Here is a 57,054-nt window from a genome sequence, read left to right on the forward strand (position 1 = left end):
ATGTTCCCACAGCTTATCTCCATGTTTTTTTGCTTGCTCCTCAAGCGTAAGCGAAGGTTGCTTTTCAATAATTTCGAGATCTGGAAACCTTTCGCGTACTCGTTTAATTAAATCGTATGTTTCTTGAAAATGAACATTTGTATCTAAAAAAACAACTTTCGCAGATGGATTTACTTGGTTTATAAGATGTAACAAAACCATCCCCTCTACCCCAAAGCTACATGCGTATACAATTTCACCTTCATAATGTTTATAAGCCCACTCTAATACTTGCGACGCTCCCTTTGTTTCATCTTTCTCAGAAAAAGAAACGAAATCCTCTTCCCACGTTTCATACGTTAACATTCTCTTTCCCCCTGTAACGCAAAAAGGCGGTTTTAACCTAATAAAATAGGTTAAAACCGCCTCTAGTTTTTCTAGTCAGCGTTTTTACTTTAAGCGTACTTTTTCACTTTTTTCAAGCTGAATCACTTTTCCATCTTGCACAACAATTGTAATGGAACCATATTTCATATCCGCAAGCATCGTTTGAATTTTCTCAGCTACTTCGTCAAAATGACCACGCACTCCCACGAACAGCCCCCCTTTTCATTCATAAAAAAAATCTTTTCCATTTCGAAAAGACTGTTCGGTAATATATTTTACCTTATCTTTCAAAATGGATACCATTTTGCTGGACTTAGCACCTTGCTCCTATAAGCAGGTTGCCGAGCTTCATCGGGCCAGTTCCCTCCGCTTCTCTTGATAAGCTTTGTATTTGTATTTTATCATAATTCTGTTTTTTTTCAATCCTAGTTTTCCGATATATTTTATATTTTTTTATTTTTTTAAAGGAGCTGCCCAGTTCGAACAACTCCTTTCTATTGATTACACAAGTTCTTTTATGCGTATGCGATCGTTCCCAATTATATTTTCATATGTTTCACGTTCAACAACAACTTGTGATGCTCCGCCTTTTGCAAATACTACAGCCGGTCTACGAATACGATTGTAATTATTCGCCATAGAATATCCATATGCTCCCGTACAAGAGATTGCTAACAGATCACCTGTAACAACTTGGGGCAGTTTTATATCCCAAATAAGCATATCCCCACTCTCGCAACACTTTCCAGCAATTGAAACAACTTCTTCAACCTCTTCTTTCCCTCGATTTGCTAGCATCGCCTCATAACGAGCTCCATATAAAGCTGGTCTTAAGTTATCTGTCATTCCTCCATCGACTGACACATACTTACGAATGCCCGGAATATCTTTTACAGCTCCTACTGTATAAATTGTTGTTCCTGCATCCCCGACAATACTACGCCCTGGTTCAATCCATATTTCAGGAAGGGGATAATTATTTCGTATAAACTGTTCTCTCACTGCGTTAGTTACAGCATACACATATGTTTCAAGTGTAAGTGGTGTATCAGCTTCCGTATAGCGAATACCAAAACCTCCGCCGACGTTTAACACCGTTACAACATAACCAGTTTGTTCTCTTATCTCTTCTAAAAAGCCATGCAATACTTCAATCGCTCGAACAAATCCTGCTGTTTCAAAAATTTGCGAACCAATATGCGAATGAATACCTAATACATTATAATTTGATTTCTCTAGTGCGATTTGAATCGCCTGCATTGCCTGGCCGGTGGAAACTCCAAAACCGAATTTCGAATCATCTTGCCCTGTTGTAATATATTCATGTGTATGCGCCTCTACTCCAGGTGTAACTCGAATTAATATATTTACAATTTTTCCATACTGCTGTGCTAAGTCATGTAATATTTCCATTTCAAAGAAATTATCTACCACAAAGCAGCCGATATCTGCTTGCAGCGCCATTACGATCTCTTCCTCAGTTTTATTATTACCATGAAAATGAATACGCGATGCAGGAAAACCAGCTTGCAAAGCAGTATATAATTCTCCCCCTGAAACAACATCTAAAGACATATTTTCTTCACGAGCTACTCGGCACATCTCCATGCACAAGAACGCCTTACTTGCATATGCTACTTGGTAAGAGAACCCACTTTCCTGAAATGCACGATGAAATGCGCGACATTTTTCCCGAATAGCAGCCTCATCGTATACATAAAGCGGTGTTCCATATTGTTTTGCTAGCTGCGTTGTATCGCACCCTCCAATTTCTAAGTGTCCTTGGTCATTGATTCGGCTTGTGCCGTGTAAATACATTTGAATTCCTCCCTTATTTCCTCTAAAACTGATAACCCCAATCTTCTTCTATTCATTGCAGCACGCTTTTAGGTAAACAAAAAACGCGCGGAACAATGTTCACACGCGTTTCTTATTAGGAATCATGTATCATGAAAAAATAAACGAGTTGTTATCTTCTCAAATAAGAAACCGCATCAACATCTCCAAATAGCTCTCCATAAAATAAAATTTTATGACAGTACTACATTTATTCAATGTAGTCCCAATATATGAATGAGGTGGTCATTCTTATATTTCGGCAATAGTCCCTTTCAATCTATGATCAAAGATTCCACTAAATCTCCCATAGCTTACTCTTTCCTATCGCGGCCTCTACCTTTGAGAGTAGATGAGGTAAGTCTATTTAATTTTCAAACATCTTATGTTGGTATTAACAATACCAAATGACTAAATTATTTGTCAAACAATTTTTTATATTGGTTTTTTACAATTCAATTTCGTATCATTTGGTAAGCGCTTTATATCTATTTTTTTCACAATCCATTCTCCTTCATCATTATCAAATGTGATTCTTATTTTTTCAAATGGAGGAAGTACTTTTCCACCTATACCAGCTTCATATTTTGTCACTTCAATTACTGTTTGAAATAAATATGTACCACTATACATTTTTTTCATGCTTACAATCTTTGGACAATCATATGGTTTTTGTTTCCCATAGTGCTTTTCAATCGTAGTATTTATTTGTGGAAACAAAACAGAATACAGAGCATCTTCTAATAACGGCGCATCATATTGAGCAGCGAAAACTGTAGGGGTGGAAAATAATAAAAAACCACTACATATGAAACAAAATAACTTTTTCATCATAACCTCCGTATCAAAATGCGATATGGTTATTGTCTCCGTTTTCTCTTTTTCTAACCAATTCTTATAAAAACCATCCACAATTCTGTTTTGTTTTCGTATAATAGTACATAAAGATAAACGACAGTTCGTATATATAAAGTGAAACTTCTATCATTAGAGATACAATCACTAGAACCGTCACTTATAGTAGGAGAGGAGTATATTATGCTACAACATTTGTTTCCAAAATTACGATTTGCACTTGTTGCAGTCGTTTTATTATGGATTAAAACATATATTGTGTACAAGCTAGCCTTCGATATTAAAATTGATAACTTCTTCGAAGAAACAATGCTTTTGTTTAATCCAATTGCTTCATTGCTTTTATTTTTCGGTCTAGCTTTATTAGCATCAAAATATCGAAATCGAATTATTATTGGCATCAGCTTTTTGCTGTCATTTATTTTATTTGGAAATGCGATGTTTTACGGGTTTTATAATGACTTTGTCACATTCCCTGTTCTATTCCAAACGAATAACATGGCCGACTTAGGAACAAGTATTAAAGAATTATTTACGTACAAAACATTACTGTTATTTGCAGATGCTATTATTCTAATGTTTATTTCACGTAAATTCCCAAGTTTTTGCGATAACACTCCGTTATCTCGTGCTGAAAAACGAACCTTTTTCAGTGGTATAACAGCTCTATTAGCATTACAAATTATTGTTTCTGTCATTTATAAACCACAATTATTTTCACGCTCTTTTGATCGTCAAACTGTCGTGAAAAACCTAGGTTTATATACCTATCATTTATTCGACATTACACTTCAGTCTAAATCCTCTGCTCAGCGTGTTTTTGCAAGCGGAGATGGGTTTTCTGAAATCAAGAACTACGTGAACTCAAAGGATAATAAAGTTGACAAAAATTTATTTGGGGCTGCAAAAGGGAAGAATGTCATTTTAATTTCAATGGAGTCAACACAAAATTTTGTTATCAACAAGAAAATCAATGGAAAAGAAATTACTCCATTTTTAAATGAGTTTATAAAAGATAGTTATTACTTCGATAACTTTTATCATCAAACTGGACAAGGAAAAACATCCGATGCCGAATTTATTGTAGAAAATTCACTCTATCCATTAGACCGTGGTTCTGTATTTTTCACTCATGCAAACAATGAATACACAGCAACTCCTGAGCAGTTAAAAAAATATGGGTATTATTCCGCCGTTTTCCATTCAAATGATAAAACGTTTTGGAATCGGGATGTAATGTACCCGGCACTCGGATACGATCGTTACTTTAACCTAAATGATTATACAGGAACAGAACAAATGTCTGTTGGCTGGGGATTAAAAGATAAAGAGTTCTTTGAACAATCAATTTCAAAACTTCAATCTTTACCAAAGCCGTTTTATACAAAATTTATTACATTAACAAATCACTTCCCGTTTCTTTTAAATCCAGAAGATCAATATATTAGTGAGTATAATTCTGAGAGCGGTGTACTAAATCGTTATTTTCCAACTGTTCGCTATACAGATGAAGCTCTTAAACTATTTATTAATCGATTAAAAGAAGAGGATTTATACGATAATTCAGTTATTGTTATTTATGGAGATCATTACGGAATTTCTGAAAATCATAATGCTGCTATGGCACAATTTCTAGGTAAGGAATCCATAACTCCATTTGATTCGATGCAGTTACAACGTGTACCTCTTATTATTCACGTTCCTGGTCAAGAAGGAAAAGTCATTTCAAAAGTATCTGGACAAATTGATATAAAGCCAACATTGCTTCATTTACTTGGCATTAAAACAAACCAATCTGTTGAATTTGGTACTGATTTATTTACCAAAAACGAAAACCCACTTATGATTATGCGTGATGGTAGTTTCGTAACAAACGATTATGTTTATACAAAAAATATGTGCTATAAAAAGAGCACGGGTGAGCCGATTGATTCAGCTATCTGCCAGCCGTATATTGAAAAAACGAAAACAGAATTAAATTATTCTGATAAGCTTATCTATGGAGATTTATTACGATTTGATCCTAATAATAAATATAAAACGGGCACAACGATAACTAAATTTGAATAATCTTAAAAGCACCCTCGAATGATAACAATTTGAGGGTGCTTCTCGGTTAAAATGATAAAAAAGTTAGGCAAGGGATAAACTACTCGTGAAAGCTCGCCATAAATGAAGCAAACCATTGAACATGGTTTCACTTTATGAAATCTTTCACAAAATGGTAATTTTTTCGTACGTGGAAAGAAATTTATGTTATGATAAAATAAGTAAACTTTCATACACTAATTAAGAATTTATTACAGAAAGCAAGGGATCAGATTTTGTATAGAGCAGCAATTCCAAACTTATTTACGCTCGGAAATTTATACAGTGGATTTTTATCAATCGGCTATGCATCTTTAGGGTATTATAAACCAGCTGCTATTTTAGTACTAATCGGGATGATGTTAGATAGTCTTGATGGCCGGGTAGCCCGTTTATTACGTGTCGATTCACAAATGGGGAAAGAACTTGACTCACTAGCAGATGTTGTCACATTTGGAGCTGCACCTGCAGTTTTAATGTATTACACTTCCTTTTCCAACTATGGAATTATCGGACTATACATAGCAGGACTATTCCCTCTGTTCGGAGCATATCGTTTAGCGCGATTCAATGTAACGCCTTCCTCTACCTCTATGAAGTATTTCACTGGCGTTCCTATTACTGCAGCAGGTGGACTCGTTGCCTTCTTAACACTATTTTCACATACCATTCCAAAAATTGTCCTCATTACAGTATTTGTAACGTTTGCATTTTTAATGGTAAGTCGTATTCGTATCCCAAGTTTAAAAGATGTACCAATTCCACGATACAGTATTATTGTTACACTCTTTTTAATCGGAATTATTTATACAATGTATAAAACAAGCTTTGGTAACATTTCGGTATTTTTATTCATTGCTGTCCCACTTTATATTTTGTATATGCTATCTCAATTTATTAGGCAAAGACCTTCTCATAAAAAACGAGCAAATAAGGAAAAATAACAAGAACCCTTCCAGTTGGAAGGGTTCTTGTTATTTTGTAACTAATTCCTTTTGACTTACAGGCGTTAATGCTTCTTCACCTTCTAATACAGCTAAAATGTTTCGCACTGCCATTTCAGCCATTGCGTCACGTGTTTCAAACGTTGCGTTTCCAACGTGCGGAGTAAGAACGACATTTTTCAATCCCTTTAATTTCTCTGTAATTTTCGGTTCAAACTCAAACACATCAAGAGCTGCCCCTTCAATTTCATTTGCTTCTAACGCATGAGCAAGCGCTAGTTCATTCATAATCGGACCACGTGCTGCATTTATAATATATGCTGTTTTCTTCATCATTTTAAATTGTTCTTCATCAATCATATGATGGAGACTTGGGTTATACGCACAGTTAATCGTAATAAAATCCGCTGTTTGTAATAGTTTTTCTAATGTTACATAGGTTGCTTCCAATTCTTTTTCAGCCTCTAGCTTACGATTTGGGCCTGTGTAAATAATATTCATTCCAAATGCTTTTGCACGTTTGGCAACTGCTTTTCCAATTTCTCCAAGACCGATAACTCCAATTGTCTTTCCATATACTTCCCGGCCAAGGAAAAAGAGTGGTGCCCAGCCATTAAATCCTACTGTACGACATAATGTATCTCCTTCTGGAATTCGTCTTGCCGCAGCTAAAAGAAGAGCAAATGTTAATTCTGCCGTTGCTTCTGTTGAAACTTTCGGTGTATTTGTAACTGCAATCCCTTTCTCTAGCGCATACGTGTAATCGATGTTATCGTAACCTGCACCATAATTGGCAATGATTTTCAAATCAGGTGCTGCATCAATCACTTCTTTTGTTACCTTTGTAGAAAGTAAGCTTAACAGTGCATCTTTATCCTTCACACGTTTTGTTAATTCTTCGCTACTAATTAATTCTTCTTTGTCATACATTTCTATTTCATGATTTTGTAATAACTGTAAGCCGATTTCTGGAATATTTCCTGCTACTAATATTTTTGCCATTAACTAAGCACCTCTTCTATTAAAAAATAGGAATTTCCCTATATTATATTGTAAGAAATCTACATTAAAAAAGCCAAGGAATTTGATTACAGTTCTAAAAACTGACACTTTTCCCCATAAGAAAAGAGGAGATATCTATCTCCCCTTTTACTTATTGTTCTTCACTAGATTGTTTTCCAAGCTTTACATCAATTGTTCCTTCTGCTACCGTATCACTAATTTGTTCTTGGGTTACAGCGTTGACTTCCTCGTTTGTTTGAGAAGTATAGTTTTGATTCGTCACTTTCATGTTCTGTTTGTTATTTTGTTTTGCCATTTAAAAACCCTCCTTTATCATTCTTTCTTATTTTGAGCAAAAAGAAAGGTTTTCATCACAAAATCATTTTTTACTTTGAAACAGTTGTTACTTCTTCTTCAAGTAGTTGCATCTTCCTCACCCGTTTTTCAAATGTAGCAACATGAGAAATACCATGATTACGTAATGTTTTCACATTTTTCTCGACATAATTTCCTAAATCATTAGGATAATGAGCATCTGATGAAAGAGTAATTGGTACTTTATGCTTTGCTAACACTTGTAAATAAAGTGGACTTGGACACATTTCTCGAACAGGATAACGATAATATAATCCCGCATTTACTTCTGTTGCTGTATTTGTTTCTACTAATGCCTGAGCAATTCTTTCATAATATGGAATTTGCACATTTTCATCTAATCGATAATTAAATACTTTTATATTATCAAGGTGAGCTACAATATCAAATAATTTAGAACGAATCGCTTGTTCGACTGTTCCAAAAAATACATCGTATAATTCATCCAACTCATGGTTTTCGAAATATTCTTTCGTATCTGGATTATCAAATCCCCATCCATCAATAAAATGGACAGAACCAATGACGTAATCCCAATCCCCTAATGCCAATAAATCTTCTAGCTCTCGCTCACCACCAATAAAATAATCAGCTTCAATCCCAAGGCGCAGCGTTACTCCTCTTTTTCTCCAGCGTTCTTTTGCCTCTTGGATTACCTTTGTAAAATCATAAATCGATGCTACCCGCACTTGATCTAGCCATTCTTTCTGCAAACGACCGAGCTTTGAATCACTAATATCTACATACTTCTCATAATACTCCTTTGCCTCATAAAAGCGATAGAGATGATCAACAATACCGACTTCTTTTATCCCTTTTCGCAACGCTTCTTCTAAATAGAAGTCAATCCATTCTACTGTAAACGGACCTTCGTGCACACGCTTTTTTAAACGTTCTTGCGTTTTCATGAGCCATTCAATCGAATGCTTTTCTTCTTTGAGTGGTTGAAAATATTCTAGCGATTCATTTATTCTCGCCAACCATTTTATCGAATACGGTCCCTCTTCTAAATGAAGGTGATAGTCCACTTTCATTTACTCTCCCCCTTACAACGTATCAATTCCTTTACGCTCTCCTATTTTTGACAGCTTTCCTTGTCTCTCTTTCACTTCTTCTAAAACATCTTCTAATGGAACATTTTTTTCAACTAATAAAACAAAACAGTGATAGATGACATCGACCATTTCCTTTACAAGTTCTTCTTTATTATCATTTTTTGCAGCGATTATAACTTCTGTAGACTCTTCCCCTATTTTTTTTAAAATTTTATCTTCACCTTTTGTAAATAAATAATTTGTATATGATTCCGAAATTGGACTTTCTTTACGCATTTGGATTGTTTCATATAAAGACTTCAGTACGTCTTCCACCTTCATTTCCCCCTTATATGATTTTATAATGAAAGCATGTTTTCTCCCCTGTGTGACAAGCAGGCCCTACTTGCTTCACAATAATCACAATCGAGTCTTGATCACAATCTAAATAGAGCGATTGAACATACTGCACATGCCCTGACGTTTCTCCTTTATTCCATAATGCTTGCCGGGATCGTGAATAAAACCATGTTTTCTTCGTTTCTAACGTTTTTTTATACGCTTCTTCATTCATATATGCTAACATCAATATTTCTTTTGTTTCCTCTTCCACAACAACAGCTGGTAGCAACCCTTTTGAAAAATCAGGTATCATAATCTCACCTCAATTTTCGCTTCTTGTAATTTCCGCTTCACTCCTTGTACTGTTACCTTACCATAGTGAAAAATAGAGGCCGCTAATGCAGCATTTACCGACGTTTTTTGAAACACTTTTACAATATGTTCAGCACTTCCACATCCCCCCGAAGCAATCACTGGAATCGAAACAGCTTGTGAAATTGTTTCTGTCAAACGAAGATCATAGCCATCCTTCGTCCCATCTGCATCCATACTCGTAAGTAAAATTTCCCCAGCTCCTAACTGTTCTGCTTGTTTTGCCCATTGTACAGCATCGATTCCCGTATCAATACGTCCACCGTTTACATATACATTCCACTTATTTTCTTTTACTTCTCTTGCATCAATTGCGACCACAATACATTGCGAACCGAAATGTTCGGCTCCTTCCTGAATTAACTTTGGATTTCGCACTGCAGCTGAGTTAATTGAAATTTTGTCCGCACCTGCTCTTAGTAACGTATACATATCTTGAACCGATGAAATGCCACCTCCAACTGTAAGTGGAATAAACACTTTTGCCGCCGCTCTCTCTACAACATCCACAATCGTTTTTCTTCCTTCATGCGTAGCAGTGATATCTAAAAAAACAATTTCATCTGCGCCTGCTTGATTGTACAAATCAGCTATTTCAACAGGATCCCCCACATCTTGTAATCCTATAAAATTCACACCCTTTACAACACGCCCAGCTTTTACATCTAAACAGGGAATGATTCGCTTCGTTAACATATCTTTGTCACCTGCAATGCCTCTTCTAAATCAATTGTTTTTTCATATAGCGCTTTTCCGATAATAACGCCATGTACATTCATATCGTTTAGCTTCTGTACATCTTGCAATGAGCATACTCCGCCTGATGCAACGATACGGATTGCTACTGCCTTCTGTAGTAATTGTAATTGCTGAAAGTTCGGGCCCTCTAACGTACCATCTTTTGCAATATCGGTAAAAATGATTGTTTGTACGCCGGCACTTTCCATTTTCTTTGCGAGATCAATGTAAGAAATTTTAGATATATCTAACCAACCTCTCGTAGCAACGTAACCGTTTTTCGCATCAATACTAACGATAATGTTTTCCCCATATAAACGAACTGCTTCTTCTAAAAAAATACGATCATACAATGCAGCCGTTCCTAAAATAACTTTTTCTACTCCTACTGACAATAACATTTCAATTGATGCAAGAGACCGCACTCCGCCCCCCACTTGGACTGGAACACGAACAGCTTTACATATGTCTTCAATTACAGATAAATTTACAGATCGTCCAGCAACCGCTCCGTCCAAATCAACAATGTGTAACATTCTTGCTCCCAATTTTTCAAAAAGTAACGCTTGGGCAACTGGGTTTTCATTCATAATCGTTTCCTTTTGAAATTCTCCTTGATAAAGCCTAACACACCGTCCTTGTTTTAAATCGATAGCTGGGAAGATTTCCATGATTCTACCACTCCTTTAAAATTTCTTAATATTTGTATCCCGATATCACCACTTTTTTCAGGGTGAAACTGCGCTCCAAATATATTCCCTTTCGCAACAAATCCTGGAATATCAACTTCGTAGTCACTAATGCCACATACAACCTCATTCGGACAATCTGCGTAATAAGAATGAACGTAATACACAAATGAACCATCTTCCACTTCATTCCACAACTCAATTTCCCGTTTCTTCTTTAATTGATTCCAGCCCATGTGCGGTATTTTATAAGGAACTTCCAGCTTTCTGATTACTCCAGGTAACAAACCTAACCCCTTTGTTCTCTCTATCTCTTCACTCTCTTCAAATAAAAGTTGCATCCCTAAGCAAATTCCAAAGAGTGGTTTCTTTTGTACCCCAATTTCTTGAATCACTGAAACAAGATCTTTTTCCTGCAGGGCAATCATTGCTTTTGGAAAAGCTCCAACCCCTGGTAAAATCACACCGTCACTTTTCAATATCCTTTCTTTATCATCGGTTACCATATGCTTAGCACCAATACGCGTTAACGCTTGTTCAACACTGCGAATATTTCCCATCCCATAATCTACAATGGCAATCAATTACAACAGTCCTTTCGTAGAATTTACACCAATAATTTTGTCATTTTTGTCTACCGCTTCGCGCAGCGCACGTCCAAATGCTTTAAATAACGCTTCAATTTTGTGGTGCGTATTACTTCCATATAAAATTCGGGCATGTAGTGTTATATTTGCTGCATGCGCAACCGCTCTGAAAAATTCCTCTGTCAACTCTGTATCAAAATCTCCTAACTTAGGATTTTTCAATTCACCTTGAAACACAAGATAAGACCTGCCGCTTATATCAACCGCTACAAAACCTAACGCCTCATCCATTGGTACATACGCTGCTCCATAGCGATTAATGCTTTCTTTATTTTGCAATGCTTCTTTCAAGCAATTTCCAAGTACAATCCCAACGTCTTCAACAGTATGATGAGCGTCAACAAACACATCACCTTCTGCTTCAATTTGCAAACCAAATCGTCCATGCTTCGCAAACAGAGTTAACATATGATCAAAGAAACCAACACCCGTTCGAATTAAAACGTTTGTACTTTCATCTAGTTGTAAACTCAGCTTAATTTTTGTTTCTGTCGTTCCTCGTACTTGACTTGCCTCACGCATTATTTCTCCTCCTCAAATCGAATTTGAATTGCTCTTGCATGTGCATGTAATCCCTCTTTATCCGCGAGCGTTGTAATATGATGTTGAACGCTTTGTAACGCTTCTTTCGTGTATGATACAAAACTTGATTTTTTCACAAAATCATCTACTGACAACGGTGAAAAGAAACGTGCCGTTCCACTTGTTGGCAATACATGATTCGGGCCTGCAAAATAATCTCCAAGTGGCTCTGGGGCATATGGACCGATAAAAATCGAACCCGCATGCTGAATATAGCCCAAGGCATTCATCGGTTCATTTATGTGTAACTCTAAATGCTCCGGCGCTATCTCATTCGACAATTGAAACGCGTGCTCTAACGAAGGAACAACGAGAACCGCTCCATTTCTTTCTATTGATTCACGAGCTATTTCTCTTCTTGGTAATGCCTGAAGCTGCACTTTTATCTCTCTTTCTATCTCTCTAGCAAGTTCTACACAAGTTGTAATGCAAATCGCTGTTGCTCTCACATCATGTTCGGCTTGAGATAATAGATCTGCTGCGATAAAAGACGCATTCCCAGTTCTGTCAGCAATTACAACGATTTCAGATGGTCCAGCAATCATATCGATATGAACAGCCCCAAACACCTCACGTTTCGCAAAAGCTACATATATATTCCCAGGACCGACAATCTTATCAACTTTCGGAATCGATTCCGTTCCATATGCTAATGCTGCAATAGCTTGCGCCCCACCCACTGTATAAATTTCATCTACACCTGCAATCTCAGCAGCTGCTAAAATATGAGGATCTACCCCCTCTTTTCCCGGTGGTGTAACCATGATAACTTTCTGAACACCTGCAATTTTGGCAGGTAATACATTCATGAGTACAGATGAAGGATAAGATGCCGTTCCTCCTGGCACATATACACCCACCGTTTGTAACGGTCTAATTAATTGCCCACGAATCACACCTTCATTTTCACAATCTACAAAGGATTGTTTTTTTTGCTTTTCATGGTATGAGATAATATTTTTTTTCGCTTCTTGCAATGCTTCTAGAAACGAAAACTCTACATATTTACGCGCTTTTTCAATTTCTTCTTTTGGAATGCGGAACGTTTTTACCTCGGCATGATCGAAAGCCTTTGTATAAGAAATTAATGCTTCGTCTTTCCTTTCTCTCACTTGTTTAACAATATCCCTTACACGTAGCTGTACAGTTTCTTCTATTATATTAGCCTGTTCTCTTAGCTCTTTTATTCTCTTCAGCGCTTCTGTATAATCCTCATACATTATCTCCATCACAATCCCCCCTTTTTATTTAAATGAAGCAATTGTACACTCCATCTTATTGATAATATTGAATATTTCGTCTTTTTTTGTTTTTAAAGCAGCTTTATTCACAATCATTCGAGCAGATATTGGATACATTTCTTCAAATACAATCAACCCATTTTCTTGTAATGTTTTTCCTGTCTCTACAATATCAACGATTGCGTCTGCTAATCCTAGCAATGGAGCTATTTCCACAGAACCCTCTATTTTTATAATCTCTACATCTTCCCCTTTCTCTCGAAAATAGTTAGAAGTAATATGCGGATACTTTGTAGCAATCCTCTTTTTTCGATACCCTTTCGGATTATAGGTTGGAATAGAGGCAACACAAAACTTGCAACACCCTACACCTAAATCAACCATTTCATATATATCTTTCTCGTATTCCATTAAAATATCTTTTCCGACAATCCCAATGTCTGCAACACCATGTTCTACATAAGTCGCAACATCTACCGCTTTCACTAGAATAAATGAAACGTTCGTACTGGCGCTTTGGAATACAAGCTTCCTTCCTTTATCCATCAATTCCGAACAATCAACCCCAATTTTTTCAAATAGCGGAATGACATGTTTCTCCAGTCTCCCCTTCGTTAACGCAATTTGAATGTTACGCATGAAGTTTCCCCTTCTTTCTGTATCACCCATTTTTCTTTCCATACATATTCCACTAATGCTTTTCCAGTGGCTTCAATTACTTTGATAATTCCATTCTTCTTTGCAAACTGAAATGTATCTTGCAAATTCTCAAACATAGATAGTTCTACTTTCCATCCATCTTTCTGAAGTAACCCACGTAGTCTTTCTGCTTCAGCTATCATTTCCAAAGAATAATGAATAATCATATCTAAATTTTTTCGCTGGAACGTTTTTTGCTGTTCTTGTAATGTCCGGGCAATTTGATTTACTTGTACAGCTAAGCCAACTGCTGGCATTGGTTCTCCAAAATTACCAAGCAACTCATCATATCTTCCGCCACTAACGATTTCTCCTCCAACATCATATATATATCCTCTAAATATAACTCCTGTATAATAATGCAAATGTTGAATCATCCCAAGATCAATCGATATATATGAACCATATCCTAACTTTTCAATCGTTTTATAGATTTCTTTTACTCTCAAGATTGCTCGCTTCATTTCATGATTTGAAGCAAGTTTTTCCGCTTCTTCAATCACTTCAAGTTTTCCAAATAACCTCGGTAACCTTTCAAGCAACTGTACCGTTTCATCACTTCGATTTAAATTCTTTTCTTGTAAAAAACGAGATAGCTCTGCATAATTTTTACTTTCAATATACGTACGTAGGAGCGACTCCTCTTCTTCTCCAAATGACAGCTTTTTAACAATACATTTGTATAACTGAACTTGCCCCAACTCTATTGTAAAAGATTGAATCCCTACAGCTTGAAGAGCATGGATTGCACTTACGATACATTCAATTTCAGCACGTATATTATCAATCCCGATTATTTCAATTCCTGTTTGAATGATTTCATTGTATTTTCCAGATAGGGATTCGTTTGCCCGAAATATGTTCCCACTATATGTTAGTTTCAAAGCCAAATCCTCCCGGAGCGTTCCCATTACCCTCGCTAGAGGAATTGTCATATCAGGTCTCAAAACGATAATTCGCCCTTGCTGATCAAAAAACTTATACATTTTCTCTTCATCTATCGGCCTATTACGAAAAGCAAAAACATCATAAAATTCAATCGTGGGTGTTCGAATTTCTTCATAACCCCTTTCTAAAAAAGTACGTCGTAATTTTTGTTCAACTTCTTCTATTAACGTACACTCTTCAAATACATAATCTCTTGTTCCATCTGGATTTGCTCGCTTCCATTTTGTCATACCGATTCACACTCCTTTAAGCTCTCATCAGTAAACTTCCCCTTTTAGTGTATGGCCTACCATAGCAATCACGAACAAAATAAAAAGGACCTTGTAGAAAAAATACCTACAAGGCCCTTTTTAGGGTGTAGGTACAACGGGAATAACCCTTGTACCTACACGTTGTTCACGCTAGGTTCAAGGGTTACGTATGATGATGTAATTGTGTTAGTAAAGTGACAGATTGTGCTGTAAACATTGCCATTACTCCCTTTCTCCTCTTATTTTCACATAGTATATAACATTAAATTCAGAATGTAAATATAATTCGGACTTTATATGCATTTTTAAAATTGCAGCTCACTAAAACATGTATTAAATCATTTTGATTTTTCGACATATAAGCTGCTGCTATGACGAATAAAAGGTGACTTGCGCTCATTTCTTCTCTCTGTTTTTACTTAGCATGAGGCAGGAAGAGGATCTGACCGCTTCTATGCACGGTCGGATTCTCTCTCCCACCTAAAAAAGTGGTTTATGTGTTTTTTAATTTGAATTTGTATAGCAAACTAGTTTTCGTTCATATTCTTGAATTTTTCGTTCATATTGAAGCGTGATTCCAATTTCATCTAAGCCACTTAATAGCTTTTCTTTCCACATCGTTTCAATTGTAAAATGAAAACGATATAGCGAGGTTATAATCACTTCATTCTCTAAATCAACTTCTATGACATCTCTTGGATCAACAGCTGCTAGCTTTTCACGCATTTCTTTTTCCATAACGATTGGCAGCATGCCATTTTTCGTACAATTCATATAAAAAATATCTGCAAATCCCCCCGCAATAATAACTCGAAATCCATAGTCAGCAAGTGCCCATGGCGCATGCTCTCTTGATGAACCACAGCCAAAATTTTCACCTGTAATAAGTATACTTGCTCCTTTTCGCTCAGGTGAATTTAATGGAAAATCCGGATTCTCTTTCCTGTTATCCTCATAACGCCACTCATCAAATAAAAATTCCCCAAAACCCGTGCGTTCAATCCTCTTTAAATATTGTTTTGGAATGATTTGATCTGTATCAATGTTATCGTTCATTAATGTAGCAACAGTCCCTTTATGAATACGAAATGGCTCCATCATAACTCTCCTTTCTCACATCAACGAAATGACCATAAAGTGCCGCTGCCGCTGCCATCGCAGGACTAACTAAATGTGTTCTCGCACCCTTTCCTTGTCGTCCTTCAAAATTCCGATTGGAAGTAGATGCACAATGTTCTCCTTCTGGCACTTGATCTGGATTCATTCCGAGACACATAGAACACCCAGGCTCTCTCCACTCGAATCCTGCTTCTTCAAATATACGATGCAGTCCTTTTTCCATCGCGGCTTTTCGTACTCTTTTAGATCCTGGTACAACAAGAGCTTGCACCCCTTCTTTTACCTTTTTTCCTTTTACAACGGCTGCGGCAATTTCTAAATCTGATAAACGAGAATTTGTACAAGAGCCAATAAATACATGCTGAACCGGAATTTCAAATGCACTTTTCCCTGGCTGGAGCCCCATATATGCAAAAGCTCGTTCATCATTTTTATCACGTGTTTCTGGCAATTGTTCATCGATACGCATGCCCATACTTGGATTTGTTCCCCACGTTACATATGGAGCTAGTTTAGCAACATCTACTAAAATACAAGTATCGTATATTGCATCTGGCTCAGTATAGAGCCCCCTCCAATTCGCTACTGCTGAGTCGAACTTTTCCGGTGCATACTCGCGCTCCTTTACATAAGCAAATGTTTTTTCATCTGGCGCAATAATCCCTGCTTTTGCCCCACCTTCAATCGCCATATTACAAAGTGTCATACGCTCTTCCATTTCCAGATTTGCAATTGCTTCTCCGTAAAACTCCATCACATATCCAGTTCCAAATGCTACCCCATATGTAGCGAGAAGATGTAAAATAATGTCTTTTGCATACACCCCTTTTGGCAATTTCCCTTTTAATTCAATTCCCATTGCCTTTGGCTTTCTCTGCCATAATGTTTGAGTGGCTAATACATGCTCGACTTCACTTGTACCAATCCCAAACGCCAGCGCTCCAAAAGCTCCGTGTGTTGCTGTATGACTATCGCCACATACAATGGTCTTTCCCGGCTGCGTTAGTCCTAACTCCGGACCAATAACATGGACAATCCCTTGATTTTCATCATCAATATCCGCTAACGGAATATCAAATTGCTTACAATTTTCACGAAGCGTATCTAATTGTTGCTTCGCAATACGATCTGTAATATTCCAAACATCCTTTGTTGGAATATTATGATCCATCGTTGCAAATGTTAAATCCGGTCTCCGAACATTCCGATTTGCAAGCCGCAAGCCTTCAAAGGCTTGCGGCGATGTTACTTCATGCACGAGATGAAGATCGATATACAATAGGTCTAATCCATTTTCATTTGTCGCGACAACGTGTCTTTCCCACAGCTTATCTAGTAACCTTTTCGCCATTATCTCCCTCTCCCTACTAACGCTTGTTCTTCCATTTCTTGCAGTACACACTTCGTAAAAGAAGATGTTGTTTCATTTCCACCTATATCAGCTGTGCATTTACCAGATCGAAGGACTGCGGAAATTGCTTCTTCGATTGCTTCTCCTTCTCTTCTTAAGTCAAATGATTGCCCGAGCATCATTGCAACTGAACGCATCATTGCAATTGGATTCACTTTATTTTTCCCAGCAATATCTGGTGCCGATCCATGGATTGGTTCATATAGCGAAGGTCCGTTCTCCGCATGACTTGCCGAAGGAAGCATCCCTAGTGATCCCGCTAATACAGATGCTTCATCACTTAAAATATCGCCAAATAAATTCTCTGTTACAATGACATCAAATCGGGCCGGGTTACGAATCAATTCCATCGCGGCTGCGTCTACTAAAATATGTTCAAGTTTAACATTCGGATAGCGAAGTGCTACTTCTTCTGTTACTTCCCTCCAAAGTTTACTCGATTCTAAAACATTCGCTTTATCAATAGAAGTGACTTTTTTACGACGTTTACTCGCCAATTGAAAAGCGTAAGAAACAATGCGCTCAATTTCATGACGATGATAAGTAAGCGTATCTGTTGCTACCTCTTCTGTTTTTTCTTTTGGAAAAGAGAAATAAATACCGCCTGTTAATTCACGAACGACAACAAAATCCACCTCATCAGCCGCCTTCAATGGAGATAAATGGGCAGTCGCTGCATCTACAGTAACAGGACGAACATTAGCAAATACACCAAGTCCTTTTCGAAGCGCAAGCAACCCTTTTTCTGGTCTTTCTTTCGCTTCGTCCCAGCGCGGTCCACCAACCGAACCTAGTAATACTGCATCACTTGCTAAACATGCAGCTAGTGTCCTTGACGGTAATGGTTGCCCAAACGAGTCAATCGCAGCCCCTCCAAATTGTTCATCTTGTAAATAAAAATGGTGACCGTATAACCGTTCTATCATGCGTAATACTTCCTTGGCACTCTCCATAATTTCTGGCCCAACACCGTCACCTGCTAAGCAAACAATACGTTTTTCCAATGATCAGCACCCCTTTTTATTTAACTGATTATTCTGAATTCATTTAAGTGAAGTGGGGGGTATTCCCCCACTTATCAAACATTACTTTGCAATCAATAACAAAGCCTTTAATTTTCCAGCTGCATGCACATAAGCTCTAGCTGATGCTTCTAATACATCTTGCGCAACACCAAAACCTGAAACTTGATGCTTTCCTTCTTTCAATTCAACATGAACATGAGCAAGTGCATCCTGACCTTGTGTAATGGATTGAATGCGATAATCAGCTAACTCACACTCAAGTTCTAAAATTCTTTGAATTGCATTATAAATCGCTTCAATACTACCTGCTCCTGTCGCTGCATCTTCATATACATTACCTTCCTCATCTCCCAGTGCAACCGTTGCACACTGTGTACTATTCGATACAAAATGTACCTGCAATTGTTTAATGTTATACTGCTGCGCTAAAAATGCAGTTTCTCCTAGTACTAATGCACGTAAATCTTCTTCTGTAATCTCTTTTTTACGATCTGCTAATCTCTTAAATGCACTGAATGCTATATCTCGCTCTTCTTCTGTAAACTCATAACCGAGTTCCTTCATTTTTTCAGTAAACGCATGGCGACCAGAATGCTTTCCAAGTACAAATAAATTTTGCGCTTCACCAACTAGTTCTGGTTCAATAATTTCATATGTCGTTACTTCTTTTAATACACCATCTTGATGAATACCCGATTCATGCGCAAATGCATTCGCTCCAACAATCGCCTTATTTTTCGGAACGATCATACCTGTTAAACGACTTACTAATGTACTTGTTGCCTTAATCTCTTTTAGTGTTATAGAAGACTCGGCATCATAATAGTCTTTTCTAATGTGCAAAGCAACTGCTACTTCTTCTAACGCAGCATTACCTGCACGCTCTCCAATTCCATTTATCGTACCCTCTACTTGCAGTGCCCCACCTTCAATGGCCGCTAATGAATTCGCTACTGCCATACCAAGATCGTCGTGACAATGGCAAGAAAAAATTGCTTTTTCATAAGAAGGAACATATTCTTGTAAGTATTTAAAAAGAGAATAATATTCTTCTGGATTTGTATAACCAACTGTATCAGGAATATTAACAACATCCGCTCCAGCACGAATCGCAACTTCCACAGCTTCTGCTAAAAAAGGATGAGCTGTTCTTGTTGCATCTTCTGCGGAAAATTGCACTGTCGGAAATAAAGATTTTCCTAAAGCTACAGAGCGATGAATACTATCTAGTACATCTTCTTTTGACATACAAAGCTTATATTTCATATGAATATCACTCGTTGCCAAAAAGACGTGTAACCTCGGCGATACTGCACCTTTTACCGCTTCATACGCTCTCTGAATATCACTTTCCTTCGCCCTTGCTAGACTCATTACAGAAGCATTTTGAATCGTTTCCGCAATACGTTTTACTGAACAAAAATCCCCTTCAGAAGCTGCTGCAAACCCCGCTTCCATTACGTTGATTCCAAGTTTTTCTAATTGCCTGGCAATCTGTACCTTTTCTTGTTCATTTAAATTAACTCCGGGTGATTGTTCGCCATCACGAAGCGTCGTATCCATGAACAAAATCTGTTTCATATTATTTAACCCCCGCTCCTACTTTCGGTTGTACAAACGGCATCATTTCACGTAATTTACGTCCAACAACTTCAATTTGATGTTCATTTTCTTGTGCGTTTGTTGCATAGAAATGTGGTCTTCCTGCTTTATGCTCTGCAATCCATCCTCTTGCAAATGTGCCATCTTGAATTTCTTTTAACACTTCACCCATCGCTTTCTTCGTATGCTCTGTTACCACACGCGGTCCTGATACAAAGTCTCCCCACTGCGCTGTATCAGAAACAGAATATCTCATATTTTCAAGTCCACCTTCATACATAAGATCAACAATAAGCTTCAGTTCATGTAAACATTCAAAGTAAGCAAGTTCTGGCTGATAACCAGCATCTACTAATGTTTCAAATCCTGCTTTTACAAGTGCAGTAACACCTCCGCAAAGTACAGCTTGTTCTCCAAATAGATCCGTTTCTGTTTCTTCTTTAAATGTAGTTTCTAATACTCCAGCTCTTGTTGCTCCAATTCCATCTGCATAGGATAATGCTTTTTCAGTTGCTGTTCCTGTCGCGTCTTGGTATACAGCAAACAACGCTGGAACAGCCCCGCCCTCGGCAAATGTACGACGTACTAAATGTCCTGGTCCTTTCGGTGCTACTAGAAATACATCTACATCTTCTGGTGGTGTAACTTGATTAAAATGAACGTTAAATCCATGTGCAAACACTAATGAATTCCCAGCTTGTAAATTCGGTTCAATTTCTACTTCATATACTTCCGGTTGTAGTTCATCTGGAAGTAGAATCATTACTACATCAGCAAACTTTGCTGCCTCCGCGACTGGATATACTGAAAAACCATCTTCTTTCGCCTTTTCCCATGACTTTCCTGACCTTAATCCAACTACCACATCAAAGCCGTTATCACGTAAGTTTTGTGCATGAGCGTGACCTTGTGATCCATATCCAACAATTGCTATTTTCTTTCCCTTTAATACATTTCCCGCTACATCTTTCTCATAATAAACTTTTGCCATTTTCTTTTCCTCCTATATTTAAATGATTAATGAATTAGCATAATTTGTTTATCTTGCTTTTTCATACTACGTGTAAATGCAGTAACACCTGTTCTAGCAATTTCTTTTAAGCCATATGGGCGCATTAGCTCAATGAGAGCTTCTACTTTTTCTTGTGTACCCGTTACTTGTACGACGATGGAATCCTTCCCAACATCTATTACAGCGGCTCGAAACGGTTCAATTAGACTATATAATTCCGCCCTCGATACACTTGTTGTCGCCACTTTAATAAGAGCGAGCTCCCTTGCAATCATCGCTTCTTCTGTTATATCCGACACTTTTAACACATCGATTTGTTTATGAAGTTGCTTAATCAGCTGCTCCACTTGTTGTTCGTTTTCAACATGAACAACAAATGTCATTCGTGAAATATCAGACGATTCTGTATGTCCAACAGAAATACTTTCAATATTAAAATGCCTCCTGGTCATAACACCTGTAATTCGATTTAGAACCCCGCTTTGATTTCGAACTGTCGCCGTAACAATTCTTTTCACTGTCCCTTCACCCCTTCCATTTGGTGAACCCCTTTTCCAGGAGCAACCATCGGCATAACTTTTTCAGACTGTAGTACTCTGCAATCAATGACAACAGGCTCTTGCAAATCAATTGCCGCTTGCAACTGATCCCTCGCGAGTAACGGATTTTCAATTCGCACCCCTTTTATGCCATATGCATGGGCCAGTGCTACGAAATCAGGTTGACAAGAGAGCAACGAGTGAGAATATCTTTGATTATAAAATTCATCTTGCCACTGTCTTACCATCCCTAAAGCTTCATTATTTAAAATCAAAACTTTAACCGGTAAAGAATGTTCTTTCAATACACTTAGTTCTTGTAATGTCATTTGAAAGCCCGCATCACCAACAACGGCTACAACTAATTCTTTCGGTCTTGCAATTTGTGCACCAATAGCAGCTGGAAAACCAAATCCCATTGTGCCAAGTCCACCTGATGTTACCCATTTATCTGGGTCTTTAAGCGGATAATATTGAGCAGCCCACATTTGATGCTGACCAACATCTGTTGTAACAATTGCTTTTCCTTTTGTAATTTCATACAGCATATCAATTGCTGCTTGGGGTTTAATCTCTTTAGAATCTTGATCATAGAAAAATGGATATTGTTCTTTTCTGCTTTTTAAAAGTAATAACCATGCACTATGATTTTCTTTTCTCCCCTTACACTCGAGCAATGCCTCCAAAGCATGTTTCGCACTAGCTACAATTGGAATTTCTGTAGGAACATTTTTTCCAATCTCTGCTGGATCAATATCAATATGTGCGACTGTAGCCTCTTTGGCAAAGTACTCTAGGTTCCCAGTAAGACGATCATCAAATCTTGCACCAATATTTATAAGTAAATCACACTCATACAACGCCATATTCGCTGTATATGAACCATGCATCCCCCCCATTCCTAGAAATAATGGATCATTTGGCGGAAATCCTCCTAGTCCAAGAAGTGTATGCACAACAGGTATACAGTGCATTCGTGCAAAATCTATTAATTCTTGCGAGGCTTTTGCATGCAATACACCTGCTCCAGCTAAAATCAGTGGCTTTTCTGCAACAGCAATCGCTTGTAATAATTTGTTGATTTGCAATAGATTGGGCTCATAGTGTGGTTGATAGCCTGGTAAATCCATTTGCACGTCACTACATCGTTCTCCTTTTTCTACTACCATGTTTTTAGGAAGATCAATAACGACTGGTCCTGGTCGGCCCGTTTGTGCAATATGAAACGCCTCTTTAATAATTCTTGGTAAATCCGATGCCCTGCGCACTTGATAATTATGCTTAGTTACTGGCATCGTGAGCCCCATAATGTCCGCTTCCTGGAAAGCATCACTTCCAATTAACGTTGTAGCTACTTGACCTGTGAAAACAACAAGTGGTAATGAATCAATCATTGCATCTGCAAGACCAGTAATCACGTTTGTTGCACCCGGACCGCTTGTCGCAATCACAACACCTGGTTTCCCTGTAACGCGCGCATATCCTTCTGCTGCATGAATCGCTCCTTGTTCATGTCTTGTTAAAATATGAGGAATTTCACAATCATAAATTGCATCATAGAGCGGTAGAACAGCACCTCCCGGATAACCAAATATAACTTCTACCTCTTCCTTTCCTAACGCTTCTAACAACAGCTGTGCACCAGTTGCCATTTTCTCTTCCGTTTTTGAAGACATTTCTCTTACAAACCTCCTTTAAAATTGTTTTATACAATAAAAAAATCCTACGTCCACACTCCAGCTATGTGCTGAAGGGACGAAAGATTTCGCGGTACCACCCTTCTTTGCAAGAATACTTCTTGCCTCAGTGACTCAGGGGATGAGTCTAGCTAATAACGGAGCTACCGTCTAAGCCTAGACAAACGCTTCAGCTTAGCACTCAAGGGCGATGTTCGTCGACGTGAACCATCGGTTTCCAGCAACCACCGACTCTCTGTGAGGCTTCACAATCAACTACTCCTCCCTATCAACGCTTTACAAATCTATAATTTATTACACTTCTATCATCCAACTTTATTTTCTTCGTAAATCTTCTCTCCATCTTCGACAACTAATTTACGAAACTCTTCCAATAAGCGATTGGTATGTGGACCTGTTTTTCCAGCCCCAATCGTTCTTCCATCAACTGTCGTAACTGCAATCACTTCAGCTGCAGTTCCTGTTAAAAACACTTCATCAGCTACATATACATCGTGTCTTGTAAATAATGCTTCTCTTACGTCATACCCAAGCTTTTCTCCAATTTCCAAAATAGCGTTTCTTGTAATACCTTCTAACGCCCCTGCAGAACTTGGTGGTGTAATTAATTTATTTCCTTTTACAATGAACACATTATCACCAGATCCTTCTGCAACATAACCTTGCTCATTTAACATAAGTGCTTCTTGCACACCAGCAAGCTTTGCTTCAATTCGAACTAAAATATTATTTAAATAGTTCAAAGACTTTACTTGTGGTGTTAATACGTCCGGACGATTACGACGCGTCGCAACTGTCACAACCGGTATCCCCTTTTCATAATATTCTGGCGGAAATAAGGATAACTGTTCCGCAATTACAACTACATTCGGTTTCGAACAAGAATCAGGGTCTAACCCAAGATTCCCAGCACCTCGTGATACAACTAAACGAATGTATCCGTTAGATAGCTTATTTTGACGAATTGTCTCAACAACAATACTTGTTACTTCTTCTAACGTATATGGAATTTCTAACATAATGGATTTTGCTGACTCGTATAAACGAATAAGATGTTCTTTAAGTCTGAAGACATTGCCACTGTAGACACGAATTCCTTCAAACACCCCATCACCATATAAATAACCATGATCATATACTGAAACTTTTGCTTCGTCTTTTGGAACAAATTCTCCATTTAAGAAAATCCATTGCTCATTCACTTAAAAGCGCCTCCTATGTTCTGTGAATTTTTTATTGTTTCCTAGTTTACTCTCCTTTTTAAATAAATCAAGTTAATTTTTTGAAAATTTATAATTTTAAAATTTATGTACATCCTTGTTTATATTGATTTACCAACATTGTTAACGTTTACAAAATGTCAAAAAATTTTTTTCGCCATTTTTCATCCTAAAAAATATTTGTTTAGAAGAAGGATTTTTGTCAAATGATGCGAATCTATTGTATTCAATAAACGAACGTCCGATTTCGTATATTCGAGAATAAAAACGACTTTTGATTGAAAAGGGGGAAAAAAGCAAAATAAAAATTGTATAAAAATAACAATCATATTTTTCATGTAACTTTCATAATCCTATTTTTAAAAAACAAATTGTCAAATGAAGGAGGAAAATAATATGGCGTGTGTACAAATTAAAGGAACGAGACAAGAGGTAGTAGAAATGTTACAACTATTTGATTTAATGGATACGAAAGGATTGTGTAAATTTAACAATTACGTAGAGGTGCATCCAAATGAAGAACAGAATAACAATTTCACTGCTTCAATTGACATTCAATCAAATGATGATTCTTCCCAAGATCAATTAAACGATCAATTTGTAAGTCAAATGCTAACTGGTGTATATAACGATTAATAAGTCAACACTCCTATCCTGGATTTACATCCTCTCACCATCTTTTTCTCAAGTATATAAATATCCGTTAAAAATTTGAGCATATTACTAGATGGTAGGGGGTGAAAATCATGGCGAAAATCGGTGTTGAAAATTCTTTAACAGATGTTCAACAGGCACTGCAACAAAAAGGATATGAAGTAATTTCACTACGCTCTGAAAACGACGTGCAAGGATGCGATTGTTGCGTCGTAACTGGGCAAGATTCTAATGTAATGGGAATTAGTAATGCAGCTATGAAAGGTTCTGTAATTAAAGCAAGCGGCTTAACAACGGATGAAATTTGTCAACAAGTTGAAAGTAGACTATAATTGCGTGTCTATTGTATGTACCTTATACAAAAAGAGAAGTCTCCTTATGAAAAAGGAGACTTCTCTTTTTTATATTCACCTAACGGGAAAGTAACATATACTGGATGAAAGCCCTACCTCTCTCTCATCAACACGGTTCCTCTGACCGTTCCTTGATACACTAGTATGTGTATAAGCTTATAAATGTAACTTTTAGGGTTCGTTCACAAAAGTTGTTGATAAAATTACCCGATCTTTCGCAAACTTTTCATGTTACATTTATAAGAAATATCCAATATATACTAGATGCGACCGAGACACGAAATGTAATTTTAACATTTAACAACCAATTCGTCAATGTTTATTTTAACAAAACAAAAACAGACATCATGATCTGTCTGTTTTAGAATGGCGCTTTTTCTTTTACTACATAAACAACAAATCCGCTTACTAACATACATAAGCCGACAGTAAAATCCTTGATGTTAATCATAACTACCTCTCCCTTATTTCATCAATCATATATATTTACTTTTCAGTTATATTTATCGTCCTTAAACACACTTTTTCTAATATATCATAATTCCTAAAAAATGCAAGTTAACTTTTTAACGACCGTTTACAAACTTATCTACAGTACTTGGAACTGTATTCAAAGCTTTTTCAATCAAGTGTGTACCACTATGTAAATGTAACACTTGTACACCGCCAGATCCTACCACTAAAAACGCAACCGGGTCGATTGAAACCCCTGCACCACTTCCGCCTCCAAATGGATGTACTTGCTTCACCTCTTTTGGTTGTCCTTGTCCTGCCGAACTTTTTCCTAACGATGTTTCCCCTTTAAAATCACTTCCCCCTGCGCCAAAACCAAAGGCAACTTTTGAGACAGTTAAAACAACATTTCCGTCCGCTGTTGAAACAGGACTTCCGACAATTGTATTCACATCAACCATCTCTTTTAAATTTGTCATTGCAGTTTTCATTAAGTTTTCAATTGGATGTTCCATCATTTAAACCACCTTTTTCCTCTTAATTCTTTTTTATATTTTCCAAAATAGAGGAACTCATACCAAGTTTTACAATTCATAAAAACAACAGTCTATTATCAACTTTTTCAGCCTACAATCTAAAACCAATATAAATCCCCTTCACCCCATCCTGATATATCTCCACTTTGATTTTTCAATATATAAGTCGACTACGAAGAGAAAAAATGACTTACACTCATTTTCTCTCTGTTTTTAGGTTGGCATGGGACAGGAAAGAGGGCTGACCGCTTCTATGCATAGCCGATGCTCTCTCCCGCCTAAAAAGAAAAATTCTATGTTGGTTTTTAATTTGTATTTATATACATTGATGTTATGACGGTCTATTTCTTGCCGGATAAAAAAGAGAAAGATATACATACTACTAATGAACCTTGTTATGAAAGGAGACATTATTTTGACTGATAAATTTAACGAACAACATAGAACTGAAGAAGGGGATTATAAAGAAGAATACGCAGCAGAGGTTGCTCCTCAGCGTATCAACTATAATGATAGAGATGACGTGAAATCAAAAACAGCTGGTTCAACTGCTGGTTTTATTGCACTTGCTCTCGCTATATTATCTCTCTTTACATTCCCTACACTTTTTGGGCTTGTTTCCGTTTTACTTGGCATTTATGCTTATAATCGCGGAGCTACTGTAACTGGTGGTATCGCTGCGATTGTTGGCGGCATTGCTGCACTTGTTGCTCTTTTATTCCGCGCTGCAATCATCGGTTTATTGTTCTCACTTTTTTAAAGAAAAAAGGTATCTCGCGCTTTGCGAGATACCTTATCCTGTGAAAACATCTTCTGATGGATATCGAATTTTTTGCTTTGCTGGCCGCGCTAGGGAAAATACAAGTGTTAATGGACCAATTAACCCGCAAAACATAACAAACATAATGATACATTTTCCAACGGCTGATAACTTCGCTGTAATTCCCATTGATAATCCAACTGTACCAAATGCAGAAATCGTTTCAAACAACAATTGAACAAAACTGAAATTATCTGTTAGCATAAGCAAAAATACTGCTACAAAAATAAGGATTTGGCTAGCAACAGCAATTGCCAAAGCTCTTGTTACCGTAGACATTTTAATGTTACGACGGAATAAAACAAAGTCTTCTTTTTTTCTAAAAAAGGCTACAACCGATGTAATTAAAATAACAAATGTCGTTAACTTAATTCCCCCACCTGTTGAAACACTGCCTGCACCAATAAACATTAAAATCATCGTAAACAATATTGACGATTCTTCCATTCCTCCATAATCAACCGTATTAAATCCTGCCGTCCTTGGGGTAATTCCTTGGAAGAATGAAGCCCATAATTTTTCACTTAAAGATAAAGGTCCTAATGTTTTCACGTTGTTATACTCCAATATAAAAATCACAATGATTGCAATAACATTAAGAGCTACTGTTCCAATAATCATAATTTTCGAATGAAGTGATAGTTTCTGAAAACTACGGCTATACCATATATCAATTAATACCGTAAAACCTAAACCACCTATAACAATTAAAGAACAAATCCCAATATTAATAATAGGATCCCCTACATAACGTGTTAAATTATCAGGCCAAAGGGCAAATCCGGCATTATTATAAGCTGCAATAACATGAAAGATACTATAATATAATCCCTTCCCGAAACCAAATTCCGGAATAAATCGAATAGATAAAAAAACAACTCCTATTAATTCGATACAAATAGAAAAAATAAAGACACGCTTTACTAATTTTACAAGCCCACCTATATTCGTTTGATTAAACGCTTCTCCAATTAATAATCGGTGGCGTAATCCAATTTTCTTTCCTAATACCCATACAATTAAAATAGCAATTGTCATTAATCCAAGACCACCTGTTTGAATTAACAACATAATAATAATTTGACCAAACATTGTAAAAGTACTAGCAGTGTCTACAACCCCTAAACCTGTTACCGTTGCTGCCGATGTTGCTGTAAAAAAAGCGTCTACCCAACTAATTGATTCTTTTGTCGCAAATGGTAATTTTAATAATAGTCCCCCTACAACAATTAAACAAAAAAAGCCTATTGCTAAAATTTGAGGCGGGTTTAGTCGAATTAAACGATTATAAAACCCTTTTTTTGTTGTTGCTTCCATATCACTAACTCCCTTAATAAAGTAAAACCTCTATCCGTATGCTAATCGTTCGTTTTGAATGGACAAAATCTTACGGAAAGTAATTTTTTTACCTAACTTTTTTCAATTCCTCATGCTTTTAAATCGAACTCATTCGCGTAGATGAATCTTTATACTCTCATAATATAGTTGAGCATAATCCTTTTTTTTATAGATTTCAACTTTTATTTTCCTATACTTCTAAACAACGATCAGCAAATTATTTCGCTCTTATTTTCCTCATAGAAACTCGTTCCTTAAAAGGCTTTAATACACAATTTCCCTCTACTTTTACTGAATCTTACAGTGAAGATGTTGCTACTTGTTAATATCAAGTAAGGCTCATCTAAAAAATCCCCCTACCTTTCACTTCGAATTCACATTGAAGTCACATCTATCTTTTATATTAGAACTATCGAAGCTGTTCCTCCCTAATAATGAGGCATTCCCCAGTGTCTCGAACAGCTTTCCATCCCTAATTAAAATTGACATAAATTGTCCCCTTCCATGGCCATCTTGCACTAACAAGATGGTCTATTTTTTATTCACCATAATAGCTCTCTTACCGATTCACTAACTATTCATTCGACTATAAAGCCTCTAACTATTTTTCACCTTTCATCTATGATTCAAAAAGAGTAAAACTTTTAAAATCCCCACATCTTTCACTTCAAGTTCACATTGAGGTCACATCTATCTTTTATATTAGAACTATCAAAGCTGTTCCTCCCTAATAATGAGACATTCCCCAGTGTCTCGAACAGCTTTCCATCCCTAATTAAAATTGACATAAATTGTCCCCTTCCATGATCATCTTGTACTGACAAGATGATCTATTTTTTATCTTAAAATATGATTCCTATTCTTCCATATGCTATCAAATAAGAATAATAGAATACCTATCACTATACATCTATTCTATAATTTAAAATATTGATATGAATAATTTCAGAAAATCCAGTCAAACAATATACTCTTTCAATACAATACAATAAAAATAGAATACAATTTCACAAAAATTAAAAAAGGAGTGAATATATTCACTCCTTTCTTGATTTACTTCCTTTTTTTGAACGGTATTCTTTCCCTTTATTATCATTACCAGTTACAAATTCAGAGCTAAACTCTTGTTGAAATTGCCCTGTTTTTGGTGAACCTTGATTTCCACTTCCTTGACTACCATTACGATTTGTCATCTTCCTTCCTCCTTTCATATTGGTAGTATGTCTTTCCGATCTCAATCATACACATTACATTCTTCAATTTAATGGAATATACTTTTTTCATTTTGACTCTTCTTTAAAAATCATGGAATTTTAACTCATTTTATATAAATTGAAACTTTAATCAACTCCACCTAATGCTGAAATTTGAAGTAGTTGTCTTACTGCCCGCAAATAGCGGGATAAATAAAAAAATCTTCCCAAAAAGCAGGGAAGTTTTTTTACTAAACACAGTTCATAAGATTTCTCTCTATATAAGTTTTTTTGAAATAGATATCATTACATGCATCTCTTCTTCAGATAGTGCTGAAAACCTTTCTTGTAAATACTGTTTTTTCGCAAATTCCATTTTCGCAACTAACTCTTTTCCTTGTTCCGTAATTTCTAAATATACAACACGACGATCAGATGTAGAACGGGAACGTGTCACAAAACCTTTGTTAATTAGCTTTTCTGTAACAGCTGTAATATGACTGTTTGATACATGCAGTTCATTTGCTACACGAGAAACCATCTCTTTTTCATTACGATTTAATATACGAAGTACAAGAAACTCATTCCATGGTATGTAATCTCCAAAAATTTTTCCAATATCATTACGCAATGAACGAAACATAGCAAAAACATTTGCAGATAAATCCTCCATTAATTGTTCACGATTATGAGACACCATTTACATCTCCTTTTTATTTCATATAGTTAAATAAAAACTTTATTAATTATATTACCTTATATCTTACATTTTGTCATCTTTTTTCCCACAAAACCCCTCATACCATATTCACTTACTTGACAGATATGCTTCCAAAACGAAACACATTTAGAAAAAATCCTCACCCTTCACTAGAGCACGTATCATTTATTATCTATTTGGAAATAAATGATACAGGTTGCTTTTCTAACATGCTGAAACTCACATCAGCCACAAAAAGGGTGCGATTTGTCGCACCCTTTTTGTTTTGCTTTAATTATTTATCAAATATTCATGTTACAATAATATTATGAAATATTTTCCATTATATAAAATGAACCATTCAGAGGTGTATCATGAATCCAGATGAAGAAAAATTTTCGGATTTAAGCGGAAAAGATAAAACAATTGTTATTAGTAGTATTACCCTTCTTATCATTTTTGTTTTTGCATTCATTTTCTTTGTATATATCGGCATTTTTCGTATTATCGGTGTAGAATATACATCACGAACTGCACTACTTCTCTTTTTTTTCTTAATTCTTATACTCAGTGGCATTAGTAATTTCTTAACTTTATTTTTCAAAGTTCTTTTAAAGCCACTGCTCACGCTTATGCCAAAATGGATGGCTTTTTCACTCATTTCTTTCATAGAGATTTCAATTGATTGGCTTGCTATTCATACTGCAGATGATTGGATGGAAAGTGTTACGATTTCAAATAGAGCTGAACTACTTATTGTTCTTTTCTGTTTTATTTTGGATAAACTATGGCCGAATGATAATGAAAAGAAAAAATAAGATTACAAGCTTTTCTCTATAAAAATTGATACAATGAAAGTAAAATATACAAAAGAGGTGTTACATATGACATTACAACAATGGGCTGATAAAGGTATGTCCTTTGATACATACGTAAATAACATGACTGTAAACCAATATGAATTACTACATATTTATAATAACTTTTTAATTTCGAACGAATTGCTCCCTGTTTTAGAAGAGCGTCAACATGATGGATGGCGCGTTATTGTGCTAACAGCTGATTGGTGCGGTGATGCTCTTTTATGTGTACCTGTCATGAAACGAATTTGTGAAGTTTCTAATATTGATATGCGATTACTTATCCGTGATGAAAACCTAGCATTAATGGATCAATATTTAACGAATGGAACAGCACGTGCCATTCCAATCTTTATTTTTATTGATAAAGATGGAAAAGAACAAGCAGTTTGGGGACCACGTGCTCCAAAAGTACAAGAATTAGTGACTTCTATGCGTGCTACATTGCCTGAAAAAGACGATCCACAATTTGAAGAAAAACAGAAAGAAATGTATGCTAATTTCCGTGCAACATTAGCTGATGACACTTCACTTTGGGAACATGTCATGGAAAGTATGATTGAAAAAATAGTAAAATAAAAAAACTGCCGAATGGCAGTTTTTTTATTGCATAATGAAGAAATAGAACACCGCAGCTAAAATAAAACGATAATATGCAAATGGTGTTAACTTTACACGAGCTAATAATTTTAAAAATGAAACAATCGCAAGCATTGCTACAAGGAAAGCTGTAATAAATCCAGTTGCAAACAATGTGATATCCGCTGAACTTAATACGTCCCAGCTTTTAATTAAATCTAAACCTGACGCAGCGACCATCATTGGTACCGCTAAAATAAATGTATATTCAGCTGCTGCTGTATGAGATACACGAGCTAGTAATCCACCGCTGATTGTAGATCCAGAACGTGAAAATCCTGGCCACAATGCTAAACATTGGAACATACCAATTGTGAACGCTTGTTTATACGTAATCTCGTCCAATGTTTTTGCTGTACTTGGTCTTGAAAATTTCTCAGCAACAATCATTAAAATACCACCAACGATTAAACTAATAACAACAGGTCCTGGTCCAAATAAAACTTCTTTAATTGTACTATGAAATAAAACCCCAAGTACTCCTGCTGGAATCATACCAATAATGATATGTAGTAAATTTAAAGATGGTCCTTCTGTTACTTTTCCAATTCCAACTAATGACCACAAACGTTTCCAAAACACAACGACAACCGCTAAAATAGATCCTAATTGAATGACAACTTCGAATACTTTCGCTCTATCATCCTCAAATCCAATTAAATGCCCTGTTAAGATCATATGCCCTGTTGATGATACCGGTAAAAACTCCGTTAACCCTTCAACAGCACCCATGATTAATCCAATTAACCAATCAGCCACTGATAGTGCCTCCTTAATACCTTATATGTACTTTTTTCACACTTTATCATAATACCCTATCCATTTTCAAAGTGCATCTTTTTTTTCCTCTATTTCACAAAAGCATACGCGTATTTCTTTTCTATTTTTTGATTAAATTGTATGATAATAAGAGTTTATTTTTATATGGAAAGGAGATTTTATGAAAGAAACCCATTCATTCTTACAAAAAACAAAACAATTTGTCTTACTATTTTTTCCGATTTTTGTAACACAAATGTCTTTATTTGCAATGAGCTTTTTTGATACGACAATGTCAGGTCATGCAAGTGCTGCTGATTTAGCTGGCGTCGCAATTGGAACAAGTATATGGATTCCGGTTAGTACTGGATTAACAGGAATTTTAATGGCTACTACCCCTATTATTGCTCAACTTGTTGGTTCAAAACAAAAAGAGCAGGTTCCTCATATCGTCATACAAGCCGTATATTTAGCAATTGGAGTTAGTTTACTTGTTATTCTTATCGGTTTCTTTGCCGTTTCACCAATTTTAAGTGGTATGCATTTAGAGGAGCAGGTTGAACATATCGCTTCTCAATTTTTGAGTATTATTTCAATTGGTATCATTCCTTTATTTGTCTATACTGTATTACGTGGCTTTATTGATGCATTAGGAAAAACGCGTACAACAATGATTATTACACTGCTTTCCTTACCTATTAACGTCATTTTAAACTACGTATTTATTTTTGGGCATTTCGGCTTTCCAAAACTAGGCGGTGTTGGTGCAGCAATTGCTTCTACCGCAACATATTGGTGCATTTTGCTTATTACGATTATTATCATCCGTACAAAAGAACCATTTGCATCTTTCGGCATATTCAGGCGTCTATACCGACTTTCCATTTCAAGTTGGAAAGAATTATTAGCACTTGGGGTACCTATCGGATTTGCAATCTTTTTTGAAACGAGCATTTTCGCCGCTGTAACACTTATGATGAGTAACTTTAGTACGACAACAATCGCTGCACATCAAGCAGCTATGAACTTTGCTTCACTTTTATATATGACACCTTTAAGTTTAGCAATGGCTATGACAATTGCAGTTGGTTTTGAAGTTGGAGCAAGTCGTTATACAAATGCAAAACAATATAGTTTTATCGGAATTGGTTTGGCACTTGCTTTTGCCTTATTATATTCTATCCTACTCTTTTTCTTTGACGATCAAATTGCATCTATTTATACAACAGATATTGTTGTTCATGATTTAGCAAAAGAGTTTCTCATTTTTGCGATTTTATTTCAAATTTCTGATGCAATTGCTACCCCAGTGCAAGGTGCACTCCGCGGTTATAAAGATGTGAATATGGCCTTAATTATGACACTTATTGCCTACTGGATCATCGGTCTACCGCTCGGTTATATATTAGCAACCTATACTTCTTGGGCAGCGAAAGGTTATTGGATCGGTCTTATTATCGGACTTGCATTTGGAGCTACCTTTCTGCTTATTCGCCTCTTTCAAGTACAACGTAAATATACATCGCAAGAAAGTCACTAATTATAGTGGCTTTTTTCATCATGCATAGTTCCTCTTTAAACGTGTAACATAATGAAAAAGAAAGGTGTAAATCTATGGATGAAAAGAAAAAAAGGCAGCCCTATGATGAGGAGTTCGCTCCTGAAATCTCACCTGGATACAGACAAGATATTCATAAGCCCCCTCAATATAAAAACACTTCCTTTTTAATTGGAATTAGTATTTTCGGGGCAATATTACTTGTACTCATTATTTTCATCTACTTTTAATGAAAGGGGAATTATATGGAAAAACAATCCTCAATCTTTTCTAAAAGAGTTGTAAAAACACAAAAAGGGTATGCAGGTGATTCTGTAAATGTGCATAAACAAGTAGAACAAGGAAATTTAGAAATCGCAAAAAAAGAAATTGGACAACAAAACGAGAATCTGTAAATGCCCCTCCTTGCAAGTGCTTGATTTTGTTGGAATGCTGTTAAAAACGAAAATGTCCCCAGCTTCTGGGGACATTTTATTCTACATATTGCCGCTGCTCCGCAATCTTAAACGTATGATTTTCTTTTACAACCTTTATTTTATAATTCACTCCCATTTCACTTCTTTTCCCATTCTCAATGCCTGAAACATGAGCTGTAGCACCGTACATAAAGTTTTCATCCGATTCTTCACGTATTTCTTTATTCACAAATTTATATTTTAAATCTTGAAAACGATTCGGATAATAATTTCTCATTAATTCTCCATAGCCATCCCCTGTATAATCTCCTGAAAATATTTCCATACCTATTCTTTTTATCTCTTCTTTATCATGAATAGCAAAGACCGATAATTGAGCGGTTACCAGATACTCTCCGATTCTTTTCTTTTCATCAAAAGTGAGCTGTTGTATTTCTTTTCTCTTTAATTCTTCAGATATTTGATACTCGCTTTTCGACTTAAATTTCACAAAGACTTGCATTTTATAAATTCCTAAAAACAAAATACACACGAATAATATCATCATTACTATTTTCTTGCTTTTATTTCGCATCATGTACCCTTTCTTTAAGTCATTTATCTTACAGAAAGAAAATTCTGTTATTATAAAATTAACCTAACTTATCTAAAGGAGAAATGAGGAAAATCATATGTACTCTTACAGGCAATATATACAACAAGCACTACCGAATACCACCATACACTCTTATGAACAAAATGAGAATGGATGGGATAATGTAGCGATTATTATTAATAATGAATGGCTCTTCCGCTTCCCACGTAAACCCGAGTGTGCAGAGCGAATACCTCGCGAAAAAAAACTATGCGAAGTACTTTCCCAATCATTACAAGAAGTAGAAGTTCCTAAATACCACATTTTATATAAAAACGAATTAGATTCCATTCCATTTTGCAGTTACTATAAACTCATTCATGGAAAACCATTAACTGCAAAAGTAATAGAAAGGTTAACCTTACAAGAGCGTGAAACAGTTATCATACAGATTGCTACTTTTCTTGCTTCTTTACATACCATCCCAATAGAAGATGCTGTAAAATGGGAGTTTACTTCTGAGAAGCCTATCTCATATTGGCAAGAAATTCAAACGAAATTACATGATTATCTTGCTCTCACACTTACATCACTAGAAAGAAAAGCTTTTGATTATTTATTCGAGGGCTTTTTTGAACATATGCATGCATCTGATTTCAAAAGAACAATGATCCACGCTGATTTTACATGTCATCACATTTTATTTGATGAGGAGAAGAGAAGTATTGCTGGTATTATCGATTTTGGTGATGCTCAAATTGGAGATCCTGCCTTTGACTTCGCTGGATTATATAACGATTTTGGTAGTGAATTTACAGATTCCATATATAAACAATACTGTAACCTCAATCCTCATCATGATTCATCTTTCTTAAAACAAGTCATGCAATTTTATCAATACAGCCCATTGCTTCATAACCTTATTCATAGCTTTGAATCCAATAATGAACAGGAGATACAAAAGAATCGAAGAAAATTACAAACGATACTTCAGGGAACGAATTAACTTCTTTCCCTATTCTCCATTTCCTCATACAGCATTAATTTTTTATCCATTTCTACAATTAATTTATACATCTGAAACGCCTGCAAAATTTGTAATTGAATAGAGAAAGGAGCCTGTTGTTCTTTTAACCATTGAAACACTTTTACTTCATTTTCCATTGATTAACCCTCCCATTACAAATTCCTCTACGTATATACCGTAAATGATGAAAAGCTTTTCATGTCAATAATAAAAAGGATGCAATTTTGCATCCTTTTAATGTAATATAGATTTTTTATGAATAAGTGTCTCTTGCTCTTCGTTTACTTTACATTCATTTCGAAAAGCACAACCATTACATTCAGAGCGAACGGTACGTTCTGTGTAATGTTCTGGTTGCCTTAGCATCTCTTTCATCCTATGTAAATCATTCATGCCAACTATAATATCTTGCTCTTTTGGAACATAATCATACCTAGTTCCTTCTATTAAATTAACAATTTCAATTTTTTCAGGAAGAACTCCGAAAGCTTTATAACTGAAAACAGCCGTTAGCTTCTGACAAAGAGCAAGCATCTCTTCATTTGCATCAACAACATACTTTTTAATTACAAACGATTGCGAGGACCATTCACCAACTTCAAACGTTAATGAAATGTAAACACCTAACTCTTCCATATATGTTTGTAATTTTTCATATAAAAATAAAGGCGGTGTTTTACTTGCATCATTTTTCACAAATTGTAATAGATGGTCCGTTAGCTTTGCAAGAACAATATAATATTCGGCTTTAGAAGAGAACATTCCAACACGCACTTTACTCCAATGTCTTTCTAATAGCTCTAACAGGCGCACTGTTGTTTGTTTTTCTGCTGGTGATGTGTAATAATCACTGATAATTTGATTTACAATTGCTTGCACCATTTGTTGCCATTCAAATGAAGAAGGTTCTCTTCTTTTTATATGCCGAAAATAAAACTTATGTGGACAACGCATAAAATCATATAAATGATAATCTGTCATCGTTTTAATTGATATTTTCCCCTGCACCCATCTTCATCTCCCTCTCACCATTAAGAAAGGTGTTTTACAAATTCAGCACCAAATTGAAGACATTTCTCTACATCTTCATCTTCCGGCGTTAATTCTACTTTTAGCCCTTCCATTACAACTTCAGCACCGCGCTCTCGTAATTTTTCTTCTAAAATATCAACGGCTGCTCCGTATTTCGGATAAGCAGAATCACAAGATCCAAATACCACTGCTCTTTTACCAGCTAATTGAATTTCTTCCATTTCATCATAAAAATCTAAGAAATCATCAGGAAGGTCACCATCTCCCCATGTGTATGCTCCTAAAATAATTCCATCATATTCTTCTAATATAGAAGCTTCTGGTGTATCCATGATATCAATCACTTCAATCTTATTTCCTGTTTCACGAATCGCTCCAGCTATATGATCCGCCATCTCCTCTGTATTTCCACTCATACTTGCAAAAATCATTACAAATTTATTCAACTGACTCTCTCCCTTGATTATGTATATCTTTTTCTGTTTTATTTATTTTCTTCTCATCTACATATTCAGCACGAATCACATTTCGTTGCCATTCCATATGTTTATCTTTATTTTTATTTTTCCTTAGTCCAAGGCGAAATGCTTTCCTCATCTCTACCTCACCCATTCTTATCTTTTTATCTCATTGATAATAATTATCAATTTCAACTATATAACTAGATTAATTGAAAACGATTATCAAAGTCAATAACTATTTTGAAAAAAATGATGAAAAGGTACAAGCTTGTCCGCCAGCTATTCATATACTATAAATGAGCATAGTTCTTTCTCAGCCCTCTCTAACGGAAAGAAATAAAAGCAACTGCGTTAATCGCAGTTGCCTTTTTTATTGCTAAACTTTTAATAAATTCATTGTCGTTTGTAAAAATAACTTTGCACCATCCATTAAAGCCGATTCATCCACATCAAATTTTGGATGATGATGAGGATAACAAGTCTTAATTTTATCATTTCCCGTTCCTAATTTAATAAAACAGCCTGGTGCTTTTCTTAAATATGCCGAGAAATCTTCCCCTCCCATCGAAGGGGCTAACTTTACAATTCTCTCCTTTCCAAACAGCTCTACCGCACTTTCTTCTACTATTTTTGTAATAAACGGATCATTGATAACCGGGTCATATCCATAGCGATATGTATACGTATACGCTGCACCATGTGCCTCTATAATCCCCCTAGCAATTTGCTCAATCCTCTCCTCCGCTTCTTTTCTTAAGGTTTGATCGAAAGAGCGGACTGTCCCCATCAAATATGCTGTATCAGGAATAATGTTATCCGCTGTTCCTCCATGAAATTGTGTTATGGAAACAACTCTTTGCATAAAAGCGCTTGTATTTCTAGATACAATATGTTGTAAGTTTGTAATAATTTGTGCACCAACTGCTATCGGATCTATCGTTTCTTCCGGCCTAGCAGCATGCCCTCCCCTTCCTTTTACTTCTATTGTAAATACATCGGGGGCAGCCATCATCGGCCCATATACAATCCCAATCTTTCCTGTCTCTAATCCAGACATAGTATGTAAACCGATAATATAATCTACACCGTCCATTACACCGGCTTCCACCATTTCCTGCCCACCGCCAGGATACACTTCTTCAGCATGTTGAAATAAAAGGCGGATTTCTCCGTCCCACTCCTCATTCATGTTCGCTATGGCCTCTGCTGTACCTAATAAAATAGCGGTATGTGCATCATGCCCACATGCATGCATAACTCCTGGAATAACTGATGCATATGATTTAGACGTTTCTTCCTGAATTGGCAGGGCATCCATATCTGCACGAATTGCTACTACTTTTCCATCCCCCTTTCCCTTTTTCTTTGCCATCACACTATATGGTGTCGGTCTTGTTACCTCAAAAGCCGAAAATGAACACAATGTATCATATATAAATTGTGACGTTTTTTCTTCTTGGAATGATAGTTCAGGAAATTGGTGAAGATGCCTCCGCCACTTCACAATATTTTCCTCAGACACATATGTCTGCCACCCTTTGTTCAAAGACTCCATTCCTGACAACCTCCCTTTTATTTCACTGTAATGATTCAATTTCCTTGTAGGATTTTCATTTTCAAAAACGCTTTATACATTCCCTGCCCATAAAAAAAACAAATCCATTACAAATTCATACAGAATGTAATATAATTGCTAAGTTAGGGATTTTCTTTTTTAGTATTTAGTGCTACTATCAAAAAAGAGCCTTTTTGTCTTATATTTACCTAAAATGTGGAATTTTGTTTTTTTCACAACGATGTAGGATATGATACCTACATACAGTTACTATTTCATAAGAGAGGGAAAGACATGGAAAGATTAAAAGAGATATGGTCTCGACCACTCACACAATGGTTTGCAAAAACTTTTTATTACCTTGCAATTTTATTTGCTTTGCTTTGGTTGTATGGTTTCCATGATACAAACACAAGCACATTTATTTACAATGAATTTTAGGGTGGGAACGTTATGAAGTTATTAGAACAAATCGAAAAGTGGGCAGTTGAAACTCCTGACCAGACCGCTTTCGTTTGGCGAGATGCGAAAATTACGTACAGACAATTAAAGGAAGACTCTGATGCGTTAGCTCATTGGATTTCTTCTGAGTATGCAGATGATCGCTCACCAATTATGGTATACGGCCATATGCAGCCCGAGATGATCATCAGCTTTTTAGGATGTGTCAAAGCTGGACATGCTTACATTCCAGTTGATTTATCTATTCCAGCTGATCGTGTACAACGAATTGCTGAAAGCTCTGGTGCGAAATTACTTCTATCTCCAGTAGAAGTAGCTGTAACTGATTTACCAGTTCGCATCATATCTGAAAACAACTTAAAAGACATTCTCTTTACTTATAAAGGGAAAACGCCAAACCCTGAACATGCTGTAAAAGATGATGAAAACTTCTATATTATTTACACGTCAGGGAGCACAGGTAATCCGAAAGGTGTACAAATCACGTACAATTGTCTTGTAAGTTTCACAAAATGGGCTGCCCAAGATTTCAACTTACAAACAGGACAAGTATTTTTAAACCAAGCACCTTTCTCATTCGATTTATCTGTGATGGATGTTTACCCATCGTTAGTAACAGGTGGTACACTTTGGGCAATTGATAAAGATATGATTGCACGTCCAAAAGACTTATTTGCTTCTTTAGAACAATCTGATGTACAAGTATGGACATCCACACCATCTTTTGCAGAAATGTGTTTAATGGAGCCATCTTTCTCTGAAAGTATGCTACCAAACATGAAAACATTCTTATTCTGTGGTGAAGTATTATCAAATGACGTAGCAAGAAAACTAATCGAACGCTTCCCGAAAGCTACAATTATGAATACGTATGGTCCAACTGAGGCAACTGTAGCAGTAACAGGCATTCATGTTACACAAGAAGTCGTTGATACATATCAATCGCTTCCAGTTGGTTACTGTAAATCTGATTGCCGTATTCTTATTATGAAAGAAGATGGTACGATTGCACCAGATGGTGAGAAAGGTGAAATCGTAATCGTTGGTCCAAGCGTAAGTGTTGGATATTTAGGAAGCCCTGAATTAACAGAAAAAGCATTCACAGTTATTGATGGCGAACGTGCCTACAAAACAGGAGATGCTGGCTATGTAGAAAATGGTCTTCTTTTCTATAATGGTCGTCTTGATTTCCAAATTAAATTACATGGTTATCGAATGGAATTAGAAGAAATCGAACATCACCTTCGCGGTTGCTCTTACGTAGAAGGAGCTGTCGTAATTCCAATTAAAAAAGGTGAGAAATACGATTACTTATTAGCGGTTGTTATTCCCGGAGAGCATTCGTTTGAAAAAGAATTCAAATTAACATCTGCAATCAAAAAAGAACTCAATGAGCGATTACCAAATTACATGATTCCAAGAAAATTCATGTATCAATCTTCTATTCCAATGACACCAAATGGAAAGGTAGATCGCAAAAAATTATTGAGTGAGGTTACAGCATGACCGCATATGGATCATTTTATTTTTTCGCCATAGTGGGCATTTTATTAATACCTACTATTATAGCTGGATTAAAGGGTAAAATGCTGCGCAAATATAATGCTTTTCTAACGCTAGTCATGCTTGCAATTATCTTCTCCGATAAACCAAAGCAAGCAATGATGTTAGCAGCATTTATTATTTGGCAATACGTCCTAATTAAAGGCTATTTATTATTAAGAAAACAAAATAATAATACGTTCATGTTTTACATGGCTGTTATTTTATCGATTTTGCCACTATTCTTAGCAAAAATCGCACCGTTTGTACCTGAATTAAAATTTGTTGTTTTTCTTGGTATGTCCTACGTAACATTTCGGGCAGTACAAATGGTATTTGAAGTTCGTGATAATTTAATTAAGGAGTTCACATTCTTTAATTTCTGGGAGTTCGTTTTATTCTTCCCTGCTATCTCGACTGGACCTATCGATCGCTATCGTAGATTCCAAAAAGATATTCAAAAACCACCAAGCGCTGAAGAATATCAAAAATTACTATACACAGGGATTAACCGTATTTTTCAAGGCTTCCTGTATAAATTTATAATTGCTTATTTACTACAGAAGCATTTTGTTGATGCAGTATTTGCAAATCAAGACACGGTTTTATCTAATGCTATTTATATGTATAGTTACAGTTTATACTTATTTTTCGATTTCGCTGGTTATAGCGTATTTGTAATTGGTGTCAGTTATATGATGGGTATTAAAACACCAGAAAACTTTAATAAACCGTTCATCAGTCGTAATATTAAAGACTTCTGGAACCGTTGGCACATGAGCTTATCATTCTGGTTCCGTGACTTTATTTATATGCGCTTTGTCTTTTTCGCAACAAAGAAAAAATTAATAAAAAATCGCTACACGATTTCATATATCGGGGCGTTTTTAAACTTTTTCATTATGGGAATTTGGCACATTTTAGGTGAACATGTATATCAATACATTATTTACGGTCTCTATCATGCTGCTTTGTTTATTTTGTTTGATATTTTTGAACGAAAAAACAAGAAGCATAAGTTTTGGCCAAATAATAAATTCATGCATGTCCTTGCAATTGTGATTACGTTCCATTTCGTATGTTTCGGTTTCCTAATCTTCTCTGGTCACCTTAACAGATATTTCTAATGAATAACTTCTTTTCTTACAGCTAGGAAGTTACACATAATACATTTCGGATATAAAGGAGATTTTAAAAATGGCAGAATTTAAAGATCAAGTATTAGATATTTTAGAAGAAGTTTGTGAAAACGATATTGTAAAAGAAAACCCTGATGTACAATTATTTGAAGAAGGTATTCTTGATTCTTTCGGTACAGTATCTTTATTAGTAGAATTCCAAGAACGTTTAGATATCGAAGTATCTATTTCTGATTTTGATCGTGATGAGTGGGCAACACCAAACATGATTATTAAAAAGTTGGAAGATATCCGATGAAAAAAGCAACCTTTGGACCGATGCTCTTAGCATTGGCCCTTTTTGCTGTATTCTTACTTATTCCAACACGCTTTCTACTTCCACTTGTAAGTGATAAAAAAGTAGAACAGGCGGCAACTTCTTTAAAACAAGAAAAAATACAAAGTATGATTTTACAGCAAAAAATGTTAGAAGATCCGAAATACCTTCCGATGTATGGTTCATCGGAATTTGCAAGAATGGATGCTTTTCACCCATCCAATTACTTTAAAGTAAAACCTGAAGGGTTTACACCATTCCTTCTTGGACGTGGTGGAACACAAGACCTTATCCATGTATTAAACTTTGCATCTACAATGGATCAATTAAAAGATAAAAAAATGGTCTTTATTCTTTCACCACAATGGTTTGTACCACAAGGTATTGATGAAACGCACTTTGCGCCTAACTTTTCTAAACAACAAGGTTACCATTTCATTTTTAACAATGATTTAAAACCTGAAATGAAAAAACAAATTGCAAAGCGCTTATTAAACTTTGAGATTGTAAAAAAGGAAACATTATTAAAAACATCTTTAGAAGGTATCGTCTATGATGATACAAAGCATAAAATTAAAGCACTTGCTGCGAAACCATTTGCTTATCTTTACCGTAATATTTTAGATCGCAAAGACATATTTACAGCGATGTTTAATATTAAACCGCATAAAGAACAGCTTGATCCATCATTGAAACAAATGAACTGGGCAGAAACACGTAAACACGCGGATCAAACTGGTGAATTAGAATCTAAATCAAATGAATACGGTATCGAGGATGGTTACTTTAATAGCAAAATTAAAAAGAAATTAAAGCAACGTAAAGGTTACTTAAAAAATGATGCTTATGACAAATCACCAGAGTATGAAGATTTACAAATTGCGCTTGATTTATTAAAACAATCCGGTGCAAAACCGCTCTTCATTTCTGTTCCTGTAAAAGGTCCTTGGTATGATTATGCTGGATTCCCAAAAGAACGACGCGAATCATACTATAAGAAAGTTCATGAGCAAATTAAACAAGCTGGCTATCCAATTGCAGACTTCTCAAACCATGAGTATGATAAATACTTCTTAAAAGATCATATGCATTTAGGATGGAAAGGCTGGGTATACATCGACGAAGCCATCCAGCAATTTTATAAAGCAAACTAATAAGAAAGACCGCTTGAATTATTCAAGTGGTCTTTTTGTGTATACACTTTGTAATTTTTCTACGGTTCCTTCTACTTCTGCAATTACCCGTTCAACGATTTGCTGCGCTGACTCTTTTCTTGCTAACGAAGAAGCTTGTCCAGCCCAAAGTGACATATAGTCCCCTTTATTTTGTTTTGCCGCTTCTTGACGTATTTTAGAGGTTAATACATTTTGAACTGGATACATTGGGAGTCGTTCTTCTTTTTCTTTATGTTGCTCTATAAATGAATTTCGAATTCCCCTTGCATACTTTCCAGAAAATGATCTCGTTACAATTGTACTTGTATCCGTACTCTGCAGCACCGCTTTTTTATGTACATCATGTGTAATACTTTCCTCACTTGTTAAAAATGCCGTACCCATTTGAACGCCTTCTGCACCTAATGCAGAAGCTGCAACAACACCTTGTCCGTTCATAATGCCTCCTGCGGCTACAATTGGAATATTGGATACGGCCGCTACCATTTGTGGAATTAGTGCAAATGTGCCAATCATAGAGTCTTGTTCTTTCCCAATAAAAGTTCCGCGGTGCCCTCCAGCTTCGCTACCTTGTCCAACAATTACATCTACTTCTAATTCAGCAAGTACCTTCGCTTCTGCCACATTTGTTGCTGTTCCAACTACCTTTATACCCTCTTTCTTCAATAGTGCAATCTCTCCTTGTTCTAACGTGTGAAATGCAAAGCTGACAACTGGTACTTTTTCTTCTATTAATACTTGCAGTTGTTCTTTATAACTTTTGGGAAGTTGCAAAGATTCATTCTGCTTATCTATACCTAATTCTTTTCGCATCGGCTCTAATAAACTTCTGGCTGCTTCTACTTTGTCTTCCTCAATTTGTATTTCCTTCGTCAGTAACAGATTGACTGCAAACGGCTTATCCGTTAACTCTCGTATCTTATCAATAGATTGACGAATTTGTTCTGGGCTCATATAACCAGCCCCAAGCGTCCCAAGTCCACCACAATTACATACAGCCGCAACAAGTTCTGGTGTTGTAATCGCACCTGCCATGCCTGCTTGAATAATTGGATATTTTATTTGTAATATATCAGTTACTCTACTTGTAAACATCGTTCTTCTCCCTTCCTATGTCCTCTTATATCTTCTTGATTCAACAAGTTTTCCCTTCTTTTAACAGGATTGAACTTCTTATAAGCGAATATATTGAAAGTGAAGGAGGAGATGACATGATTCATCCAAATGCCTTGCAACAAGGTGATACTGTCATGATTATTGCTCCCGCAGGACCACCAATACTAGAGCACGTTCTTACTGGAAAAAAAGTATTAGAAACAATGGGACTATCCGTACGAATTGGTCAAAGTGTTTACGAGAAATACGGCTATCTCGCCGGAGATGATACAATCCGTCTACAGGATTTACATGAATCATTTGCAAATCCTGAAGTCAAAGCTGTTTTTTGCGCAAGAGGTGGGTACGGAAGCGGCCGTCTCCTTCCTTATATTCAATATGAACTCATCCGAAATAACCCCAAAATTTTTTGGGGTTACAGTGACATTACTGCTTTGCATATTGCATTTTCACAATATATGGGGCTTGTTACTTTTCATGGACCCATGATTGAAGAATTAGGAAAAGGAGTCGCTTCTCTCTCCTTGTCTTCTTTCAATCAACTATTCCATCCGTATTCAACTATTTTATCCGGAGCAGAGTGCATCACCGCTCCATCTACCTGCATTGTTTCTGCTCCATTAATAGGAGGAAATTTAACAGTTTTAGTAAGTACACTAGGTACTCCCTATGAAATCTATACAGCAAATAAAATTGTATTACTTGAAGATGTTGGGGAAGAGCCTTATCGCATTGATCGTATGTTTAACCAATTACATTTAGCTGGAAAATTGAATGAATGCGCAGGAGTTGTCTTCACAAGCTGCCATGACTGTAAAGCTTCAAAACCATCTTTATCACTGCAAAACATTTTGCATAATTACCTTGCACCATACAATATTCCAGTATTATTTGGTCTTCCTATTGGGCACATACAACCAAATATCGGAATACCACTCGGTGTAACTGTCACAATGGACACTGAAAAAAATACACTTTCTATTCCTTCGGGTGTGAAATATATCCAGCATTAATGAGCAAGTAAAATCCCGATAAATGAATGTTAATAACTATCTTTACTGATTAAAGTTTCACTTTATATTAAGCTATAAGAAAGTACTCTATATAACATTTCATTCACAGCAAAAAAGGAAAAGCATGTATCGCTTTTCCTTTTTACTATATATATCCGTTTTGATTTTCCAAGATACAAGTCGCGGCTATAGAAACAAAAAAGAATTCCCTACTTATTATCTCTTTTTGTTTTCACATGGCATGGGTCTAAAAAAAGCCCTGACCGCTCCTATCCATCGCTGGACCCTCTCTTCCACCCTAAAAAGAAAGGGTTCTATCGTTTTTTCAATTGAAACTTCTACATGTTCCCTTATACCATGTTGCCTATAATGTGTGCTCACCATACTTTTTACTGATAATAATTAAATATACGTCCAGATGCTATATCTGCAATTTCTTCCGGAATAAATGTTTTGCTAATCTCTGTGCCAACATTCAATACCGCCGTTGCTTCTTTATCTAGATTTTCAAATAATTCTTTTCCACGTATCGTAATAAGGGGCGTTTCTTCTGGCAACACTTCTTTCACAAATTCTAATTGTGTAAAGAACGGTACGATCCATCTACCCTCTCCTTGGAAATAACGCAAACGAAGTGTTCCTTCTGATGCAGAATCATCTGCCTCAATAGATCCAGCAACATAAAAATTAGTTGTTAATAGCAATTCATAAAATTCCTTTTGTTTTTGTTTATCCTCTTCTGCTAAAACGAGTACTGTTTCTATCTTCTTTACTGGAATTTGCTCCATATGCTGCCACCCCTGTTTTCAAAATGATTGTACTTTAATTATACGAAATATTCTTATTTTTTTCTACATAATTGTTCAAATATTTTACTAAAATAGTATCAATTATGATTAATTATAACTGGCCCTTCCTTACCTTCTCTAATATTCCCGATGTTGTAGCAATAGTAGCAAACTCTTCATGTAGATTCACAAGGGTCATATTATGAATTTCTTCTGCAGAGTATTGCACACCGTCTGGTCCTTCTCGATTAAACGTAGCTGTCGCATCGCTCACCAAATATGTTGAGAAACCTAAATTCCCAGCCATCCGTGTTGTTGTTTCTACACAGTGGTTCGTCGTTAATCCAACGATAATAACTGAATTACAGCTTTTCTCTTTTAGTAGCTTTTTTAAATCTGTTCCAATAAATGCACTATTAACACTCTTTTGAATAACGATTTCACCTTGTAATGGTTGCACTTCTTGTTTGAATTTAACTGTTTCTGTATTTGGGTGAAACATTGATTCTACGTTTTCTTTATTCACATGTTGAATATGAATAATAGTTAACCTTCTTTTTCTCCATTCTTCTAATAAGCGTTTCATATTTTCTTCTGCCGAAGGGTTATTTCGTTCTCCCCAATACGGTAGATTAAATGCTTTTTGTACATCAATAATAATAAGTGCTGGTTGATTCACTATTATTCCCTCCTACTCCCCTGGTTGTAATTGAAACAAATACCCAAGTTGTTGTGAAGCAGTAATAAAACAAATATATGCACAGAGTTCTACAATCTCCGCTTCACTCCAATACTGTTTCAACACATCAAACATCCTATCATCTATCGCTGAACGATTATGTACAAATAAATGTGCGAAAGTTACAGCAGTGCTAACCTCTTCTACCTTTTGCACATTATTCGGTTTTCCCTTTGCCATACAATACGGGCATTCATTTCCAAATGCAAGTGTTCTCCGCACTTGCTCTTTTAACTCTTCAGAAAGAGTTCCCTTTTCATATAACGTACTTTCTAAAGCACTCCAAGATTGTAATATATCTGGACGATGTCCTAATAATTTTTGGAATTTTGTTTCTCCTACATCTGATAATGAAATTCTCTCCATCATTTCTCCCCCTATTCCTTTCTATTTTATTGTAAAATAAAGTAGGTTCTTTTTACATTTCATATGAATCTTTATTTATATATTTTCTTTACAAAAATTATTAATTTATTGGAGGTATATTTACAAATGCAATTAGATCGTATTGATCGTAAAATTTTAAATGAATTATATAATGATAGTCGCCTCTCTATGCGGGAGTTATCAAAACGAGTAAATTTATCCGCCCCATCTACTACAGAACGTGTTCGTAAGTTAGAAAGTGAAGGAATCATTCAAAAATATACAATTGATATTGATTATAAAAAAGCTGGACTTGTTTTAGACTGTATTTTAGAAATCACCTTAAAAAATGGTGATACAACGCGCATGCAACAATTCATTCAATCGTATCCATCCGCAAGTTTTTGTTATCGCGTAACAGGAAGCCTTTGTTATATCGTTAAAATTTCTGTTCCTTCATTAGTGGAACTTGAAGAATTTATTAATGATGTTTCTTCCTATGCAACAACCGTTTCTCATATCGTATTATCAGAAGTATCTCTTACTCCTGATATTGAACATATTTTTCCAGAAGAACAAAATTAATTTTTATTCATTTTTTCATAAAAAACCCCTTACAAAAAGAATAAAAATGTTTTATTATGTATTAAAATACATAAAATTCGAGAAAGGGGCATTACATTGAAAATTTGGTTTTACGAAAAGACGACTCAAGAAGATGATTTACTTGGCATTTGGGATAATGTTCCCACCATCCCTCGAATCGGGGAAAAGGTGGAAATTTTAAAAGCTGTTCGTACAGTGACAGATATTAAATATGTAAAAAACGGAAACAACTTCCACGTTGAAATTGTGATCCATTAAAATAGCAGCTCTCCTCAAATATATCGGAGAGCTGCTGCTTTTCGTTTTTATACTCTTATTGATGTTCTGCCCTCTTTATAACAATTTGATTATTCTCTATCGTAATCGCTACATAATCATTTTCTTCTAATCTAAGCTGATTCACAGCTTCATCTGGCAATTCTACAGCCATAAATCGCTCTGTTAACACGACCCGGCTATATATTTCATTTTGTTGCGATACTGATAGGATTTCCTTATCTTCATTAATAAAACGAAGAGGTGGTACCCCAACTTCTTTCACAGTTCGCCAATTCTTTCGAATAAAAGGTACTAACCATAGTAAACTAATAAGAATAACAACGAGCCCAATCCACAAATTACTTTGTCCTTGTAATTCAGCAATCGAAATGGCATCATTCGCTCCTTCACCACTCGTTAATTGGATTACAGTTGCAATACAATTATTCAATGCATGAACAGCAATATTCGTCCATATATTTTTCGTTTTTATGTAAAGAAGGCACATTACAACGCCAAATATAAAAGCACCCACAATATCAAAATGACCTAAACCAAAAATAAGAGAAGATACAATTACTGCTCGTTTTATTCCCCACTTAAACGCCATACGCTGTAAGAAGAAACCTCGAAAAATGACTTCTTCCATAATTGGTGCAAAAATACATGCTGAAATGAAACTAAATATTTGTGTGTAAATATTGCTCATATCAATTGCACCATTATCATTCAGCATATCAACGAGAAAGTCAGGAGAAATATGTGCTAGTATGTAAAATTGGATAAAAGATACACCGAATGAAAAAATCATTCCCATTATAGTTGCAACTACGATTAACTTCCAATTTAATTGTGACGATTTATCAAAGAAACTAGTAAATATAATATTATTTTTTCGTGTTTTTAAATATAACCATAGTAATGGAAATACAAAAAACACCGAAACTTGCATTGCAACATCCATGACACTGTCTGAAGCCCCCGCAAAGGTAAGCGGCAGCAGCGTTACTAACATCCCTAAAATCATCCATGCAAAAAAACTACGAAGTCGTATACGTGAAAATGCGTACTGAATAAAAAACACCTCCAAGATGATATATTTACATTGTAATATGAATATCATTAAAATTCTTCCTATTTTTCTCAATTCACTCTTAACTAAGGTACCTATTAAAATATATAATAACGAATCTACTTTGAGAAATTTCCTCTTTGCAAGATTTTCTGTTATAATGTTAAATGTCGCTTTTTATACCTATTTTTTTAAAACACATTATTTTGATAAGAATAAGGAGGATTACACATATGGATTTCTTTGAAAATGTCATTACTCCGATTCATAAGTTTATTACAATAACAAACGAATATTTATGGGGTTATATTTTAATTGCATTATTAATTATTATAGGTTGCTATTTCACATTCAGAGCTGGCTTCGTTCAGTTCCGTCATATTCGTGAAATGATCCGTTTACTTGGTGACGGAGCGAGTCCTTCAACGCGTAAAGCGCAGAAAGAAAAACATGGTGTTTCTTCATTCCAAGCGTTCTGTATGAGCACAGCATCACGTGTTGGAACAGGTAACTTAGCTGGTGTCGCAATTGCTATTTCTATGGGTGGCCCGGGAGCTGTCTTTTGGATGTGGTTAATTGCTATGATCGGCGGAGCATCTGCTTTTGTTGAAAGTACACTTGCACAAATTTATAAAATTAAAGACGGCAAAACATTCCGCGGTGGTCCAGCGTACTATATGGAAAAAGGTTTAAACAAACGCTGGATGGGTATGATTTTCTCCGTTTTAATTACCGTTAGTTTTGGACTAGTTTTTAACGCTGTACAAGCCAATACCGTAACTTCTGCATTCGACGGAGCTTTTCATATTGATTCAAAAATCGTTGGGATTTCATTAGCTGTACTATTATCTGTCGTTATCTTCGGCGGTGTAAAACGAATTGCACGCGTCGTAGAAATGATTGTACCAATTATGGCGATCATTTACGTGGCGGTTGCACTATTTGTTGTCGTGACAAATATTACATTAATTCCAGAAATGATAAAAGAAATTTTAGCACATGCATTTGGCATAAAAGAAGTTGCTGGCGGTAGCTTCGGTGCAGCAGTTTTACTTGGTGTTAAACGTGGTTTATTCTCAAATGAAGCTGGTATGGGTAGTGCACCAAACGCAGCAGCAACTGCTAACGTAACACACCCTGTTAAACAAGGTTTCATTCAAACACTTGGTGTCTTTACAGATACATTATTAATATGTAGCTGTACTGCTTTTATTATCCTTTTATCAGACGTCCACACTGGAACTGATTTAAATGGGATTCAGTTAACACAAGAAGCGTTAAAAATGCATATCGGTCCTTGGGCTCCAATCTTTGTCGCTGTAGCAATCTTCTTATTTGCTTTCAGTTCCCTGATCGGAAATTACTACTATGGCGAAACAAATATTGAGTTCTTAAACGGAAGTAAAACAACACTTATGATTTATCGTATCGCTGTAATTGGTATGGTATTCCTAGGTTCTGTTGCTACAATTCAAGTTGTTTGGGATTTAGCCGACCTATTTATGGGCGTTATGGCAATCTTCAACTTAGTTACAATCATATTCTTAAGCAAATACGCATTTGCAGCATTAAAAGATTATATGAAGCAAAAAGAAGCTGGAAAAGACCCAGTCTTCTACGCCGACAGCATTCCTGGTTTAGAAAACACAGAATGCTGGGATCGTGAAAAAACAGAAGAAAAAGTTGGTTAAGAAAAATCCCCGCGTTAAAGCGGGGATTTTTTCTATTATAATACATCACGCTTTTGGAATAAGGCACTTGATGCAACGAGTAATACTACAAAATAAGCAAGCACTAGCAATAATGATGTTGTAAAATTAAATTCTGGAAATGGTGGTGTAGCACCGCCACTAATTAGTTTATTACCATCATATATACTTAAATCCAAATGTGAGAATACAACAAACTTAGCTACTCCTTTACCAAACATCATGAGCATCATGCTAATTGCTCCTTGCAAAAAGAATAGGAACAGTGCAATGATTAATGGTAATACTGATTTTCGAAAAACATTTGCCAAAAAGAAGGCAAGTGTCGCAAAGAAGAACGGAGACACAAGTTTATATAGGATCCCTTTAAGCAATACCCCTAGCGTTAATTCTGTTTTCCCACCATCCATAACGATTGCACCAATAACCATCGCGATTAAGGTACCTGAAACGATAACAAACAGCATTGCTAATAAAACTGAAACATATTTAGAAAATAAAATCATAATTCTTTTTCTTGGGCGAATTAACAGCTGCTTAATTGTTCCTTTTTGGAACTCATCAGTAATCGTACGTGAAGCAATGGTAATACCAAAGATTGTTGCAAATAAAATAATTAAACCAATATCTAACTGTGTAAAGTCTAAATATGTTCCATTAAAATCCTTAGCTTCACCCCACTTTAATATAAGAAGGACACCTAAAATTTCTAATGCAGCAATCACACCTATCAATATATACATACCTTTTTTCGCATGTAACTTTAAAAACTCATTTTGAATTAATTTTAACATTATGCTCTCACTCCCCTAGTAATCGCTAGGAATTCATCTTCTAACGTTTTATTTTGCACTGTAACGCCATATACAAGTACATCAGCATGCACAAGTTGTTTTACAATTTGCGGAATCTTTTCTTTTGCTACAGAGCTCACAACCACGCTTCCTTGTACCTTACCTTTAATGATTTCATTCGCTTTCTGAATTTGATCTACTTCAAATGACACTGCAACCGTTTCAGCATGCTTCGTTTGCTCATGTAAGTTATACTCTTGTACAAACTGACCTTGCTTAATAATAACCACACGATCACACATAATCTCAATTTCACTCAATAAATGACTTGATACGATAACAGCAATATTGTCTTCTTTCGCTAATCGTTGTAAATAATCACGAATTTGACGAATACCAGCTGGATCTAATCCATTTGTTGGTTCATCTAAGATTAAGATTTTCGGTTGATGAAGTAACGCTTGTGCAATACCTAGACGTTGCTTCATTCCAAGTGAATATGTTTTTACCTTTTTATGAATCGCATGCTCGAGTTCAACAAGCTTTACAATTTCAGCAATTCGCTCTTTACTAATCGGTGTAACTGCCATATTCGTAAAATGCTTTAGATTTTGCATTCCTGTCATATAATCATATAGTTCTGGATTCTCGACAATCGCTCCAATTTGTTCTAACGCCTTTTCACGTTCTGTACGAATACTATGACCACAAATTGTAATATCGCCTTCTGTCATTGAAATCAGACCAGTCATCATCCGAATTGTCGTCGTTTTCCCGCTCCCATTCGGTCCAAGAAAACCATATACTTCCCCTTCACGAACTTCAAATGAAAGACCACGAATAATTTCGTTTTTCCCTATTTTTTTATGGACGTTTTCTAATTTTACTACTACATTTCCCAATGATTGTTCCTCCTTTAGACTTCTAGTTTTTTATCGATGATATAACTTGTTATTACCACCAATAAAAAAATTGACAATAAACTAAAAATTAAATAAGAAATATTCGAAGCATCACTAAAATAAAAAGATGTTTTAAAAAAACCATTTTTATCTATAACCCCAACATTTTTTATAGAAAATATATAACCATTTATTTTATCTAGCATATTAGTGATAACAAATTGAACTCCACCGAAAACAATAAATAAGATGATAAATAGCATTTTATTTAATGCGGATTTCAAATTAAATAGTTTTACGACTATGATTAGGAAATACAGAGAAACTAATGTACTCACTAAATCTATATTCCATAAGAAAATAGAAAACAGATGGTGTAAGAACCCATAATTATATAAACTATTAATGGCTTGTTTCAACTCTCCATTCGCTTTATTCTCATATATATTTATAGAAAGAAGATGTAAAAAAATAATTCCTATTACTGATAACAGGGTAAACATGATTACAAATAATAACAAATGTGCATATATATATTTCCTAGATGGAATTGCTGCATACCGAATCATAGTCCCTCTTACTACTCGTCGAAAAGAAAAAATTGCTAGTAAAAAGATAGAAAATGTAACTATACAAAATAATAATATAAATACGATTAATGCTATATCTTGTCTAATTGACAGCCTTTCTCCTGTGCATCCCTTTATATTAAATAACAGAATTAATGAACTCGTTATAAACCCAAAGTAAATTAACCATATCTTCTTTTTATTACAATTGTATAAATACCGAAGTGTTTGACTCATTTTCCAAACACCTCCTTAAATATCTCAGTCACGGCTTTCCCTTTTTGAAAACGCAGTTCTTCCACGTTTTCATGCAGTACAATTTCGCCATCCTTTAAAAAGATGACTTCATCAAAAATATTTTCAATTTCACTAATTAGATGCGTAGAAATTATAACTGTACAATCTTCACGATAAAATTGAAGAATAAGATCTAGCATATGCTCTCGAGAAACAGGATCGATTCCTCCGAGGGGTTCATCTAATATATAGAGCTTTGCTTTTCTTGAAAATGTTAAAATAAGTTGCAACTTTTCAATTATCCCTTTTGATAAAGCTGTAATTTTTTCTTCTAACGGTATTTTAAATGCAGCAATTGTATCCACTGCTTTTTGCATATCGAAATCTTGATAAAAATCGCGATAGAAAAATATTGCATCTTTTACAGTCATCCATTCATCGAATATAGGAAGATCTGGCATAAACGATACAATCTTTTTCGTTTCTACCCCAATGTTCCGATCTGCAACTGTAATATTTCCTTCTGAAGGATGTTGTAAACCTGCGATCATTTTTAATAATGTCGTCTTCCCACTGCCATTATCTCCAACAAGACCAATAATTTTCCCTTCTGTAATCGCTAGGTTTACATCTCGAATAACTACCTTCAAACCATATCTCTTCCATAATTGTTCAATACGAAGTAAATCTGTCATCATTTCCCCTCCCTTTTCTCTTCTAATGAAGAACGAAGAATCGAGAGGATATCCTCTTCTGAAAAACCTAAATTATCCATTCCATTTATAAAAGAATGAAGCAACTCTTTTGCCATATCTTTCCGTAGCTCCATAATTTTCTCCCCTTCGCTCGTTACATATCTTCCCATCCCTCTACGTGTCACAACGATACCTTCTCTCTCTAGTTCTTGAAATGTACGCTGAATTGTATTTGGATTGACTTGCAACTCACTTGCTAATTCACGTACAGAGGGAATTTTGTCACCAGGTAATAAATGACCTGTTACAATTTCTTTTTTTATATATTCCATCACCTGAATATAAATCGGTATGTTAGGAGAAAACTCAATTTTCATTTCCCCCCTCCTTTTGTCTTAGTGTACTAGTTAAATAGTACACTAAGACAAAGGATATGTAAATACTTGTAATTTTTAAAAATAAAAAAGGTAGTACCATATATATCGGCACTACCTTTCTTCTTAACCTTATTTCGTTACCATTTCTGCTTCACTTTCTTCAAAAGGCCACTTCGGTAACATATTACGGAGTTCCTTATCAGAACGATAACCAAGTGCGTATTCTCCCTGCATAATAGTATGAATCTCACGTGTTCCTTCGTAAATAACTGGAGCTTTTGCATTTCGTAAATATCTCTCTACTGGAAATTCATTTGAATATCCATATGCCCCGTGCACCTGCACTGCATCATTTGCTGCTTCAAATGCAGCGTCACAAGCGATCCATTTTGCTAAAGACGTTTCACGTGTATTACGTTTCCCTTCATTTTTTAGCCACCCTGCTTTATAGACTAGTAACCGTGATATTTCAAGATTCGCAGACATTTTCGCGATCATTTGCTGCACAAGCTGGTGTTTTCCAATTTCTTTACCAAATGTTTTTCTCTCTTCACAATACTTTACACTCGCTTCTAAGCTTGCTTGAATAAGTCCACACGCTCCCGCTGCTACCGTAAATCGCCCGTTATCTAATGACGCCATAGCAATTTTGAAACCTTCTCCTTCTTCTCCAATCAGGTTTTCCGCTGGCACTTTTACATCATCTAAGAACACTTCACCTGTATTTCCGGCTCTAATACCAAGCTTTCCTTTTATTGCTTTTGTTGATACTCCAGGAAATGTTCGCTCTACAATAAAACAAGAAATACCGCGATGCTTTAATTCTGGATTAGTTTTGGCAAATATTAAAAAGTGATCTGCAACATCACATAACGAAATCCACGTTTTTGATCCGTTTAAGACGTAGTAATCACCTTGTTTTACCGCAGTTGTTTGCATCGCAACAACATCTGATCCTGCATTTGGTTCCGTTAAACCGAACGCCCCAATCTTTTCACCTTTCGCTTGTGGAACAAGATACGTTTGTTTCTGTTCTTCTGTTCCCCACTGTAAAAGTGTCATACTATTTAAACCCGTATGTACAGATACAGCTGTGCGGAATGCTGTGTCACCGCGTTCTAATTCTTCACAAACAATAGCGAGCGTATTATAGTCCATGCCCACTCCGCCATATCGCTCTGGTATACAAACACCCATAAATTGTAGTTCTGCTAAACGCTTCAAAATCTTTTCTTCGAAATGCCCTTTTTCATCCCATTCTTTAATGTGTGGAATAATTTCATTATCCACAAATGACCTCACTACTTTTCTAACACTTTGTTGTTCTTCTGTTAACGAAAAATTCATTTGTACTGCCTCCTCATACCCATTGATTTTCTGTCATTTTCATAATGACTTCCTGAGAATATCCTAATTTCTTCAAAATCTTCTCTGTATGTTCCCCGTAGAGTGGCGGATGTTTCTGCATCTGAACCGGTGTCTTTGAAAGCTTTAATGGTGAACCCACAAGTTTAAGGTTTTCGATTGTCGGGTGTTCCATATGAATTGTCATATCTCTCGCCACTGCCTGCTCTGCTTCTAGCGCTTCTTTCACATTGAGAATTGGTCCATTTGGAA

Annotated in this window: 68 protein-coding genes, 2 riboswitches and 1 other annotated feature (2 of these 71 only partly in view); of the genes, 20 read left to right on the top strand and 48 right to left on the bottom strand. The window is 35.8% G+C overall.

Going from position 1 to position 57,054, the window contains the following annotated elements; translation table 11 throughout:
* From AAIE21_RS07695 to AAIE21_RS07710, 4 genes are all read right to left on the bottom strand, one after another.
* Positions 1–345, bottom strand: partial view of a phosphoadenylyl-sulfate reductase gene (locus AAIE21_RS07695; protein ID WP_343266218.1) — the start only. 360 nt of this gene lie to the left of the window's left edge; the window shows 345 of its 705 coding nt (coding positions 1–345); it begins with the start codon at positions 343–345; its stop codon lies beyond the left edge, outside the window.
* 84 nt (positions 346–429) lie between these two features.
* The gene (locus AAIE21_RS07700; protein ID WP_003196202.1) at positions 430–573 is read right to left on the bottom strand and encodes a YezD family protein; all 144 of its coding nucleotides are present in this window, start codon (positions 571–573) and stop codon (positions 430–432) included.
* A 70-nt stretch (positions 574–643) separates the two neighbouring features.
* Positions 644–751, bottom strand: a riboswitch (SAM riboswitch).
* Between the two features lie 116 nt (positions 752–867).
* Entirely contained in the window at positions 868–2,184 is a 1,317-nt protein-coding gene (gene lysA / locus AAIE21_RS07705) for a diaminopimelate decarboxylase (RefSeq protein WP_343266219.1), read from the bottom strand.
* Positions 2,185–2,366: 182 nt separating this feature from the next.
* A riboswitch (Lysine riboswitch) is annotated at positions 2,367–2,549 on the bottom strand.
* 88 nt (positions 2,550–2,637) lie between these two features.
* Positions 2,638–3,033, bottom strand: a complete 396-nt coding sequence (locus tag AAIE21_RS07710; protein ID WP_343266220.1) for a DUF3888 domain-containing protein — start codon at positions 3,031–3,033, stop codon at positions 2,638–2,640.
* A gap of 207 nt (positions 3,034–3,240) precedes the next feature.
* On the opposite strand from AAIE21_RS07710, the gene AAIE21_RS07715 reads away from it, so the two are divergent.
* Both AAIE21_RS07715 and pssA read left to right on the top strand, forming a co-directional pair.
* Positions 3,241–5,127 carry an LTA synthase family protein gene (locus AAIE21_RS07715; protein ID WP_343266221.1) on the top strand — a complete coding sequence of 629 codons (1,887 nt, stop codon included), beginning with the start codon at positions 3,241–3,243 and terminating at the stop codon, positions 5,125–5,127.
* Between the two features lie 254 nt (positions 5,128–5,381).
* Positions 5,382–6,089 carry a CDP-diacylglycerol--serine O-phosphatidyltransferase gene (gene pssA, locus AAIE21_RS07720; protein ID WP_336452670.1) on the top strand — a complete coding sequence of 236 codons (708 nt, stop codon included), beginning with the start codon at positions 5,382–5,384 and terminating at the stop codon, positions 6,087–6,089.
* Positions 6,090–6,119: 30 nt separating this feature from the next.
* On the opposite strand, the gene AAIE21_RS07725 is transcribed toward pssA, so the two are convergent.
* The 20 genes from AAIE21_RS07725 to ilvE all read right to left on the bottom strand — a co-directional run bounded on the left by AAIE21_RS07725 (position 6,120) and on the right by ilvE (position 24,616).
* A complete protein-coding gene (locus tag AAIE21_RS07725; RefSeq protein ID WP_343266222.1) occupies positions 6,120–7,091 on the bottom strand; it encodes a 2-hydroxyacid dehydrogenase family protein in 972 nt (323 codons plus the stop codon).
* A 151-nt stretch (positions 7,092–7,242) separates the two neighbouring features.
* Positions 7,243–7,407, bottom strand: a complete 165-nt coding sequence (locus AAIE21_RS07730; protein ID WP_343266223.1) for a DUF4025 domain-containing protein — start codon at positions 7,405–7,407, stop codon at positions 7,243–7,245.
* Between the two features lie 70 nt (positions 7,408–7,477).
* Positions 7,478–8,500 carry a histidinol phosphate phosphatase domain-containing protein gene (locus AAIE21_RS07735; protein ID WP_343266224.1) on the bottom strand — a complete coding sequence of 341 codons (1,023 nt, stop codon included), beginning with the start codon at positions 8,498–8,500 and terminating at the stop codon, positions 7,478–7,480.
* A 12-nt stretch (positions 8,501–8,512) separates the two neighbouring features.
* Positions 8,513–8,836, bottom strand: a complete 324-nt coding sequence (gene hisE / locus AAIE21_RS07740; protein WP_343266225.1) for a phosphoribosyl-ATP diphosphatase — start codon at positions 8,834–8,836, stop codon at positions 8,513–8,515.
* A 13-nt stretch (positions 8,837–8,849) separates the two neighbouring features.
* Complete coding sequence (gene hisI, locus AAIE21_RS07745) at positions 8,850–9,155, bottom strand: phosphoribosyl-AMP cyclohydrolase (protein ID WP_343266226.1); 306 nt, start codon at positions 9,153–9,155, stop codon at positions 8,850–8,852.
* Positions 9,152–9,910 (bottom strand): imidazole glycerol phosphate synthase subunit HisF, encoded by a 759-nt coding sequence (gene hisF, locus AAIE21_RS07750; RefSeq protein ID WP_343266227.1) that lies wholly within the window; start codon positions 9,908–9,910, stop codon positions 9,152–9,154. Before hisF ends, hisI begins: the two co-directional genes overlap by 4 nt.
* Complete coding sequence (hisA, locus tag AAIE21_RS07755) at positions 9,904–10,623, bottom strand: 1-(5-phosphoribosyl)-5-[(5-phosphoribosylamino)methylideneamino]imidazole-4-carboxamide isomerase (protein ID WP_343266228.1); 720 nt, start codon at positions 10,621–10,623, stop codon at positions 9,904–9,906. The genes hisF and hisA overlap by 7 nt, the downstream gene beginning before the upstream one ends.
* The gene (hisH, locus tag AAIE21_RS07760; protein ID WP_343266229.1) at positions 10,596–11,225 is read right to left on the bottom strand and encodes an imidazole glycerol phosphate synthase subunit HisH; all 630 of its coding nucleotides are present in this window, start codon (positions 11,223–11,225) and stop codon (positions 10,596–10,598) included. The genes hisA and hisH overlap by 28 nt, the downstream gene beginning before the upstream one ends.
* The gene (hisB, locus tag AAIE21_RS07765; protein ID WP_343266230.1) at positions 11,226–11,810 is read right to left on the bottom strand and encodes an imidazoleglycerol-phosphate dehydratase HisB; all 585 of its coding nucleotides are present in this window, start codon (positions 11,808–11,810) and stop codon (positions 11,226–11,228) included.
* On the bottom strand, positions 11,810–13,099 hold the full coding sequence (gene hisD, locus AAIE21_RS07770) for a histidinol dehydrogenase (RefSeq protein ID WP_343266231.1): 1,290 nt from the start codon (positions 13,097–13,099) through the stop codon (positions 11,810–11,812). The genes hisB and hisD overlap by 1 nt, the downstream gene beginning before the upstream one ends.
* Before the next feature lie 15 nt (positions 13,100–13,114).
* Positions 13,115–13,750 carry an ATP phosphoribosyltransferase gene (gene hisG / locus AAIE21_RS07775; RefSeq protein WP_343266232.1) on the bottom strand — a complete coding sequence of 212 codons (636 nt, stop codon included), beginning with the start codon at positions 13,748–13,750 and terminating at the stop codon, positions 13,115–13,117.
* A complete protein-coding gene (gene hisZ / locus AAIE21_RS07780; RefSeq protein ID WP_343266233.1) occupies positions 13,726–14,988 on the bottom strand; it encodes an ATP phosphoribosyltransferase regulatory subunit in 1,263 nt (420 codons plus the stop codon). Before hisZ ends, hisG begins: the two co-directional genes overlap by 25 nt.
* Before the next feature lie 525 nt (positions 14,989–15,513).
* Positions 15,514–16,107, bottom strand: coding sequence for a 3-isopropylmalate dehydratase small subunit (gene leuD, locus AAIE21_RS07785; RefSeq protein ID WP_343266234.1), 594 nt, complete (start codon positions 16,105–16,107; stop codon positions 15,514–15,516).
* Positions 16,085–17,479, bottom strand: coding sequence for a 3-isopropylmalate dehydratase large subunit (gene leuC, locus AAIE21_RS07790; RefSeq protein WP_343266235.1), 1,395 nt, complete (start codon positions 17,477–17,479; stop codon positions 16,085–16,087). The genes leuD and leuC overlap by 23 nt, the downstream gene beginning before the upstream one ends.
* A complete protein-coding gene (gene leuB / locus AAIE21_RS07795) occupies positions 17,479–18,543 on the bottom strand; it encodes a 3-isopropylmalate dehydrogenase (protein WP_343266236.1) in 1,065 nt (354 codons plus the stop codon). Before leuB ends, leuC begins: the two co-directional genes overlap by 1 nt.
* Positions 18,544–18,624: 81 nt before the next feature.
* Entirely contained in the window at positions 18,625–20,145 is a 1,521-nt protein-coding gene (locus tag AAIE21_RS07800) for a 2-isopropylmalate synthase (protein WP_343266237.1), read from the bottom strand.
* 1 nt (position 20,146) lies between these two features.
* Positions 20,147–21,157, bottom strand: coding sequence for a ketol-acid reductoisomerase (gene ilvC, locus AAIE21_RS07805; RefSeq protein WP_343266238.1), 1,011 nt, complete (start codon positions 21,155–21,157; stop codon positions 20,147–20,149).
* A gap of 26 nt (positions 21,158–21,183) precedes the next feature.
* The gene (gene ilvN, locus AAIE21_RS07810; RefSeq protein ID WP_016113993.1) at positions 21,184–21,696 is read right to left on the bottom strand and encodes an acetolactate synthase small subunit; all 513 of its coding nucleotides are present in this window, start codon (positions 21,694–21,696) and stop codon (positions 21,184–21,186) included.
* Positions 21,693–23,393, bottom strand: a complete 1,701-nt coding sequence (gene ilvB / locus AAIE21_RS07815) for an acetolactate synthase large subunit (RefSeq protein WP_343266239.1) — start codon at positions 23,391–23,393, stop codon at positions 21,693–21,695. Before ilvB ends, ilvN begins: the two co-directional genes overlap by 4 nt.
* A gap of 72 nt (positions 23,394–23,465) precedes the next feature.
* Positions 23,466–23,695 (bottom strand) — a binding site (T-box leader).
* A 24-nt stretch (positions 23,696–23,719) separates the two neighbouring features.
* Complete coding sequence (gene ilvE, locus AAIE21_RS07820) at positions 23,720–24,616, bottom strand: branched-chain-amino-acid transaminase (protein ID WP_343266240.1); 897 nt, start codon at positions 24,614–24,616, stop codon at positions 23,720–23,722.
* Between the two features lie 414 nt (positions 24,617–25,030).
* Here ilvE and AAIE21_RS07825 point away from each other — a divergent pair, with 414 nt between their 5' ends.
* Together AAIE21_RS07825 and AAIE21_RS07830 are read left to right on the top strand one after the other, a co-directional pair.
* Positions 25,031–25,270, top strand: a complete 240-nt coding sequence (locus AAIE21_RS07825; RefSeq protein WP_343266241.1) for a DUF3911 family protein — start codon at positions 25,031–25,033, stop codon at positions 25,268–25,270.
* 110 nt (positions 25,271–25,380) lie between these two features.
* Positions 25,381–25,620, top strand: a complete 240-nt coding sequence (locus AAIE21_RS07830) for a YkuS family protein (protein ID WP_343266242.1) — start codon at positions 25,381–25,383, stop codon at positions 25,618–25,620.
* Positions 25,621–26,002: 382 nt separating this feature from the next.
* On the opposite strand, the gene AAIE21_RS07835 is transcribed toward AAIE21_RS07830, so the two are convergent.
* Together AAIE21_RS07835 and ytfJ are read right to left on the bottom strand one after the other, a co-directional pair.
* The gene (locus AAIE21_RS07835) at positions 26,003–26,092 is read right to left on the bottom strand and encodes a hypothetical protein (protein ID WP_017152626.1); all 90 of its coding nucleotides are present in this window, start codon (positions 26,090–26,092) and stop codon (positions 26,003–26,005) included.
* A gap of 115 nt (positions 26,093–26,207) precedes the next feature.
* A complete protein-coding gene (gene ytfJ, locus AAIE21_RS07840; protein WP_174099524.1) occupies positions 26,208–26,609 on the bottom strand; it encodes a GerW family sporulation protein in 402 nt (133 codons plus the stop codon).
* Positions 26,610–27,027: 418 nt separating this feature from the next.
* Between ytfJ and AAIE21_RS07845 the strand changes: the two genes are divergently transcribed.
* Positions 27,028–27,390, top strand: a complete 363-nt coding sequence (locus tag AAIE21_RS07845; protein ID WP_343266244.1) for an imidazole glycerol phosphate synthase — start codon at positions 27,028–27,030, stop codon at positions 27,388–27,390.
* A gap of 33 nt (positions 27,391–27,423) precedes the next feature.
* On the opposite strand, the gene AAIE21_RS07850 is transcribed toward AAIE21_RS07845, so the two are convergent.
* From AAIE21_RS07850 to AAIE21_RS07860, 3 genes are all read right to left on the bottom strand, one after another.
* On the bottom strand, positions 27,424–28,767 hold the full coding sequence (locus AAIE21_RS07850; RefSeq protein ID WP_343266245.1) for a TrkH family potassium uptake protein: 1,344 nt from the start codon (positions 28,765–28,767) through the stop codon (positions 27,424–27,426).
* A gap of 1,058 nt (positions 28,768–29,825) precedes the next feature.
* Positions 29,826–29,981 (bottom strand): hypothetical protein, encoded by a 156-nt coding sequence (locus AAIE21_RS07855; protein ID WP_000184937.1) that lies wholly within the window; start codon positions 29,979–29,981, stop codon positions 29,826–29,828.
* A gap of 277 nt (positions 29,982–30,258) precedes the next feature.
* Complete coding sequence (locus AAIE21_RS07860) at positions 30,259–30,678, bottom strand: MarR family winged helix-turn-helix transcriptional regulator (RefSeq protein WP_343266246.1); 420 nt, start codon at positions 30,676–30,678, stop codon at positions 30,259–30,261.
* A gap of 377 nt (positions 30,679–31,055) precedes the next feature.
* Between AAIE21_RS07860 and AAIE21_RS07865 the strand changes: the two genes are divergently transcribed.
* Complete coding sequence (locus tag AAIE21_RS07865; protein ID WP_343266247.1) at positions 31,056–31,499, top strand: YrvL family regulatory protein; 444 nt, start codon at positions 31,056–31,058, stop codon at positions 31,497–31,499.
* A gap of 33 nt (positions 31,500–31,532) precedes the next feature.
* Positions 31,533–32,120, top strand: a complete 588-nt coding sequence (locus tag AAIE21_RS07870; RefSeq protein ID WP_343266248.1) for a thioredoxin family protein — start codon at positions 31,533–31,535, stop codon at positions 32,118–32,120.
* A 24-nt stretch (positions 32,121–32,144) separates the two neighbouring features.
* On the opposite strand, the gene uppP is transcribed toward AAIE21_RS07870, so the two are convergent.
* Complete coding sequence (uppP, locus tag AAIE21_RS07875) at positions 32,145–32,939, bottom strand: bacitracin resistance undecaprenyl-diphosphatase (protein ID WP_343266249.1); 795 nt, start codon at positions 32,937–32,939, stop codon at positions 32,145–32,147.
* Between the two features lie 181 nt (positions 32,940–33,120).
* Between uppP and AAIE21_RS07880 the strand changes: the two genes are divergently transcribed.
* From AAIE21_RS07880 to AAIE21_RS07890, 3 genes are all read left to right on the top strand, one after another.
* Entirely contained in the window at positions 33,121–34,479 is a 1,359-nt protein-coding gene (locus AAIE21_RS07880; protein ID WP_343266250.1) for an MATE family efflux transporter, read from the top strand.
* A gap of 74 nt (positions 34,480–34,553) precedes the next feature.
* Complete coding sequence (locus AAIE21_RS07885; RefSeq protein ID WP_343266251.1) at positions 34,554–34,727, top strand: 2-isopropylmalate synthase; 174 nt, start codon at positions 34,554–34,556, stop codon at positions 34,725–34,727.
* 15 nt (positions 34,728–34,742) lie between these two features.
* Positions 34,743–34,892, top strand: coding sequence for a hypothetical protein (locus AAIE21_RS07890; RefSeq protein ID WP_098337633.1), 150 nt, complete (start codon positions 34,743–34,745; stop codon positions 34,890–34,892).
* A 76-nt stretch (positions 34,893–34,968) separates the two neighbouring features.
* Here AAIE21_RS07890 and AAIE21_RS07895 read toward each other — a convergent pair whose 3' ends face one another.
* Entirely contained in the window at positions 34,969–35,487 is a 519-nt protein-coding gene (locus AAIE21_RS07895; protein WP_481858662.1) for a biotin transporter BioY, read from the bottom strand.
* A 97-nt stretch (positions 35,488–35,584) separates the two neighbouring features.
* Between AAIE21_RS07895 and AAIE21_RS07900 the strand changes: the two genes are divergently transcribed.
* Positions 35,585–36,493 carry an aminoglycoside phosphotransferase family protein gene (locus AAIE21_RS07900; RefSeq protein WP_343266253.1) on the top strand — a complete coding sequence of 303 codons (909 nt, stop codon included), beginning with the start codon at positions 35,585–35,587 and terminating at the stop codon, positions 36,491–36,493.
* On the opposite strand, the gene AAIE21_RS07905 is transcribed toward AAIE21_RS07900, so the two are convergent.
* From AAIE21_RS07905 to AAIE21_RS07925, 5 genes are all read right to left on the bottom strand, one after another.
* Positions 36,490–36,651: a hypothetical protein gene (locus AAIE21_RS07905; protein ID WP_343266254.1), complete on the bottom strand. Its 162-nt coding sequence runs from the start codon at positions 36,649–36,651 to the stop codon at positions 36,490–36,492. The two genes, AAIE21_RS07900 and AAIE21_RS07905, sit on opposite strands and share 4 nt — an antisense overlap.
* Positions 36,652–36,748: 97 nt before the next feature.
* On the bottom strand, positions 36,749–37,522 hold the full coding sequence (locus AAIE21_RS07910; RefSeq protein ID WP_343266255.1) for a hypothetical protein: 774 nt from the start codon (positions 37,520–37,522) through the stop codon (positions 36,749–36,751).
* Between the two features lie 23 nt (positions 37,523–37,545).
* Positions 37,546–37,992: a flavodoxin gene (locus AAIE21_RS07915; RefSeq protein WP_343266256.1), complete on the bottom strand. Its 447-nt coding sequence runs from the start codon at positions 37,990–37,992 to the stop codon at positions 37,546–37,548.
* Entirely contained in the window at positions 37,985–38,143 is a 159-nt protein-coding gene (locus AAIE21_RS07920) for a hypothetical protein (RefSeq protein WP_343266485.1), read from the bottom strand. The genes AAIE21_RS07915 and AAIE21_RS07920 overlap by 8 nt, the downstream gene beginning before the upstream one ends.
* Positions 38,144–38,383: 240 nt before the next feature.
* A complete protein-coding gene (locus tag AAIE21_RS07925; RefSeq protein ID WP_481858663.1) occupies positions 38,384–39,562 on the bottom strand; it encodes a M20 metallopeptidase family protein in 1,179 nt (392 codons plus the stop codon).
* 294 nt (positions 39,563–39,856) lie between these two features.
* On the opposite strand from AAIE21_RS07925, the gene AAIE21_RS07930 reads away from it, so the two are divergent.
* The 5 genes from AAIE21_RS07930 (at position 39,857) to dltD (ending at position 44,175) form a co-directional block, all read left to right on the top strand.
* Positions 39,857–40,003 carry a teichoic acid D-Ala incorporation-associated protein DltX gene (locus tag AAIE21_RS07930; RefSeq protein ID WP_003206349.1) on the top strand — a complete coding sequence of 49 codons (147 nt, stop codon included), beginning with the start codon at positions 39,857–39,859 and terminating at the stop codon, positions 40,001–40,003.
* Positions 40,004–40,015: 12 nt separating this feature from the next.
* Positions 40,016–41,530 (top strand): D-alanine--poly(phosphoribitol) ligase subunit DltA, encoded by a 1,515-nt coding sequence (gene dltA / locus AAIE21_RS07935; protein ID WP_343266257.1) that lies wholly within the window; start codon positions 40,016–40,018, stop codon positions 41,528–41,530.
* Entirely contained in the window at positions 41,527–42,693 is a 1,167-nt protein-coding gene (dltB, locus tag AAIE21_RS07940; RefSeq protein ID WP_343266258.1) for a D-alanyl-lipoteichoic acid biosynthesis protein DltB, read from the top strand. The genes dltA and dltB overlap by 4 nt, the downstream gene beginning before the upstream one ends.
* Before the next feature lie 70 nt (positions 42,694–42,763).
* Entirely contained in the window at positions 42,764–43,003 is a 240-nt protein-coding gene (gene dltC, locus AAIE21_RS07945) for a D-alanine--poly(phosphoribitol) ligase subunit DltC (protein ID WP_016113973.1), read from the top strand.
* Positions 43,000–44,175: a D-alanyl-lipoteichoic acid biosynthesis protein DltD gene (gene dltD / locus AAIE21_RS07950; protein WP_343266259.1), complete on the top strand. Its 1,176-nt coding sequence runs from the start codon at positions 43,000–43,002 to the stop codon at positions 44,173–44,175. Before dltC ends, dltD begins: the two co-directional genes overlap by 4 nt.
* Positions 44,176–44,193: 18 nt before the next feature.
* Here dltD and AAIE21_RS07955 read toward each other — a convergent pair whose 3' ends face one another.
* Complete coding sequence (locus AAIE21_RS07955; RefSeq protein WP_343266260.1) at positions 44,194–45,291, bottom strand: NAD(P)H-dependent flavin oxidoreductase; 1,098 nt, start codon at positions 45,289–45,291, stop codon at positions 44,194–44,196.
* A 116-nt stretch (positions 45,292–45,407) separates the two neighbouring features.
* On the opposite strand from AAIE21_RS07955, the gene AAIE21_RS07960 reads away from it, so the two are divergent.
* Positions 45,408–46,325, top strand: coding sequence for a S66 peptidase family protein (locus AAIE21_RS07960; protein ID WP_343266261.1), 918 nt, complete (start codon positions 45,408–45,410; stop codon positions 46,323–46,325).
* A gap of 389 nt (positions 46,326–46,714) precedes the next feature.
* Here AAIE21_RS07960 and AAIE21_RS07965 read toward each other — a convergent pair whose 3' ends face one another.
* The 3 genes from AAIE21_RS07965 to AAIE21_RS07975 all read right to left on the bottom strand — a co-directional run bounded on the left by AAIE21_RS07965 (position 46,715) and on the right by AAIE21_RS07975 (position 48,221).
* Positions 46,715–47,113 (bottom strand): SseB family protein, encoded by a 399-nt coding sequence (locus tag AAIE21_RS07965; protein WP_343266262.1) that lies wholly within the window; start codon positions 47,111–47,113, stop codon positions 46,715–46,717.
* A 112-nt stretch (positions 47,114–47,225) separates the two neighbouring features.
* Positions 47,226–47,795 (bottom strand): cysteine hydrolase family protein, encoded by a 570-nt coding sequence (locus tag AAIE21_RS07970; RefSeq protein WP_343266478.1) that lies wholly within the window; start codon positions 47,793–47,795, stop codon positions 47,226–47,228.
* Between the two features lie 9 nt (positions 47,796–47,804).
* Positions 47,805–48,221, bottom strand: a complete 417-nt coding sequence (locus AAIE21_RS07975) for a carboxymuconolactone decarboxylase family protein (RefSeq protein WP_343266263.1) — start codon at positions 48,219–48,221, stop codon at positions 47,805–47,807.
* Between the two features lie 123 nt (positions 48,222–48,344).
* On the opposite strand from AAIE21_RS07975, the gene AAIE21_RS07980 reads away from it, so the two are divergent.
* Together AAIE21_RS07980 and AAIE21_RS07985 are read left to right on the top strand one after the other, a co-directional pair.
* Entirely contained in the window at positions 48,345–48,803 is a 459-nt protein-coding gene (locus tag AAIE21_RS07980) for an Lrp/AsnC family transcriptional regulator (protein WP_343266264.1), read from the top strand.
* A 96-nt stretch (positions 48,804–48,899) separates the two neighbouring features.
* On the top strand, positions 48,900–49,082 hold the full coding sequence (locus tag AAIE21_RS07985; protein WP_174099499.1) for a DUF3913 family protein: 183 nt from the start codon (positions 48,900–48,902) through the stop codon (positions 49,080–49,082).
* Between the two features lie 55 nt (positions 49,083–49,137).
* On the opposite strand, the gene AAIE21_RS07990 is transcribed toward AAIE21_RS07985, so the two are convergent.
* On the bottom strand, positions 49,138–50,157 hold the full coding sequence (locus AAIE21_RS07990) for a CPBP family glutamic-type intramembrane protease (RefSeq protein WP_343266479.1): 1,020 nt from the start codon (positions 50,155–50,157) through the stop codon (positions 49,138–49,140).
* A gap of 230 nt (positions 50,158–50,387) precedes the next feature.
* Between AAIE21_RS07990 and AAIE21_RS07995 the strand changes: the two genes are divergently transcribed.
* Entirely contained in the window at positions 50,388–51,845 is a 1,458-nt protein-coding gene (locus AAIE21_RS07995) for an alanine/glycine:cation symporter family protein (protein WP_343266265.1), read from the top strand.
* Positions 51,846–51,880: 35 nt separating this feature from the next.
* Here the strand turns inward: AAIE21_RS07995 and AAIE21_RS08000 are convergent, their stop codons facing one another.
* The 7 genes from AAIE21_RS08000 to AAIE21_RS08030 form a co-directional block, all read right to left on the bottom strand.
* Complete coding sequence (locus tag AAIE21_RS08000; protein WP_343266266.1) at positions 51,881–52,657, bottom strand: ABC transporter permease; 777 nt, start codon at positions 52,655–52,657, stop codon at positions 51,881–51,883.
* Positions 52,657–53,559 (bottom strand): ABC transporter ATP-binding protein, encoded by a 903-nt coding sequence (locus AAIE21_RS08005; RefSeq protein WP_343266267.1) that lies wholly within the window; start codon positions 53,557–53,559, stop codon positions 52,657–52,659. Before AAIE21_RS08005 ends, AAIE21_RS08000 begins: the two co-directional genes overlap by 1 nt.
* 14 nt (positions 53,560–53,573) lie before the next feature.
* Positions 53,574–54,365 (bottom strand): ABC transporter permease, encoded by a 792-nt coding sequence (locus AAIE21_RS08010; protein ID WP_343266268.1) that lies wholly within the window; start codon positions 54,363–54,365, stop codon positions 53,574–53,576.
* Complete coding sequence (locus tag AAIE21_RS08015) at positions 54,362–55,060, bottom strand: ABC transporter ATP-binding protein (protein ID WP_343266269.1); 699 nt, start codon at positions 55,058–55,060, stop codon at positions 54,362–54,364. Before AAIE21_RS08015 ends, AAIE21_RS08010 begins: the two co-directional genes overlap by 4 nt.
* Entirely contained in the window at positions 55,060–55,437 is a 378-nt protein-coding gene (locus AAIE21_RS08020; protein ID WP_343266270.1) for a GntR family transcriptional regulator, read from the bottom strand. The genes AAIE21_RS08015 and AAIE21_RS08020 overlap by 1 nt, the downstream gene beginning before the upstream one ends.
* A gap of 129 nt (positions 55,438–55,566) precedes the next feature.
* The gene (locus tag AAIE21_RS08025; RefSeq protein WP_343266271.1) at positions 55,567–56,784 is read right to left on the bottom strand and encodes an acyl-CoA dehydrogenase family protein; all 1,218 of its coding nucleotides are present in this window, start codon (positions 56,782–56,784) and stop codon (positions 55,567–55,569) included.
* Between the two features lie 13 nt (positions 56,785–56,797).
* Positions 56,798–57,054, bottom strand: partial view of a CaiB/BaiF CoA transferase family protein gene (locus AAIE21_RS08030; protein WP_343266272.1) — the final stretch only. It continues 931 nt past the right edge of the window; only the last 257 of its 1,188 coding nucleotides appear in the window; its start codon lies off the right edge, out of view; it ends in the stop codon at positions 56,798–56,800.

The organism is Paenibacillus sp. 102, assembly GCF_039549175.1.
Lineage (GTDB): Bacteria > Bacillota > Bacilli > Bacillales > Bacillaceae_G > Bacillus_A.

What these genes read in the sequence shown, in the direction of transcription:
- AAIE21_RS07865 (WP_343266247.1), top strand. Translation starts at nt 31,056, where the DNA reads ATGAATCCAGATGAAGAAAAATTTTCGGATTTAAGCGGAAAAGATAAA.
- AAIE21_RS07995 (WP_343266265.1), top strand. Translation starts at nt 50,388, where the DNA reads ATGGATTTCTTTGAAAATGTCATTACTCCGATTCATAAGTTTATTACA.
- hisA (WP_343266228.1), bottom strand. Translation starts at nt 10,623, where the DNA reads ATGGAAATCTTCCCAGCTATCGATTTAAAACAAGGACGGTGTGTTAGG.
- AAIE21_RS07885 (WP_343266251.1), top strand. Translation starts at nt 34,554, where the DNA reads ATGGATGAAAAGAAAAAAAGGCAGCCCTATGATGAGGAGTTCGCTCCT.
- AAIE21_RS07965 (WP_343266262.1), bottom strand. Translation starts at nt 47,113, where the DNA reads ATGGAGCAAATTCCAGTAAAGAAGATAGAAACAGTACTCGTTTTAGCA.
- hisI (WP_343266226.1), bottom strand. Translation starts at nt 9,155, where the DNA reads ATGATACCTGATTTTTCAAAAGGGTTGCTACCAGCTGTTGTTGTGGAA.
- AAIE21_RS07845 (WP_343266244.1), top strand. Translation starts at nt 27,028, where the DNA reads ATGAAAGGAGACATTATTTTGACTGATAAATTTAACGAACAACATAGA.
- AAIE21_RS07925 (WP_481858663.1), bottom strand. Translation starts at nt 39,562, where the DNA reads ATGGAGTCTTTGAACAAAGGGTGGCAGACATATGTGTCTGAGGAAAAT.
- AAIE21_RS07900 (WP_343266253.1), top strand. Translation starts at nt 35,585, where the DNA reads ATGTACTCTTACAGGCAATATATACAACAAGCACTACCGAATACCACC.
- leuD (WP_343266234.1), bottom strand. Translation starts at nt 16,107, where the DNA reads ATGGAGCCATTTCGTATTCATAAAGGGACTGTTGCTACATTAATGAAC.
- AAIE21_RS07855 (WP_000184937.1), bottom strand. Translation starts at nt 29,981, where the DNA reads ATGACAAATCGTAATGGTAGTCAAGGAAGTGGAAATCAAGGTTCACCA.
- dltC (WP_016113973.1), top strand. Translation starts at nt 42,764, where the DNA reads ATGGCAGAATTTAAAGATCAAGTATTAGATATTTTAGAAGAAGTTTGT.
- AAIE21_RS07835 (WP_017152626.1), bottom strand. Translation starts at nt 26,092, where the DNA reads ATGATTAACATCAAGGATTTTACTGTCGGCTTATGTATGTTAGTAAGC.
- AAIE21_RS07905 (WP_343266254.1), bottom strand. Translation starts at nt 36,651, where the DNA reads ATGGAAAATGAAGTAAAAGTGTTTCAATGGTTAAAAGAACAACAGGCT.
- hisZ (WP_343266233.1), bottom strand. Translation starts at nt 14,988, where the DNA reads ATGACAAAATGGAAGCGAGCAAATCCAGATGGAACAAGAGATTATGTA.
- AAIE21_RS08020 (WP_343266270.1), bottom strand. Translation starts at nt 55,437, where the DNA reads ATGAAAATTGAGTTTTCTCCTAACATACCGATTTATATTCAGGTGATG.
- AAIE21_RS07730 (WP_343266223.1), bottom strand. Translation starts at nt 7,407, where the DNA reads ATGGCAAAACAAAATAACAAACAGAACATGAAAGTGACGAATCAAAAC.
- hisD (WP_343266231.1), bottom strand. Translation starts at nt 13,099, where the DNA reads ATGGAGATAATGTATGAGGATTATACAGAAGCGCTGAAGAGAATAAAA.
- ytfJ (WP_174099524.1), bottom strand. Translation starts at nt 26,609, where the DNA reads ATGGAACATCCAATTGAAAACTTAATGAAAACTGCAATGACAAATTTA.
- AAIE21_RS07735 (WP_343266224.1), bottom strand. Translation starts at nt 8,500, where the DNA reads ATGAAAGTGGACTATCACCTTCATTTAGAAGAGGGACCGTATTCGATA.
- ilvC (WP_343266238.1), bottom strand. Translation starts at nt 21,157, where the DNA reads ATGGCAAAAGTTTATTATGAGAAAGATGTAGCGGGAAATGTATTAAAG.
- AAIE21_RS08025 (WP_343266271.1), bottom strand. Translation starts at nt 56,784, where the DNA reads ATGAATTTTTCGTTAACAGAAGAACAACAAAGTGTTAGAAAAGTAGTG.
- hisF (WP_343266227.1), bottom strand. Translation starts at nt 9,910, where the DNA reads ATGTTAACGAAGCGAATCATTCCCTGTTTAGATGTAAAAGCTGGGCGT.
- dltB (WP_343266258.1), top strand. Translation starts at nt 41,527, where the DNA reads ATGACCGCATATGGATCATTTTATTTTTTCGCCATAGTGGGCATTTTA.
- AAIE21_RS07880 (WP_343266250.1), top strand. Translation starts at nt 33,121, where the DNA reads ATGAAAGAAACCCATTCATTCTTACAAAAAACAAAACAATTTGTCTTA.
- AAIE21_RS07975 (WP_343266263.1), bottom strand. Translation starts at nt 48,221, where the DNA reads ATGATGGAGAGAATTTCATTATCAGATGTAGGAGAAACAAAATTCCAA.
- AAIE21_RS07830 (WP_343266242.1), top strand. Translation starts at nt 25,381, where the DNA reads ATGGCGAAAATCGGTGTTGAAAATTCTTTAACAGATGTTCAACAGGCA.
- AAIE21_RS07920 (WP_343266485.1), bottom strand. Translation starts at nt 38,143, where the DNA reads ATGAGGAAAGCATTTCGCCTTGGACTAAGGAAAAATAAAAATAAAGAT.
- AAIE21_RS07895 (WP_481858662.1), bottom strand. Translation starts at nt 35,487, where the DNA reads ATGCGAAATAAAAGCAAGAAAATAGTAATGATGATATTATTCGTGTGT.
- AAIE21_RS07725 (WP_343266222.1), bottom strand. Translation starts at nt 7,091, where the DNA reads ATGGCAAAAATATTAGTAGCAGGAAATATTCCAGAAATCGGCTTACAG.
- dltA (WP_343266257.1), top strand. Translation starts at nt 40,016, where the DNA reads ATGAAGTTATTAGAACAAATCGAAAAGTGGGCAGTTGAAACTCCTGAC.
- dltD (WP_343266259.1), top strand. Translation starts at nt 43,000, where the DNA reads ATGAAAAAAGCAACCTTTGGACCGATGCTCTTAGCATTGGCCCTTTTT.
- hisG (WP_343266232.1), bottom strand. Translation starts at nt 13,750, where the DNA reads ATGCGTAACATTCAAATTGCGTTAACGAAGGGGAGACTGGAGAAACAT.
- AAIE21_RS07955 (WP_343266260.1), bottom strand. Translation starts at nt 45,291, where the DNA reads ATGTTTACAAGTAGAGTAACTGATATATTACAAATAAAATATCCAATT.
- AAIE21_RS07825 (WP_343266241.1), top strand. Translation starts at nt 25,031, where the DNA reads ATGGCGTGTGTACAAATTAAAGGAACGAGACAAGAGGTAGTAGAAATG.
- AAIE21_RS07980 (WP_343266264.1), top strand. Translation starts at nt 48,345, where the DNA reads ATGCAATTAGATCGTATTGATCGTAAAATTTTAAATGAATTATATAAT.
- AAIE21_RS07960 (WP_343266261.1), top strand. Translation starts at nt 45,408, where the DNA reads ATGATTCATCCAAATGCCTTGCAACAAGGTGATACTGTCATGATTATT.
- AAIE21_RS08015 (WP_343266269.1), bottom strand. Translation starts at nt 55,060, where the DNA reads ATGACAGATTTACTTCGTATTGAACAATTATGGAAGAGATATGGTTTG.
- leuC (WP_343266235.1), bottom strand. Translation starts at nt 17,479, where the DNA reads ATGGCGAAAAGGTTACTAGATAAGCTGTGGGAAAGACACGTTGTCGCG.
- AAIE21_RS08000 (WP_343266266.1), bottom strand. Translation starts at nt 52,657, where the DNA reads ATGTTAAAATTAATTCAAAATGAGTTTTTAAAGTTACATGCGAAAAAA.
- AAIE21_RS07715 (WP_343266221.1), top strand. Translation starts at nt 3,241, where the DNA reads ATGCTACAACATTTGTTTCCAAAATTACGATTTGCACTTGTTGCAGTC.
- hisB (WP_343266230.1), bottom strand. Translation starts at nt 11,810, where the DNA reads ATGCGTGAGGCAAGTCAAGTACGAGGAACGACAGAAACAAAAATTAAG.
- lysA (WP_343266219.1), bottom strand. Translation starts at nt 2,184, where the DNA reads ATGTATTTACACGGCACAAGCCGAATCAATGACCAAGGACACTTAGAA.
- AAIE21_RS07890 (WP_098337633.1), top strand. Translation starts at nt 34,743, where the DNA reads ATGGAAAAACAATCCTCAATCTTTTCTAAAAGAGTTGTAAAAACACAA.
- ilvB (WP_343266239.1), bottom strand. Translation starts at nt 23,393, where the DNA reads ATGTCTTCAAAAACGGAAGAGAAAATGGCAACTGGTGCACAGCTGTTG.
- AAIE21_RS08010 (WP_343266268.1), bottom strand. Translation starts at nt 54,365, where the DNA reads ATGAGTCAAACACTTCGGTATTTATACAATTGTAATAAAAAGAAGATA.
- AAIE21_RS07710 (WP_343266220.1), bottom strand. Translation starts at nt 3,033, where the DNA reads ATGAAAAAGTTATTTTGTTTCATATGTAGTGGTTTTTTATTATTTTCC.
- AAIE21_RS07800 (WP_343266237.1), bottom strand. Translation starts at nt 20,145, where the DNA reads ATGAAACAGATTTTGTTCATGGATACGACGCTTCGTGATGGCGAACAA.
- AAIE21_RS07930 (WP_003206349.1), top strand. Translation starts at nt 39,857, where the DNA reads ATGGAAAGATTAAAAGAGATATGGTCTCGACCACTCACACAATGGTTT.
- AAIE21_RS07850 (WP_343266245.1), bottom strand. Translation starts at nt 28,767, where the DNA reads ATGGAAGCAACAACAAAAAAAGGGTTTTATAATCGTTTAATTCGACTA.
- AAIE21_RS07870 (WP_343266248.1), top strand. Translation starts at nt 31,533, where the DNA reads ATGAAAGTAAAATATACAAAAGAGGTGTTACATATGACATTACAACAA.